At 62.5% G+C, this 55,604-nt stretch carries 61 protein-coding genes (2 of these 61 cut by a window edge); 36 read left to right on the top strand and 25 right to left on the bottom strand.

The genetic code is table 11. The features are described 5' to 3' along the window. The 16 genes from JI749_RS11940 to JI749_RS11865 form a co-directional block, all read left to right on the top strand. Positions 1-959 carry the 3' portion of an NADH-quinone oxidoreductase subunit D gene (locus tag JI749_RS11940; protein WP_201654018.1) on the top strand. The gene continues 235 nt to the left of window position 1, outside the view, so only the last 959 of its 1,194 coding nucleotides appear in the window; its start codon lies beyond the left edge, outside the window; the stop codon is at positions 957-959. After that, a complete protein-coding gene (gene nuoE / locus JI749_RS11935) occupies positions 959-2,302 on the top strand; it encodes an NADH-quinone oxidoreductase subunit NuoE (protein WP_201654015.1) in 1,344 nt (447 codons plus the stop codon). The genes JI749_RS11940 and nuoE overlap by 1 nt, the downstream gene beginning before the upstream one ends. Positions 2,303-2,313: 11 nt before the next feature. Further along, positions 2,314-3,621, top strand: a complete 1,308-nt coding sequence (gene nuoF, locus JI749_RS11930; RefSeq protein ID WP_201654012.1) for an NADH-quinone oxidoreductase subunit NuoF — start codon at positions 2,314-2,316, stop codon at positions 3,619-3,621. Positions 3,622-3,625: 4 nt separating this feature from the next. After that, the gene (gene nuoG, locus JI749_RS11925) at positions 3,626-5,728 is read left to right on the top strand and encodes an NADH-quinone oxidoreductase subunit NuoG (protein ID WP_201654009.1); all 2,103 of its coding nucleotides are present in this window, start codon (positions 3,626-3,628) and stop codon (positions 5,726-5,728) included. A 69-nt stretch (positions 5,729-5,797) separates the two neighbouring features. Beyond that, positions 5,798-6,835 carry an NADH-quinone oxidoreductase subunit NuoH gene (gene nuoH, locus JI749_RS11920; RefSeq protein ID WP_233280933.1) on the top strand — a complete coding sequence of 346 codons (1,038 nt, stop codon included), beginning with the start codon at positions 5,798-5,800 and terminating at the stop codon, positions 6,833-6,835. Next, positions 6,835-7,323, top strand: a complete 489-nt coding sequence (gene nuoI, locus JI749_RS11915) for an NADH-quinone oxidoreductase subunit NuoI (protein ID WP_201654002.1) — start codon at positions 6,835-6,837, stop codon at positions 7,321-7,323. Before nuoH ends, nuoI begins: the two co-directional genes overlap by 1 nt. A gap of 11 nt (positions 7,324-7,334) precedes the next feature. After that, positions 7,335-7,943, top strand: coding sequence for an NADH-quinone oxidoreductase subunit J (locus tag JI749_RS11910; RefSeq protein WP_201653999.1), 609 nt, complete (start codon positions 7,335-7,337; stop codon positions 7,941-7,943). A gap of 15 nt (positions 7,944-7,958) precedes the next feature. Continuing rightward, a complete protein-coding gene (nuoK, locus tag JI749_RS11905; protein ID WP_201662778.1) occupies positions 7,959-8,267 on the top strand; it encodes an NADH-quinone oxidoreductase subunit NuoK in 309 nt (102 codons plus the stop codon). A gap of 9 nt (positions 8,268-8,276) precedes the next feature. After that, entirely contained in the window at positions 8,277-10,361 is a 2,085-nt protein-coding gene (gene nuoL, locus JI749_RS11900) for an NADH-quinone oxidoreductase subunit L (RefSeq protein ID WP_201653996.1), read from the top strand. Further along, a complete protein-coding gene (locus JI749_RS11895) occupies positions 10,361-11,953 on the top strand; it encodes an NADH-quinone oxidoreductase subunit M (protein ID WP_201653993.1) in 1,593 nt (530 codons plus the stop codon). Before nuoL ends, JI749_RS11895 begins: the two co-directional genes overlap by 1 nt. A gap of 11 nt (positions 11,954-11,964) precedes the next feature. Then, on the top strand, positions 11,965-13,410 hold the full coding sequence (gene nuoN / locus JI749_RS11890) for an NADH-quinone oxidoreductase subunit NuoN (RefSeq protein WP_201653988.1): 1,446 nt from the start codon (positions 11,965-11,967) through the stop codon (positions 13,408-13,410). Further along, positions 13,411-14,238: a biotin--[acetyl-CoA-carboxylase] ligase gene (locus JI749_RS11885; protein ID WP_201653985.1), complete on the top strand. Its 828-nt coding sequence runs from the start codon at positions 13,411-13,413 to the stop codon at positions 14,236-14,238. It begins immediately after the preceding gene. A 73-nt stretch (positions 14,239-14,311) separates the two neighbouring features. After that, entirely contained in the window at positions 14,312-15,985 is a 1,674-nt protein-coding gene (locus tag JI749_RS11880; protein WP_201653982.1) for a ribonuclease J, read from the top strand. 126 nt (positions 15,986-16,111) lie between these two features. Then, positions 16,112-16,360, top strand: coding sequence for a DUF1467 family protein (locus tag JI749_RS11875; RefSeq protein WP_201653979.1), 249 nt, complete (start codon positions 16,112-16,114; stop codon positions 16,358-16,360). Positions 16,361-16,425: 65 nt separating this feature from the next. Then, on the top strand, positions 16,426-16,884 hold the full coding sequence (locus tag JI749_RS11870) for a hypothetical protein (protein WP_201653976.1): 459 nt from the start codon (positions 16,426-16,428) through the stop codon (positions 16,882-16,884). A gap of 7 nt (positions 16,885-16,891) precedes the next feature. Beyond that, positions 16,892-17,356 (top strand): hypothetical protein, encoded by a 465-nt coding sequence (locus tag JI749_RS11865; RefSeq protein WP_201653973.1) that lies wholly within the window; start codon positions 16,892-16,894, stop codon positions 17,354-17,356. Here the strand turns inward: JI749_RS11865 and JI749_RS11860 are convergent. After that, complete coding sequence (locus JI749_RS11860; RefSeq protein WP_201653970.1) at positions 17,353-17,679, bottom strand: MmcQ/YjbR family DNA-binding protein; 327 nt, start codon at positions 17,677-17,679, stop codon at positions 17,353-17,355. The genes JI749_RS11865 and JI749_RS11860 overlap by 4 nt on opposite strands. A 328-nt stretch (positions 17,680-18,007) precedes the next feature. Here JI749_RS11860 and proS point away from each other — a divergent pair, with 328 nt between their 5' ends. Genes proS through JI749_RS11845 form a run of 3 tightly spaced genes read left to right on the top strand, consistent with a single transcriptional unit; the run spans position 18,008 to position 21,418 of the window. Next, positions 18,008-19,357, top strand: coding sequence for a proline--tRNA ligase (proS, locus tag JI749_RS11855; RefSeq protein ID WP_201653966.1), 1,350 nt, complete (start codon positions 18,008-18,010; stop codon positions 19,355-19,357). Next, positions 19,354-20,739 carry an ABC transporter permease gene (locus JI749_RS11850; protein ID WP_407644880.1) on the top strand — a complete coding sequence of 462 codons (1,386 nt, stop codon included), beginning with the start codon at positions 19,354-19,356 and terminating at the stop codon, positions 20,737-20,739. Before proS ends, JI749_RS11850 begins: the two co-directional genes overlap by 4 nt. Next, positions 20,732-21,418 (top strand): ABC transporter ATP-binding protein, encoded by a 687-nt coding sequence (locus JI749_RS11845; protein ID WP_201653963.1) that lies wholly within the window; start codon positions 20,732-20,734, stop codon positions 21,416-21,418. Before JI749_RS11850 ends, JI749_RS11845 begins: the two co-directional genes overlap by 8 nt. Before the next feature lie 124 nt (positions 21,419-21,542). Here the strand turns inward: JI749_RS11845 and JI749_RS11840 are convergent, their stop codons facing one another. The 8 genes from JI749_RS11840 to JI749_RS11805 are packed head-to-tail and all read right to left on the bottom strand — an operon-like array spanning position 21,543 to position 27,996. Beyond that, positions 21,543-21,959 carry an HIT family protein gene (locus JI749_RS11840; RefSeq protein WP_201653960.1) on the bottom strand — a complete coding sequence of 139 codons (417 nt, stop codon included), beginning with the start codon at positions 21,957-21,959 and terminating at the stop codon, positions 21,543-21,545. Between the two features lies 1 nt (position 21,960). Next, on the bottom strand, positions 21,961-23,085 hold the full coding sequence (locus tag JI749_RS11835) for a hypothetical protein (protein WP_201653957.1): 1,125 nt from the start codon (positions 23,083-23,085) through the stop codon (positions 21,961-21,963). A gap of 57 nt (positions 23,086-23,142) precedes the next feature. Next, positions 23,143-24,321, bottom strand: coding sequence for a GNAT family N-acetyltransferase (locus tag JI749_RS11830; RefSeq protein WP_201653954.1), 1,179 nt, complete (start codon positions 24,319-24,321; stop codon positions 23,143-23,145). Positions 24,322-24,338: 17 nt separating this feature from the next. Continuing rightward, the gene (locus tag JI749_RS11825; RefSeq protein ID WP_201653951.1) at positions 24,339-25,118 is read right to left on the bottom strand and encodes an endo alpha-1,4 polygalactosaminidase; all 780 of its coding nucleotides are present in this window, start codon (positions 25,116-25,118) and stop codon (positions 24,339-24,341) included. Between the two features lie 4 nt (positions 25,119-25,122). After that, positions 25,123-25,875, bottom strand: a complete 753-nt coding sequence (locus JI749_RS11820) for a glycerophosphodiester phosphodiesterase family protein (protein ID WP_201653948.1) — start codon at positions 25,873-25,875, stop codon at positions 25,123-25,125. 58 nt (positions 25,876-25,933) lie between these two features. Then, positions 25,934-26,392: a RidA family protein gene (locus JI749_RS11815; protein WP_201653945.1), complete on the bottom strand. Its 459-nt coding sequence runs from the start codon at positions 26,390-26,392 to the stop codon at positions 25,934-25,936. Then, positions 26,389-27,714 carry a DNA polymerase IV gene (locus JI749_RS11810; RefSeq protein ID WP_201653942.1) on the bottom strand — a complete coding sequence of 442 codons (1,326 nt, stop codon included), beginning with the start codon at positions 27,712-27,714 and terminating at the stop codon, positions 26,389-26,391. The genes JI749_RS11815 and JI749_RS11810 overlap by 4 nt, the downstream gene beginning before the upstream one ends. Positions 27,715-27,717: 3 nt before the next feature. After that, positions 27,718-27,996: a DUF3572 family protein gene (locus JI749_RS11805; protein WP_201653939.1), complete on the bottom strand. Its 279-nt coding sequence runs from the start codon at positions 27,994-27,996 to the stop codon at positions 27,718-27,720. Between the two features lie 99 nt (positions 27,997-28,095). On the opposite strand from JI749_RS11805, the gene JI749_RS11800 reads away from it, so the two are divergent. Beyond that, positions 28,096-28,467, top strand: coding sequence for a response regulator (locus JI749_RS11800; RefSeq protein ID WP_056233995.1), 372 nt, complete (start codon positions 28,096-28,098; stop codon positions 28,465-28,467). A 92-nt stretch (positions 28,468-28,559) separates the two neighbouring features. Beyond that, positions 28,560-29,930 (top strand): PleD family two-component system response regulator, encoded by a 1,371-nt coding sequence (locus tag JI749_RS11795; protein ID WP_201653936.1) that lies wholly within the window; start codon positions 28,560-28,562, stop codon positions 29,928-29,930. A 420-nt stretch (positions 29,931-30,350) separates the two neighbouring features. On the opposite strand, the gene rpmG is transcribed toward JI749_RS11795, so the two are convergent. The 3 genes from rpmG to rnr form a co-directional block, all read right to left on the bottom strand. After that, entirely contained in the window at positions 30,351-30,518 is a 168-nt protein-coding gene (gene rpmG / locus JI749_RS11790) for a 50S ribosomal protein L33 (protein WP_056233989.1), read from the bottom strand. Between the two features lie 92 nt (positions 30,519-30,610). Next, positions 30,611-31,000, bottom strand: coding sequence for a DUF983 domain-containing protein (locus JI749_RS11785; protein ID WP_201653933.1), 390 nt, complete (start codon positions 30,998-31,000; stop codon positions 30,611-30,613). Between the two features lie 4 nt (positions 31,001-31,004). Further along, positions 31,005-33,293, bottom strand: a complete 2,289-nt coding sequence (rnr, locus tag JI749_RS11780) for a ribonuclease R (RefSeq protein ID WP_201653930.1) — start codon at positions 33,291-33,293, stop codon at positions 31,005-31,007. 211 nt (positions 33,294-33,504) lie between these two features. Here rnr and JI749_RS11775 point away from each other — a divergent pair, with 211 nt between their 5' ends. Beyond that, the gene (locus JI749_RS11775) at positions 33,505-34,542 is read left to right on the top strand and encodes a dipeptidase (RefSeq protein ID WP_201653928.1); all 1,038 of its coding nucleotides are present in this window, start codon (positions 33,505-33,507) and stop codon (positions 34,540-34,542) included. Positions 34,543-34,642: 100 nt separating this feature from the next. Here the strand turns inward: JI749_RS11775 and topA are convergent, their stop codons facing one another. Continuing rightward, positions 34,643-37,264 carry a type I DNA topoisomerase gene (gene topA / locus JI749_RS11770; protein WP_201653925.1) on the bottom strand — a complete coding sequence of 874 codons (2,622 nt, stop codon included), beginning with the start codon at positions 37,262-37,264 and terminating at the stop codon, positions 34,643-34,645. Positions 37,265-37,550: 286 nt separating this feature from the next. Between topA and JI749_RS11765 the strand changes: the two genes are divergently transcribed. Continuing rightward, complete coding sequence (locus JI749_RS11765; protein ID WP_201653922.1) at positions 37,551-38,582, top strand: aldo/keto reductase; 1,032 nt, start codon at positions 37,551-37,553, stop codon at positions 38,580-38,582. Between the two features lie 5 nt (positions 38,583-38,587). Here the strand turns inward: JI749_RS11765 and dprA are convergent, their stop codons facing one another. The 5 genes from dprA to JI749_RS11740 all read right to left on the bottom strand — a co-directional run bounded on the left by dprA (position 38,588) and on the right by JI749_RS11740 (position 43,540). Further along, complete coding sequence (gene dprA / locus JI749_RS11760) at positions 38,588-39,709, bottom strand: DNA-processing protein DprA (protein WP_201653919.1); 1,122 nt, start codon at positions 39,707-39,709, stop codon at positions 38,588-38,590. Positions 39,710-39,712: 3 nt separating this feature from the next. After that, on the bottom strand, positions 39,713-40,312 hold the full coding sequence (plsY, locus tag JI749_RS11755) for a glycerol-3-phosphate 1-O-acyltransferase PlsY (RefSeq protein WP_201653916.1): 600 nt from the start codon (positions 40,310-40,312) through the stop codon (positions 39,713-39,715). A 3-nt stretch (positions 40,313-40,315) separates the two neighbouring features. Continuing rightward, positions 40,316-41,611, bottom strand: a complete 1,296-nt coding sequence (gene pyrC / locus JI749_RS11750) for a dihydroorotase (RefSeq protein WP_201653913.1) — start codon at positions 41,609-41,611, stop codon at positions 40,316-40,318. Continuing rightward, positions 41,608-42,597 carry an aspartate carbamoyltransferase catalytic subunit gene (locus tag JI749_RS11745; protein WP_201653910.1) on the bottom strand — a complete coding sequence of 330 codons (990 nt, stop codon included), beginning with the start codon at positions 42,595-42,597 and terminating at the stop codon, positions 41,608-41,610. Before JI749_RS11745 ends, pyrC begins: the two co-directional genes overlap by 4 nt. Positions 42,598-42,709: 112 nt before the next feature. Then, positions 42,710-43,540 carry a Rossmann-fold NAD(P)-binding domain-containing protein gene (locus JI749_RS11740; RefSeq protein ID WP_201653907.1) on the bottom strand — a complete coding sequence of 277 codons (831 nt, stop codon included), beginning with the start codon at positions 43,538-43,540 and terminating at the stop codon, positions 42,710-42,712. A 134-nt stretch (positions 43,541-43,674) separates the two neighbouring features. Here JI749_RS11740 and JI749_RS11735 point away from each other — a divergent pair, with 134 nt between their 5' ends. Then, entirely contained in the window at positions 43,675-44,631 is a 957-nt protein-coding gene (locus JI749_RS11735) for an AraC family transcriptional regulator (protein ID WP_201653903.1), read from the top strand. On the opposite strand, the gene ruvX is transcribed toward JI749_RS11735, so the two are convergent. Next, positions 44,620-45,090, bottom strand: a complete 471-nt coding sequence (gene ruvX, locus JI749_RS11730) for a Holliday junction resolvase RuvX (protein ID WP_201653900.1) — start codon at positions 45,088-45,090, stop codon at positions 44,620-44,622. The genes JI749_RS11735 and ruvX overlap by 12 nt on opposite strands. Positions 45,091-45,139: 49 nt before the next feature. Here ruvX and JI749_RS11725 point away from each other — a divergent pair, with 49 nt between their 5' ends. From JI749_RS11725 to JI749_RS11690, 8 genes are all read left to right on the top strand, one after another. Further along, a complete protein-coding gene (locus tag JI749_RS11725) occupies positions 45,140-45,673 on the top strand; it encodes a hypothetical protein (protein WP_201653897.1) in 534 nt (177 codons plus the stop codon). Positions 45,674-45,761: 88 nt separating this feature from the next. After that, on the top strand, positions 45,762-46,049 hold the full coding sequence (gene gatC, locus JI749_RS11720) for an Asp-tRNA(Asn)/Glu-tRNA(Gln) amidotransferase subunit GatC (protein ID WP_201653894.1): 288 nt from the start codon (positions 45,762-45,764) through the stop codon (positions 46,047-46,049). Beyond that, complete coding sequence (locus tag JI749_RS11715) at positions 46,050-46,532, top strand: GNAT family N-acetyltransferase (protein ID WP_201653891.1); 483 nt, start codon at positions 46,050-46,052, stop codon at positions 46,530-46,532. Further along, on the top strand, positions 46,529-47,044 hold the full coding sequence (locus JI749_RS11710) for a hypothetical protein (RefSeq protein WP_201653888.1): 516 nt from the start codon (positions 46,529-46,531) through the stop codon (positions 47,042-47,044). Before JI749_RS11715 ends, JI749_RS11710 begins: the two co-directional genes overlap by 4 nt. Beyond that, positions 47,032-47,496, top strand: a complete 465-nt coding sequence (locus tag JI749_RS11705) for a hypothetical protein (protein ID WP_201653886.1) — start codon at positions 47,032-47,034, stop codon at positions 47,494-47,496. The genes JI749_RS11710 and JI749_RS11705 overlap by 13 nt, the downstream gene beginning before the upstream one ends. Next, complete coding sequence (gene gatA, locus JI749_RS11700; RefSeq protein ID WP_201653883.1) at positions 47,493-48,977, top strand: Asp-tRNA(Asn)/Glu-tRNA(Gln) amidotransferase subunit GatA; 1,485 nt, start codon at positions 47,493-47,495, stop codon at positions 48,975-48,977. Before JI749_RS11705 ends, gatA begins: the two co-directional genes overlap by 4 nt. A 9-nt stretch (positions 48,978-48,986) precedes the next feature. Beyond that, entirely contained in the window at positions 48,987-49,340 is a 354-nt protein-coding gene (locus JI749_RS11695) for a hypothetical protein (protein WP_201653880.1), read from the top strand. Positions 49,341-49,470: 130 nt separating this feature from the next. After that, the gene (locus JI749_RS11690) at positions 49,471-49,788 is read left to right on the top strand and encodes a hypothetical protein (RefSeq protein WP_201653877.1); all 318 of its coding nucleotides are present in this window, start codon (positions 49,471-49,473) and stop codon (positions 49,786-49,788) included. Between the two features lie 146 nt (positions 49,789-49,934). Here the strand turns inward: JI749_RS11690 and JI749_RS11685 are convergent, their stop codons facing one another. Then, positions 49,935-50,192 carry a YjhX family toxin gene (locus JI749_RS11685; protein ID WP_201653874.1) on the bottom strand — a complete coding sequence of 86 codons (258 nt, stop codon included), beginning with the start codon at positions 50,190-50,192 and terminating at the stop codon, positions 49,935-49,937. Positions 50,193-50,436: 244 nt separating this feature from the next. On the opposite strand from JI749_RS11685, the gene JI749_RS11680 reads away from it, so the two are divergent. Genes JI749_RS11680 through gatB form a run of 4 tightly spaced genes read left to right on the top strand, consistent with a single transcriptional unit; the run spans position 50,437 to position 53,267 of the window. Further along, a complete protein-coding gene (locus tag JI749_RS11680; protein WP_201653871.1) occupies positions 50,437-50,748 on the top strand; it encodes a chorismate mutase in 312 nt (103 codons plus the stop codon). Positions 50,749-50,773: 25 nt separating this feature from the next. Continuing rightward, complete coding sequence (locus tag JI749_RS11675; RefSeq protein WP_201653868.1) at positions 50,774-51,283, top strand: GNAT family N-acetyltransferase; 510 nt, start codon at positions 50,774-50,776, stop codon at positions 51,281-51,283. A 56-nt stretch (positions 51,284-51,339) separates the two neighbouring features. Beyond that, a complete protein-coding gene (locus JI749_RS11670; RefSeq protein ID WP_201653864.1) occupies positions 51,340-51,771 on the top strand; it encodes a GNAT family N-acetyltransferase in 432 nt (143 codons plus the stop codon). Then, entirely contained in the window at positions 51,768-53,267 is a 1,500-nt protein-coding gene (gene gatB / locus JI749_RS11665) for an Asp-tRNA(Asn)/Glu-tRNA(Gln) amidotransferase subunit GatB (protein WP_201653861.1), read from the top strand. The genes JI749_RS11670 and gatB overlap by 4 nt, the downstream gene beginning before the upstream one ends. Before the next feature lie 9 nt (positions 53,268-53,276). On the opposite strand, the gene JI749_RS11660 is transcribed toward gatB, so the two are convergent. The 5 genes in view from JI749_RS11660 to JI749_RS11640 are tightly spaced (at most 57 nt apart) and all read right to left on the bottom strand, a layout consistent with a single transcriptional unit that may run on beyond the window. Further along, the gene (locus tag JI749_RS11660; protein ID WP_201653858.1) at positions 53,277-53,855 is read right to left on the bottom strand and encodes a carboxymuconolactone decarboxylase family protein; all 579 of its coding nucleotides are present in this window, start codon (positions 53,853-53,855) and stop codon (positions 53,277-53,279) included. A gap of 57 nt (positions 53,856-53,912) precedes the next feature. Next, entirely contained in the window at positions 53,913-54,095 is a 183-nt protein-coding gene (locus tag JI749_RS11655; RefSeq protein ID WP_201653855.1) for a hypothetical protein, read from the bottom strand. A gap of 3 nt (positions 54,096-54,098) precedes the next feature. Next, positions 54,099-54,317, bottom strand: coding sequence for a hypothetical protein (locus JI749_RS11650; RefSeq protein WP_201653852.1), 219 nt, complete (start codon positions 54,315-54,317; stop codon positions 54,099-54,101). Positions 54,318-54,363: 46 nt separating this feature from the next. After that, positions 54,364-55,254 carry a DMT family transporter gene (locus JI749_RS11645; RefSeq protein ID WP_201653849.1) on the bottom strand — a complete coding sequence of 297 codons (891 nt, stop codon included), beginning with the start codon at positions 55,252-55,254 and terminating at the stop codon, positions 54,364-54,366. Between the two features lie 25 nt (positions 55,255-55,279). Further along, on the bottom strand, positions 55,280-55,604 hold the 3' end of the coding sequence (locus tag JI749_RS11640; RefSeq protein WP_201653846.1) for a DMT family transporter. It continues 566 nt past the right edge of the window; only the last 325 of its 891 coding nucleotides appear in the window; its start codon lies beyond the right edge, outside the window; its stop codon occupies positions 55,280-55,282.

Raw genomic sequence — 55,604 nt, 5'->3', positions numbered from 1 at the left:
ATGCGTTTGCCCTGGCCGTGGAGAAGCTGTTGGGCCTTGAAGTGCCCCGCCGCGGCCAGCTCATCCGCGTGCTGTATTCCGAAATCGGTCGCCTCCTGGCGCATCTGATGAACGTCACCACTCAGGCCATGGACGTGGGCGCGCTGACGCCGCCGGTCTGGGGCTTCGAGTGGCGCGAAAAGCTCATGATTTTCTATGAGCGTGCTTCCGGCGCGCGCATGCATGCCGCCTATTTCCGTCCCGGCGGCGTCCACCAGGACCTGCCGCAGGCGCTGATCGACGATATCGAATCCTTTTGCGGCGAGTTCCTCAAGTTCCTGGTCGATCTGGATACGCTCCTGACCGAGAACCGCATTTTCAAGCAGCGCAATGTCGACATCGGCTTGGTGAAGCTCGAAGACGCCTGGAACATGGGCTTTTCGGGCGTGATGGTCCGCGGCTCGGGCGCCGCTTGGGACCTCCGCAAGGCGCAGCCCTATGAATGCTATGCCGAGATGGATTTCGATATCCCGATCGGCAAGAACGGCGACTGCTACGACCGCTATCTCATCCGCATGGAAGAGATGAAGCAGTCCACGTACATCATGCAGCAATGCGTGGCCAAGCTGAACGCCGCCGACGGCAAGGGCCCGGTGTCCTCGCTCGACGGCAAGGTCGTGCCGCCCAAGCGCGGGGAAATGAAGAAGTCGATGGAAGCGCTGATCCATCACTTCAAGCTCTATACCGAAGGCTACAAGGTTCCCGCCGGCGAGGTATACGCGGCCGTGGAAGCCCCCAAGGGCGAGTTTGGCGTGTACCTGGTCAGCGACGGCACCAACAAGCCTTATCGCTGCAAGATCCGCGCGCCGGGTTTTGCGCACTTGTCGGCCATGGATTTCCTGTGCCGCGGCCACATGCTGGCCGACGTCTCGGCCATTCTTGGCTCGCTCGATATCGTGTTCGGAGAGGTTGATCGCTGATGGTTGCGCGTCGCCTTGCGGATGAGTCGGTTCAACCGGCCGCGTTCGCGTTTAGTGCTGAAAACGCCAAATGGGCGGAATGGAAGATCGGGCTCTACCCGGCCGGCCGTCAGCAGTCTGCCGTCATCCCGTTGCTCATGCGCGCCCAGGATCAGGACGGCTGGGTCAGCCGCGCCACGATCGAAACGATCGCCGACATGCTTGGCATGGCCTATATCCGTGTGCTGGAAGTCGCGACCTTCTACACCCAGTTCCAGCTGCAGCCGGTTGGCTCGCGCGCCCATATCCAGGTCTGCGGCACCACGCCCTGCCAGTTGCGCGGCGCCGAGAAGCTGATCGACATCTGCAAGAGCAAAATCCACCACGATCCGCACCATCTCAACGCCGATGGCACGATGAGCTGGGAAGAGGTCGAATGCGCGGGCGCCTGCGTCAACGCACCGATGGTCACGATCTACCATGACACGTATGAAGATCTGACGCCCGAGCGCTTCGAGGAAATCGTTGATGCCTTCGCCGCTGGAAACGGCGCGAGCATCAAGCCCGGTCCGCAGATCGATCGGCTGCACTCTTCATCCGAGGGCGGCCGCACGACGCTGCTCGAGGCGCCCAAGGCGACCCGTGAAAAGTTCATTCCGCCAGCCCCACCGGCCGATGCTGCACCTGCGGCTCCAGCTGCCGCGCCTGCCGCGCCTGCTGCCCCCGCGGCTCCAGTTGCGCCTCAGGCGGCGACTTCGGCAGCCAAGCCGCGCAACGTGACCGAGGAATCGGCACCCGCCATCAAGGGGACGCCTGCCGAAGCCAAGGTTTCCCAGGCGCAGGCCGAGGGCGAGCGCAAAGCAGCCAATGCGGCCGCTAAGGCCAATGGCAAGCCGAATGCGGCCATGCGCGAGGATGCTACAGGCGCTGAGTCAGACGCCGCCAAGATCGACGGCGGCAAGGCGCCAGGCAAGGCTTCCGCCAAGGCACCGGCAGCCGACGGCACTAGTGCGTCGGTAAAGAAGAGCCGCACGATCATCGCCCCCAAGGCTAATCCGGCAGAGGTTAATCCGGTCGCCGAAAAGGGTGGCAGCACGCCGCTCTTTGTTGCTCCCGCCGGTGCCCCAGACGACCTCAAGCTGATATCGGGCGTGGGCCCGGTGCTTGAGGGCCGCCTGAATGCCCTCGGCATCACAAAGTGGAGCCAGGTTGCGGCTCTGACGCCCGAACAGATCGCCCAGGTCGAAGGCTCGCTGAACTTTGCCGGCCGCGTCGCCCGCGACAACTGGCTGGCCCAGGCCGAGGTTCTCGCCCGTGGCGGCGAGGCAGAATACATCCGCGTCTTCGGCAAGAAGCCGCGTTAGGAGTGTGAAGAGTGCTCGCTGACAAGGATCGCATTTTCACCAATCTCTACGGCCAGGGCGACTGGACGCTCGAGGGCGCGCGTTCGCGCGGCGCCTGGGTGGGCACCAAGGAGTTCATCGACGCCGGGCGCGACTGGATCACCAACGAGGTCAAGGCGTCTGGCCTGCGTGGCCGTGGCGGCGCCGGTTTCCCGACCGCGCTCAAGTGGACCTTCATGCCCAAGGTCAATGACGGCCGTCCGCACTACCTGCTGGTCAATGCCGACGAGTCCGAGCCCGGCACATGCAAGGACCGAGATATCTTGCGGCATGATCCGCACCATCTGGTGGAAGGCTGCCTGCTTGCTGCCCGCGCCATGGATGCGCATCTCGCGTTCATCTACGTTCGTGGCGAGTTCATCCGTGAGCGCCAACGCCTCGAGGCTGCCGTCGAGCAGGCCTATGAAGCCAAGCTGATCGGCAAGGACAATATCCACGGCTGGGACCTTGATATCATCGTCCATCACGGCGCCGGCGCCTACATCTGCGGCGAGGAAACTGCCCTGATGGAGTCGCTGGAAGGTAAGAAGGGCCAGCCGCGCCTCAAGCCGCCATTCCCGGCCGGCATGGGCGTATATGGCAACCCGACGACCGTGAACAATGTCGAGTCGATTGCCGTCGTCCCGGAAATCCTGCGCCGCTCGGGCGCCTGGTTCGCCTCGATTGGTCGTGCCAACAATACCGGCACCAAGCTGATGTGCGTGTCTGGCCATGTGAACAAGCCGGCGACGTTCGAAGAGGCCATGGGCGTCACTTTCGAAGAGATCATCGAAAAGCACTGCGGTGGCATTCGCGGCGGCTGGGACAACCTGCTCGCCGTAATCCCCGGCGGCGCCTCGGTTCCCTGTGTGCCCGGCCACAAAATCCGCAATGCCGTCATGGACTTCGACGGCCTGCGCGAAGTCGGCTCGTCCCTCGGCACTGCTGCCGTGATCGTCATGGACAAGCAGACCGACATCATCAAAGCCATCTGGCGCCTCTCGGCTTTCTACAAGCATGAGAGCTGCGGCCAGTGCACGCCGTGCCGCGAAGGCACCGGCTGGATGATGCGCGTCATGGAGCGCATGGTCGAAGGCCGCGCCCAGAAGCGCGAAATCGACATGTTGTTCGAAGTGACCAAGCAGATCGAAGGCCACACCATCTGCGCCCTCGGCGACGCCGCCGCATGGCCGATCCAAGGCCTAATCCGCAACTTCCGTCACGTGATCGAAGAGCGGATCGACCAGTATACATATTCGTCCACCAGCGACGGCGCCGTGCCGTCGATCGCTGCGGAGTAGGGCAATGGCTTCCATCAAGGTCGACGGCCAGCTCGTCGAAGTTCCTGATTACTACACGCTGATGCAGGCCGCCGAAGCAGCCGGCGCGGAAATCCCGCGCTTCTGCTACCATGAGCGCCTGTCGGTGGCCGGCAATTGCCGCATGTGCCTGGTCGAGGTGAAGGGTGGTCCGCCCAAGCCGCAGGCCTCCTGCGCCATGGCCGTCAAGGATCTGCGTCCCGGCCCCAATGGCGAACCGCCCGAAATGTTCACCAACACGCCGATGGTCAAGAAGGCCCGCGAAGGCGTGATGGAATTCCTGCTGATCAATCACCCGCTGGATTGCCCGATCTGCGACCAGGGCGGTGAATGCGACCTGCAGGACCAGGCCATGGCCTATGGCGTGGACAAGAACCGCTTCGCCGAGAACAAGCGCGCCGTCGAGGACAAGTATATTGGCCCCTTGGTCAAGACCTCGATGAACCGCTGCATCCACTGCACGCGTTGCGTCCGCTTCACCACCGAAGTGGCCGGCATTGCCGAAATGGGCCTGCTGGGTCGCGGCGAAGACGCCGAGATCACCACCTATCTCGAGCAGGCACTCTCGAGCGAGCTGCAAGGCAACGTCATCGACCTCTGCCCGGTCGGCGCGCTGACCAGCAAGCCCTACGCCTTCAACGCCCGCCCGTGGGAACTGGTGAAGACCGAATCCATCGACGTAATGGACGCCGTCGGCTCCAACATCCGCGTCGACAGCCGTGGCCGCGAAGTGATGCGCATCCTGCCGCGCATCAACGAGGCGATCAACGAAGAGTGGATTTCCGACAAGACCCGCTTCATCTGGGATGGCCTCAAGAGCCAGCGGCTCGATCGCCCCTATGTGCGCAAGTCCGGCAAGCTGCAGCCTGCATCGTGGGACGAAGCGCTCGCCGCCGTCGCCGCCCGCCTCAAGAAGGCGGGCAACAAGGTCGGCGCCATTGCCGGTGACCTGGCCGCTGTCGAAGAAATGTATGCGCTCAAGGCGCTGCTGGCTTCGATCGGCTCGGGCATGACCGACGTCCGCCCGGCCATGTCTGGCATCGATCCGTCCATGCCGCGCTCGGCCTACCTGTTCAATCCCACCATTGCCGGGATCGAGCAGGCCGACGCCATTGTCATCATCGGCGCCAATCCGCGCAAGGAAGCGTCGCTGATCAATGCGCGCATCCGCAAGACTTGGCGCGCCAAGGGCCTGCCGATCGCAGTGATCGGCGAGCAGGCTGACCTGACTTACACCTACAGCTACCTCGGCGAGGGCTTCGAGTCTCTGGCTGATCTCGCTGCCGGCAAGGGCTCGTTCGGCGAAATCCTGGCCAATGCCAAGAACCCGCTGATCATCGTCGGCGAAGGCGCCGTCTCGCATGCCCAACTCGGCAAGCAGGTCGGCCGCGACGTGATCGCCCTGGCATCCAAGCTGGCAACAGGCACCAATGTTGCCGAAGGCTGGAATGGCTTTGCACTGCTGCACAATGCCGCCAGCCGCGTTGGCGGCATTGATATCGGCTTCGTCCCGCATGACGGCGGCGTCTGCTCGGCCGACCAGATTGCACTGGCTGGCAAGGGCGAGCTCGACACGCTGTTCCTGCTTGGCGCCGACGAATACGACACCTCGGCCATGGGCAAGGCATTCGTGGTCTATATCGGCTCGCATGGCGATGCCGGTGCGCACCGCGCCGATGTCATCCTGCCGGGCGCGACCTATACCGAAAAGTCCGGCACCTATGTCAACACAGAGGGCCGCGTCCAGGTGACCAACCGCGCCGTGTTCCCGCCGGGTGACGCCAAGGAAGATTGGGCCATCATCCGGGCACTTTCGGGCGCCATGGGCAGGCCGCTGCCGTTCAATTCGCTGCAACAGCTCCGCGCTGCCATCTATGCCGAATTCCCGCATCTGGCTCGCATCGACCAGATCGCCGCCGGTTCGGTGGCTGACGTGGCCAAGCTCGCCAAAGCTGCAATCAAGACCAAGTCGGCGCCCTTTGGCTCGGCCGTCGCCGACTTCTATCTCAGCAATCCGATCGCGCGCGCTTCGGCCGTGATGGGCGAGTGTGCCGCCACGGCCGCTGGCCTGCGCCAGGCCGCGGAGTAGGGGAGAACAATGGACTTTATTCTCTCCGCCCTCGACTACCTGCTCGGCATCCCGGTCCTTGGCTGGGGCATGCATGTGGGCCTGATCTACAAGGCGCTGCTGCTGCTGGTTGGCCTCCTGATCTTCACCGCCTTCATCCTGCTGGCTGACCGCAAGATCTGGGCTGCCGTGCAGCTGCGCCGCGGCCCCAACGTGGTGGGTCCCTTCGGCCTGCTGCAGAGCTTTGCCGACCTGCTGAAGTTTGCGCTCAAGGAAGCCGTCATTCCGGGCGGCGCCGACAAGGTGCTGTTCCTCCTGGCGCCTTTGATCACCGCAACGCTGGCCTTGGCCGGCTGGGCCGTGATCCCGGTCGATGCGGGCCTCGCCATCGGCAATGTCAACCTCGGCATCCTCTACCTCCTCGCCATCTCCTCGCTCGGCGTTTATGGCGTCATCATCGGCGGCTGGGCGTCGAATTCGAAGTATCCGTTCCTCGGCTCGCTCCGTTCGGCCGCGCAGATGGTGTCCTACGAAGTCTCGATCGGCCTCGTAATCATCACCGTGCTGCTCTGTGTGGGTTCGCTGAACCTGCAGGACATCGTCCTCGCGCAGCAGGAAATGGGCCTGGCCCATACACTCGGCGTGCCGTGGCTGTCGTTCCTCAACTGGTTCTGGCTGCCGCTGTTCCCGATGTTCGTGGTGTTCTACATCTCGGCCCTAGCTGAGACGAACCGCCCGCCGTTTGACCTGGTCGAAGGCGAATCCGAGCTGGTGGCCGGCTTCATGACCGAATATTCGGCCACGCCATACCTGCTGTTCATGCTGGGCGAGTACATCTCGATCCTGCTGATGTGCGCCATGACCACCATCCTGTTCCTGGGTGGCTGGGCTTCGCCGATCGACCTGCCGCCGTTCACCTGGATTCCGGGCCTGGTCTGGTTCTTCATCAAGGTGAGCATGGTGTTCTTCCTGTTCGCCATGGCCAAGGCCATCGTGCCGCGCTACCGCTATGACCAACTCATGCGCATCGGCTGGAAGCTGTTCCTGCCGCTGTCGCTCGCCATGGTCGTCATTGTTGCTTTCGTCCTCCAGCTGACCGGCTGGGGCTGGCATGGAGGGATGGCCTGATGCGCGCCACCCAATTCGTCAATACGCTGCTGCTCACCGAGTTGGTAAAGGCCTTCGGCCTGACCATGCGCTACTTCTTCTCGCCGCGGCCGACCATCAACTACCCTTTCGAAAAGGGCCATGTTTCGCCGCGCTTCCGCGGTGAGCATGCCCTGCGCCGCTATCCCAATGGCGAAGAGCGCTGCATTGCCTGCAAGCTCTGCGAGGCCATCTGCCCGGCCCAGGCCATCACGATCGAGGCCGGTCCGCGCCAGAACGACGGCACACGCCGTACGGTGCGCTACGACATCGACATGGTGAAGTGCATCTATTGCGGCTTCTGCCAGGAGGCATGCCCGGTCGACGCCATCGTCGAAGGCCCGAACTTCGAATTTGCAACCGAAACGCGTGAAGAGCTCTACTTCTCTAAGGAAAAGCTCCTCGCCAATGGCGACCGTTGGGAGCGCGAAATCGCCCACAACCTCAGCGCCGACGCGCCGTATCGCTGAGAGGGAAGAGCATGACCCTTCCACTATTCTTCTTCTACCTGTTCTCGGCAGTCGCCATCCTGTCGGCCGTGATGGTCATTTCGGCGCGCAATCCCGTGCATGCCGTGCTGTTCCTGATCCTGGCGTTCTTCAATGCCTCGGGCCTGTTCATGCTGGCCGGTGCCGAGTTCCTGGCCCTGCTGCTGATCGTCGTCTATGTGGGCGCGGTTGCCGTGCTCTTCCTGTTCGTGGTCATGATGCTCGACGTGGACTTCACCTCGTTGCGGTCCGGCTTCCTCCAGTATGCGCCGGTCGGCGTGATCGTCGGCATCGTGCTGCTGCTCGAACTGCTGCTGCTGGCCGGTAGCTTCGTCATTTCGCCCGAGGCGGCCGGTGGGTCGGCGCTGCCGATCGATGGTGCCGTCGACAACATGACCGCCATCGGGCTGGTGCTCTATACGCGCTACATTTTCCTGTTCCAGGGTGCGGGTGCCGTGCTGCTGGTCGCCATGATCGGCGCCATCGTGCTGACCCTGCGTCACAAGAGCAACGTCAAGCGCCAGAACCCGATCGATCAGGTCGCTCGCCGGGCTTCGGAAACGCTGCAAGTCGTCAAAGTCAAGAGCGGTCAAGGGTTGTAGGAGGCAAACATGGGCTTGGGTATCGGGCTCGGTCACTACCTGACCGTAGCAGCAATCCTGTTCACGCTCGGCGTGTTCGGCATCTTCATCAACCGCAAGAACGTCATCGTCATCCTGATGTCGGTCGAACTGATCCTGTTGGCCGTCAACCTCAACATGGTGGCCTTCAGCGCGCAGCTCAATGACCTGCAGGGGCAGGTTTTCGCGCTGCTGATCCTCACCGTGGCTGCCGCCGAGGCTGCCATCGGCCTTGCCATCCTCGTCATTTTCTACCGCAACCGCGGCTCCATCGCGGTTGAGGACATCAGCAGCATGAAGGGCTAAGCCACCGCTATGATCTATCAGGCGATTGTTTTCCTGCCCCTCATCGGCGCGCTGATCGCGGGGCTCCTTGGCCGCACGATCGGTCATCGGCCGAGCGAGTATATCACCACCGGCCTGCTGATCATTTCGGCGGTGCTGAGCTGGGTCGTCTTCCTGCCCGTCGCCTTTGGTGGCGGTCTGGCGGGAGCCGTGACCGACGGCCATACGGCCGTCGTCAAGGTCGAGGTCATGCGTTGGATCCAGGTCGGCGACATGGACCTGCGCTGGATCCTGCGCATCGATACGCTGACGGCCATCATGCTGGTTGTGGTCAATACCGTGTCGGCGCTGGTTCACACTTATTCCATCGGCTACATGGCCGACGATCCGCATCGCAATCGCTTCTTCGCCTACCTGTCGCTCTTCACCTTCGCCATGCTGATGCTAGTGACGGCCGACAACTTCCTGCAGATGTTCTTCGGCTGGGAAGGCGTGGGCCTGGCCTCCTATCTGCTCATCGGCTTCTGGTACACGCGTCCTTCGGCAACCGCTGCTGCAATGAAGGCCTTCATCGTCAACCGCGTCGGTGACTTCGGCTTTGCCCTCGGCATTTTCGGCGCCTTCTTCGTGCTCGGCCATGCCGATTTCGACGGGGCTTTCCATACCGCCGGTGAGCTTGCCACCACGGGCCTGCCGATCATGCAGTTCCTCGGCTGGCAGCTCGATGCGATGACTGTGATCTGCCTGCTGCTGTTCATGGGTGCCATGGGTAAGTCGGCACAGTTCCTGCTCCACACCTGGTTGCCGGACGCCATGGAAGGCCCGACCCCGGTGTCGGCGCTCATCCATGCCGCAACCATGGTGACCGCGGGTGTCTTCATGGTGGCGCGCCTGTCGCCGCTGTTCGAAACCTCGCCCTTCGCCCTGACCGTCGTGCTGGTCATCGGCGCCATCACTGCCTTCTTCGCGGCGACGGTTGGCCTGGTGCAGAACGACATCAAGCGCGTCATTGCTTACTCAACCTGTTCGCAGCTCGGCTACATGTTCGTGGCGCTCGGGGCAGGGGCCTATTCGGCCGGCGTGTTCCACCTCTTCACCCACGCCTTCTTCAAGGCGCTGCTGTTCCTGGGCGCCGGCGCGGTTATCCACGCCATGCACCATGAGCAGGACATGCAGAACATGGGCGGCTTGCGCCACAAGATCCCGGTGACCTATGCCATGATGCTGATCGGCACCCTGGCGCTGACCGGCGTCGGTATTCCAGGCACCGAATGGTTGGGCTTTGCCGGCTTCTTCTCCAAGGATTCCATCATCGAGGCTGCCTATGCCGTCGGCGGCAATGCAGGCACTTTTGCCTTCTGGCTGCTCGTTGTTGCTGCGCTGTTCACCAGCTTCTACTCGTGGCGCCTGATCCACCTGACCTTCCATGGCGCGCCGCGCCCGGCTGGGCACGACGCGCACGGCCATGACGACCATGCCGCGCATGGTCACGACGACCACGCTCATGATGATCATGGCGACGACCACCACGGCTCGGCTTATGACCACGCCCATGAAGCACCCAACGTCATGCTGGTGCCGCTCTATGTGCTGGCCGTAGGCGCTGTGCTGGCTGGTGCGGTGTTCTACGGGATGTTCTTCCACGACGTGGAACATATCGAGCACTTCTTCGCCGGTGCGCTCGTCGTCGATCACGAGATCATCGAAGCCGCCCACCACGTCCCGCTCTGGGTCAAGTGGAGCGCGACCTTCGCCATGATCATCGGCTTCGTCACCGCCTACATCATGTATATCCGTCGCCCCGACCTGCCGGGCAAGCTGGCCGCCCAGAACCCGGGCCTCTACCAGTTCCTGCTCAACAAGTGGTACTTCGACGAGCTCTACAACACGATCTTCGTCAGGCCGGCTCTATGGATCGGTCGCGCCTTCTGGAAGGGCTTCGATGATTGGCTGATCGACGACAAGCTCACCGAAGGCCTCGGCCGCCGGGTGCAGAACGTGACCTCCTGGGTCACCAAGCTCCAGTCGGGCTATGTCTACCACTACGCTTTCGCCATGCTGATCGGCGTGGCGGCACTGCTGACCTGGGCCATCGCGGCCGGGGGACTGATCTGATGACCTTCGAAAACTCCATCCTCACAGTCCTCACCTGGCTGCCCATGTTGGGCGCGGCGGTGCTGCTGTTCACGCCCAAATCGTCGCTCGGCGCCATCCGCTGGATTGCACTGATCGTCACGGTCATCATTTTCGTGCTATCGCTGGCCCTGTGGCAGAGCTTCGACCCGGCCAATCCGGGCTTCCAGTTCGTGGTCAACAATGCCTGGATCGGCGACACCATCGGCTACCGCGTTGGCGTCGACGGCATCTCGGTGCTGTTCGTCGTGCTGACCGCGCTGCTCATGCCCTTCGCCATCCTGGCGAGCTGGGAAAGCGTCGAGACCAAGGTCAAGGAATACATGATCGTATTCCTGATCCTGGAAACGCTGATGATCGGCGTGTTCACCACGCTCGATCTGGCCATGTTCTATGTCTTCTTCGAAGGCACGCTGCTGCCGATGTTCCTGATCATCGGCATCTGGGGCGGCTCCGCCCGCATCCAGGCCAGCTACAAGTTCTTCTTCTACACCTTCATCGGCTCGGTGCTGATGTTGCTGGCGATCATGGCCATGTACTGGAATGGCGGCACGACCGACATTTCCAAGCTCCTGACCCATGACTTCCCGGCATCCTGGCAGCCCTGGCTCTGGTGGGCGTTCTTCGCCTCGCTGGCCGTCAAGATGCCGATGTGGCCGTTCCATCGCTGGCTGCCGGAGGCGCACGTGCAGGCGCCGACTGCCGGCTCGGTGATCCTGGCCGCCATCCTGCTCAAGCTGGGCGGCTACGGCTTCCTGCGCTTCAGCCTGCCCATGTTCCCCGACGCCTCGGCCCAGTTCGCCAACATCGTCTTCTTCCTGTCCGTTGCAGCCATCATCGTGACTTCGCTGGTCGCCCTGGTGCAGACCGACATCAAGAAGCTGATCGCCTATTCGTCGGTCGCCCACATGGGCTTTGTGACCATGGGCATCTTTGCCGGCAATGCGCTGGGCATCCAGGGCGCCATGTTCCAGATGCTGAGCCACGGCATCGTCTCGGGCGCGCTCTTCCTTTGCGTCGGCGTGGTCTACGACCGCATGCACACCCGCGATATTGCGGCCTATGGCGGCCTGGTCGAGCGCATGCCGCGCTATGCCTTCGCCTTCATGGTCTTCACCATGGCGAATGTCGGCCTGCCAGGTACGTCGGGTTTCGTCGGCGAATTCCTGACCATGATCGGCGTCTTCCAGGTCAACACCTGGGTGGCCTTCGGCGCGGCGTTCGGCGTGATCTTCTCGGCCGGCTATGCTCTCTGGCTGTATCGCCGGGTGATCTTCGGTGCACTGACGAAGGATAGCCTCAAGGGCATCCTTGATCTCGACCTGCGCGAAAAGGTCATTCTCTATCCGCTGATCGTGCTGACGATCGTCTTCGGCTTCTACCCGGCGCCGATCCTCGACACCACGGCCGCTGCCGTCGACAATCTCGTCACCCACTATGCGACCTCGGTCGGCCTCGACCCGGCCATATCGCTGGCCGAGGCCCAGGCACCGCTGGCTCACGCCGAGCCTATTGCTGCCGAAGGTGGCGAACACGCTGCTGAAGAGCCGGCCGCAGAGCCGGCAGCCCACTAGGAGTAAGCCCCGTGAACTCAGACGTTATCGATTTCGCGAGCCTGGCTCCCGCCTATCCGGAAATGCTTCTGGCCATTGGCGCCGTGGTGCTGCTGGTCGTCGGCGTGGTGATCAATAAGGAACGTTCGATCCTTGTATCCTATGCCTCGGTGCTGCTGCTGCTCGTAGTGGCGGCGATCATCCTGTTCGCGCCGGCTGAAGGCGTGCTGTTCAACGGTGTCTTCATCGCCGACAGCTTCGCCCGCTTCATGAAGGTGTTAGTGCTGGGCGGCTCGGCGTTCTCGCTGCTGCTGGCATTGCCGCGTGCCGAGGAGCAGGGCACACACAAGTTCGAATATGCGATCCTGGTGCTGCTGGCGACGCTTGGCATGATGGCCATGGTTTCGGCCAACGACCTGATGAGCCTCTATGTTGGTCTAGAGCTCCAGTCTTTGTCGCTCTACGTCCTCGCCGCTATCAAGCGCGACGACGGCAAGGCGACTGAAGCCGGCCTCAAGTACTTCGTGCTCGGTGCCCTGAGCTCGGGCATGCTGCTCTATGGCGCTTCGCTGATCTATGGCTTCACCGGCCATACCAACCTACAGGAAATTGTCGTCGCTATCGCCAATGAAGGCCGCTCGATCGGGCTGATCTTCGGCGTGGTGTTCCTGCTGGCTGGCGTCGCATTCAAGATCTCGGCCGTGCCGTTCCACATGTGGACGCCCGACGTCTATGAAGGTGCGCCGACCCCGGTGACGGCCTTCTTCGCCATGGGCCCTAAGGTTGCGGCCATGGCGCTGATGGTGCGGCTGGTCATGGACACCTTCCAGGGCATCGCCCACGACTGGCAGCAGATCGTTATCTTCCTCTCTATCGCCTCGATGGTGCTGGCAGCGTTTGCCGCGATCGGCCAGAAGTCGATCAAGCGTCTCATTGCCTATTCGTCGATCGGCCATGTGGGCTTTGCCCTGGTGGGTCTGTCGTCGGGCACGCAGGTGGGTGTTGAAGGCGTTGCCATCTACATGGCGATCTATGTCGCCATGACAGTAGGGCTCTTCGCCTGCATCCTGTCGCTGCGCACCGAAGCCGGCTTCGTCGAGACTATCGACGATCTCCGCGGCGCCGCACAGACGCGTCCGTTCGTGGCCGCCATCATGGCGATCATCATGTTCTCGCTGATCGGCATGCCGCCGCTCGCCGGGTTCTTTGCCAAGTGGCACGCCTTCCTCGCAGCCATCGACGCCCAGCTCTACGTGCTGGCGGTGATCGGCGTACTGGCCTCGGCGGTGAGCGCCTTCTATTATCTGCGCATCGTCAAGGTCATGTATTTCGACGAGCCTGTCGCCACGTTCGAGGCGGTTCCGGCCGAACTGAACATCATCATGGCGGTCAGCGGCTTCCTCGTCGTGACCTACTACTTCACCGTCGGCAGTCCCCTGGCCACCTTCGCCCACACTGCCGCGGGAAGCCTGTTCTAGGTGACGGACTTCGCCCTCGGGCCCAAGGCACGCGCAGCCGGCTACCGGCTCCGTGGCTATGACAGCATCGGTTCGACCAATGCGGAGGCACTCGCCGCCGCGACAGCAGGTGACCCCGGTGGCATCTGGTTCGCGGCGCGCCAGCAGACGGCGGGCAGGGGCCGGCGGGGGCGGCAGTGGATCAATCCGCACGGCAATCTTGCCGCGACGCTCTTGATCATCCCCGAGTCTGATCCCACTTCGGCAGCAACGCTGGGCTTTGTGGCCGGCGTTTCGCTCAATCGCGCGCTTTCAGCAATCCTGCCTGATGGCATGGTCAAGATCGGCATCGATGGAGCTGATGGGCTGGGTGGCGGGCGCATTGCGCTCAAATGGCCCAATGACGTGCTGGCCGACGGTGCCAAGCTCGCCGGCATCCTGCTGGAAGCCAGCAAACTGCCCAATGGACGACAGGCCGTCGCTATAGGTATCGGGGTCAATGTAGTTGCAGCGCCCGAAGGACTGCCTTATCCGGCCACCAGCCTCGCCGCATTGGGGGCGTCTCGCACCGCCGAAGACGTATTCGACGCACTCTCGGACGCTTGGGTAGATACGTTCGGCATGTGGAACGACGGCCGCGGGATCGGTGATGTACTCACGCACTGGCGCGCTTCCGCCGCGGGGATTGGTGCACCTGTCGCCGTGCAGCAGGACGGCGATGTATTGCGCGGTATCTTTGAAACCATCGACGACGACGGGCGCTTGATCATTCGCGCCGATGACAATCGCCGCATCGCAATCACGGCGGGCGACGTGCATTTTGGGGCAACGGCCAGCGCCCGAAGCTGACCACAACGACTGCGCAGACGACCGGCGACCAAAGATCGTTCCGGCGCTGCGCCTGAAAGGACTGAACTGACCCATGGCCAAAAACCAACGGGATGAACTCGTCTTCGTGCCGCTTGGCGGCGTCGGCGAGATCGGCATGAATATGGGCGCCTACGGCTTTGGGCCGGAACGCTCGCGCAAGTGGATCGTGGTCGATTGCGGCGTCACGTTCGGCGGGCCCGACCTGCCGGGCATCGAACTCATCATGGCCAACCCCGAATTTCTCGAGGAACGCGCCGATGATGTGCTGGCGCTGATCCTCACCCACAGCCACGAAGATCACTATGGCGCTGTGCTCGACCTCTGGCCGGGCTTCGAGAAGCCGGTTTTCTGCACGCCGTTCACGGCCGCCATGCTGGCCGCGAAGCGGGCAGGGGATGGCATCGTCGAAAATGTCGACGTCACCATTATGCGCCCGGGCAAGCCATTCGAGGTCGGCCCCTTCACCATCGAGGCGATCAACGTCGCGCACTCGATACCGGAATCAAATGCGCTGCTGATCACCACGCCTATTGGTCGGGTGCTGCACACCGGCGACTGGAAACTCGACCCCACCCCTGTCGGCAATGCGCCCACCGATGTGGCGCGCCTGCAGAAGATCGGCGAGGACGCCTCGACCCCGCTCGCTCTGATCTGCGACTCCACCAACGCGCTAAAGGACGGCGAAAGCCCGAGCGAGGCCGAAGTTGCGGCCAATCTGGCGGCCATGATCGCAGAATCGCCCAATCGCGTGGCGGTCACCACCTTCGCGTCCAATGTCGGGCGGGTCATCTCCATCGTGCGCGCCGCGGAAAAAGCTGGCCGCCAGGTGGTGATGTCCGGCCGTTCGCTGCACCGCATCATGGGCATCGCCAAGGAACTCGGCATGCTCGAGGGTCTGCCGCCGCTGCTCGACCAGGACGCCTATAAGACCATTGCGCGCAACAAGATCGTGCTGATCTGCACCGGCAGCCAAGGTGAGGCTCGAGCCGCCATCGCCCGCATTGCCCGCGGCGAGCATCCGGTGATCGATCTCAATGCCGGCGACCGCATGATCTTCTCGTCCTGGGCCATTCCGGGCAACGAACGCGAAGTCATCGACATCCAGAACATGCTGATCGACAAGGGCGTCGAGGTCATCACCGCCAATGACGGCCTGGTGCACGTCACAGGCCATCCCCGCCGCGATGAACTGCGCAAGCTCTATGGGTGGGTGAAGCCCGAAGTGCTGGTGCCCGTCCATGGCGAAGCAACTCATCTGCAGGCCCACGCCAAGCTTGGCCGGGATTCCGGTGTTCCCAATGTCATTGACGCGCGCAATGGTGATCTGGTGCGCCTGTTCCCCGAACCGCTGGCTTTCCCGGCAGAGGTTCGCACGGGCGAGCTCTATCTCGATGGCCTCGTCCTCTGCACTCCAGAAGAATCTGGGGTGAAGGGGCGCCGCCGCCTGTCCTTTGGCGGCCATGTCGTGGTCAGCCTTTGCGTCAATGGGGGAGGCCAGGTCGTGTCTGGTCCCGATCTCGTGATCGAGGGGCTGCCTGAGACTGAGGACGAGTCGCTGGGCGAGCTGGTCGAAGACACCATTGCCGGCGTCATCAAATCCATGCCGCCCAAGCGCCGCAGTGATACCGAGGTCCTGAACTCGGCACTGTTCAAGGCTATTCGCAACGAGGTGAATGCCTATTGGGGCCGCAAGCCCAACGTCTCGGTTTTCGTGCACCGGGTCTAGCATCAGCGGCGTGCGGCGTAGCTTCACGGCGCCGGCACGCGACTGCGGCAATAGGAAACGGCGATCCCGGCTTCCGTGGGCGTGGCTGCGGGCGTATGAGAACCTTGAGCAGCGCGAGGAATACCCATGCAGATCGGCTCCATCATCGCCGTCTTCTTCGTTATCTGGTGGCTCACCTTCGTGGCCGTCCTGCCCATCGGCAACCGTAGCCAGCACGAAGCGGGGGAGGTCGTCGCCGGCACCGATCCCGGGGCGCCGGTAGCACCGCGACTTGTCCGCAAGGTGCTCCTTGCCACGGTTCTCGCCATTGCCCTGACGGCGCTGCTGCTGTGGGGCCTCACCAATGAGACCCTGCACCACTACTGGAACCGCTAGCCCCCCTAAGCGTGGGGTGCAGCGCGCAACTGCCTATGCCACTCCTCGGTCAGGAGGTTGGCAGCATGATCAGACCAGCGACGGCGACAGCAATCGCCTTATGGAGTGTGGCCGCGCCGGCGATGGCCTGGGAGTTCGGCATGGTCGGCGACCAGACGTTCTGGACCGGGACGCGTGACCGCGAAGGCCGGACGCAGCTTGTGTTCTTCTGCACCCAGGCAATGCCGGGTATCGTCCAGTTGCAAATTCTGACGCCAGAACCAGGGCCAGCCGGACCTGTGGCGGTCGAGTTATCGATTGCTACCAGCGAGGGCCATTTTGGACCCGTCAGCGCCCGTGCCACGAGCCTGGATGGCAAACTGACGATTGCCACGACGGGTGTCGATCTAGCCGCCATGAACGCAGCCCAATCGGTCTACCTCGAGGCTGACGAAATTTCGCTGAGCTACTACGAGAGCACTTGGCACTATCCCGGGGCCGATCGGTCCGAAGGCTTCGGAGCCATGCTCGATGCCTGCGGCTAGAACCGGTATGCTCAGGCGCTTCGTCGCGGCGGCCATTCTCACGGGCATCGCGCAAAGCGCGCTGGCCTGGGACTACGTCACCGATGGTTCCGACAGCATTTACGCCGGGCACTCAAGTGCGATGCTGACGGTGACTGGCGATGCCTCCTTGTCCTTTTCCTGCACACGCTCGGCAAGGGGAATGGTCCTCTTGATGCTCGAGGTTATCCAGGAAGCGACGTCTGCCGACGAGGAAGTCATCGTTGTCGTCGAGGTTGATGGCAGGCGCTTCGATATCCCGGCGGTGTCGTTCGATGCCGGCGGCGTGCAAGGCGCCACCACCTTCAGTCGCCTATCCGCCGTGACAGAATTGGTGGACAGTCTCGAGCATAGCGAGGGCAGGGTGTCGGTTCGGTTTGCCGGACGCATTCTGGAATTTGCCGGCGCAAAGGACGATGACAGCTTTGCTCGCATGCTGGAGGTATGCGGCTAGCGCTTGCGCTTGGGCTTGCCCACGGCATGTGCATGCGCCATTTCGAGCGCGGCGCGCAAATCGTCCTCGCTGGCCGGTCCCAGGGTCATCGTCGTCCATCCGCTCCTGCCCCAGGCATTGTTCACCGGCGCGAACAAGTCTGGCGCCAGCTGGCATTTGAACTCCTGCTCGTCCGGCGTGAACTTGAAGTTGGCGGTGCTTTCGCTGGCATCCAACGTGACAAAGATGCGGTCTGCGCGAAAGGCCGCGCGGTCGAAGTGCGGTGCTTCGGTTGTGTCAGGCAGGGCAAGTACCATGCGCCTGAGGTCTGCGCCATCTGCCATCCAAAACTCCCCTGAACTGCCCGTCGGAGCTTATCTTGACTGTCAGAAACAAAAAAGCGGGGCACAGGGCCCCGCTGAAAAGAGTTTGTTCGACAATACGTTGGTCTTAGGCGCGCTACTTAAGCGGCTGCCAACGCTCCTCCCTTGACGTTGTCGACGTCCAGCGGTTTTGAACCGCCTTCGCTTTATTGCGAGGGACCCTAACAACAGATTTTCGCCCTGTCACGCAGATTCTGCATGCCTTCCATGCTTGCATCAGATGGACGAGTAGGATTTGAGTGGGCATCAACAAAAGCCTTGAGTCGACGGACGTTTCCGGGAGTTTCACATGCGCCTGTCTCGCTACTTTTTGCCGGTGCTGCGCGACGTCCCCAAGGAAGCCGAAATCGTCTCGCACCGTCTTATGCTCCGTGCCGGCATGATCCGCCAGCAGGCCTCCGGTCTCTATTCCTGGCTGCCGCTCGGCTACAAAGTGCTGATGAAGGTGCAGAAGATCATCGAGGAGGAGCAGAACCGCTCCGGCGCCATCCAACTGCTGATGCCGACTATCCAGTCGGCTGACCTGTGGCGCGAGTCTGGCCGCTATGACGCCTATGGCAAGGAGATGCTGCGCATCGAAGATCGCCATGAGCGCGAATTCCTCTATGGCCCGACCAACGAGGAGATGATCACTGACATCTTCCGTAGTTACGTGAAGTCCTACAAGGACCTGCCGCTGAACCTCTACCATATCCAGTGGAAGTTCCGCGACGAGGTGCGCCCGCGCTTCGGCACGATGCGCTCCAGAGAATTCCTGATGAAGGACGCCTATTCCTTCGATCTGTCCAAGGAAGCCGCAGTGGCGGCCTATGAACGCATGTTCGTGGCGTATCTGCGCACCTACGCGCGCATGGGCCTGACCGCCATTCCTATGCGCGCCGATACCGGCCCTATCGGCGGCGACCTCAGCCACGAGTGGATCGTGCTGGCCGATACCGGCGAGAGCCAGGTGTTCTGCGACCGCCGCCTGCTCGACAAGGCCATCCCGGGCGCCGATACCGATTTCCGCGGCGACCTCAATCCGATCTTCAATGATTGGACGTCGCTCTATGCCGCGACCGAGGAAATGGTCGATATGGCCGAGTACGAAGCGGCTGTTCCCGAGGAACATCGTGTTTCTGCACGCGGTATCGAAGTCGGCCATATTTTCTACTTTGGCACCAAGTATTCCGATCCCATGAAGGCGACCGTCACCGGTCCCGACGGCAAGGAAATCACCGTGCATATGGGTTCCTACGGCATTGGCCCAACGCGCCTGGTTCCGGCGCTGATTGAGGCGTTCCACGACGATGCGGGCATCGTCTGGCCGGTCTCGGTGGCGCCTTTCGAAGCCGTGCTGATCAATCTCAAGGCCGGCGACGCCGCCTGCGATGTGGCTTGCAACAAGCTCTATGATGAGCTGACGGCCGCAGGCGTCGACATGCTCTACGACGACCGCGATCAGGGCGCCGGCGCCAAGTTCACGACCGCGGACCTGATCGGCATTCCCTACCAGATCATTCTGGGGCCGCGGGGCCTTGCAGCAGGCGAAGCGGAGATCAAGCACCGCAAGACTGGCGAGCGCGAGACGCTGCCGATCGCCGATGCGGTCGCGCGCCTCAAGAGCCTCATCGAACCGCAGCGAAAGACCGACATTTGACCGATACGGCGCCGCCTCTGCTGAACAAGGGCACGCGCGCCTTTTCGCGCTTTGAGTGGATGATTGCCGGGCGCTACCTGCGTGCCCGCCGCAAGGAAGCCTTCATCTCAGTCATCGCCAGTCTCACGATGGTGGGTGTTGCCATCGGCGTCGCGACGCTGATCGTGGTGATGTCGGTGATGAATGGCTTCCGGGCCGAACTGCTGACAAAGATACTCGGGCTCAACGGCCATTTCACTGCCTATCCGATCGAGCGGGAGTTCACCGACTACAAGGAAACGGTTGCGGCGCTCGAGCAGGTCGACGGGGTGAGCTTTGCGGTCTACTTCGTCGAAGGGCAGGTGCTGGCCTCGGGGCGAGGCAGTTCCACCGGCGTGACCGTGCGCGGCATGGACGAGGAAAACCTCAAGAAGCTCAAGCTGCTCTACAACAGCCCGGAGCAGGGAGGCTGGGACCAGTGGGACGAGAGCAAGGGCGTCGCCATCGGCTACCGTCTTGCCGAAACGCTTGGCGTGAACCTGGGTGACCAGGTGCAGATCATCAATCCCGATGGTGCGATGACACCTTTCGGCTCGACGCCGCAGATCAAGTCCTATCCGGTCAACGTCATCTTCGATCTTGGCATGGTCGAGTTCGACAGCTTCTTCATGTACATGCCGCTGGAGCCGGCGCAGGACTATTTCAAGCTGACCAAGGAAGTGCTGAAGCCTGGCGTCCAACTGCCACAACAAGGGCCTCTCGATCCGCCGCTCAGCAACGAAGAGCTTGAGCAGTATTACGATCGCATCGGGCAGGCATCGGCCGCCGAAATCTTCATCGATGATCCCGACAACATTGCCGTCATGCGCCAGCGTTTGCAGGCCGACGCTTCGGCGCGGCCGCTGATCCTGACGGACTGGCAGCAGCGCAACGAGACGTTCTTCTCCGCACTGCAGGTTGAGCGCGTCGTGATGTTCACGATCCTTTCGATGATCATCCTGGTCGCCGCATTCAACATCATTTCCAGCTTGATCATGCTGGTGAAGGACAAGAGCTCCGATATCGCGGTGCTGCGCACGATGGGCGCCACGCGCGGTTCAATCATGCGGATTTTTTCCATTACGGGTACCACGATCGGGGTGATCGGCACGATGAGCGGTGTCGTGCTTGGTCTCATCGTTGCGGCCAATGCGGAGACCTTGCGCGCTTTCGTGTCCAACACGCTGGGCGTGGCCATCTTCCCGCCGGAAATCTTCTTCTTGTCGTCGCTGCCATCCAAAACCGATCCGGTCGAGGTCGCGGTGGTCATCTGCCTTGCGCTCGGCCTGAGTTTCCTCGCGACGCTCTACCCGGCCTGGCGCGCTGCGCAATACGATCCGGTCGAGGCCCTGCGCTATGAGTAAGCCGCATCTGCTTCTGACCGACGTGCACCGCCACTACGGGCAAGGCGACAGCATTGTCCGCGTGCTCGAGGCAGCCAACCTTTCCGTCAGCAGTGGCGAGCTGGTTGCCCTGGTCGCGCCATCTGGAGCCGGCAAGTCGACCCTGCTGCACCTCTCAGGGCTGCTGGAGAGTCCGCAGGGCGGCGAAGTCGCCATCATGGGTATACCCACCAGCAAGCTGGGCGATCGCGGCCGCACGCAATTGCGCCGCTCCACCGTCGGATACGTCTATCAGTTCCACCACCTGCTGCCCGAGTTCACGGCACTCGAGAATGTATCGATGCCACAGCTGATCGCCGGAAAGTCACCCGCCGAGGCCGACAAGCGATCAATGGAACTGCTGGACCTGCTGGGCGTCGGCCCGCGCGCCAGCCATCGACCGGCAGAACTGTCGGGCGGTGAGCAGCAGCGCATTGCCATTGCTCGCGCCGCCGCCAATCACCCCAAGGTGATCCTTGCGGACGAGCCGACCGGCAATCTTGATCCGGAAACCAGTGACCTGGTGTTCGGTGCCCTGGCCAACCTCATCAAGAACGAGGGCGCCGCGGCACTGATCGCCACGCACAACCACGATCTGGCGCGGCGGGCAGACCGGATCGTGACGCTGAGGGGCGGACTGGTAGTCGATCACACTTTGTGATCGAACCGAACCGGCGCATCGGCGGTTCTCCTTGTTCAAGGAGACCGGCGATGACCCTGTTGATGATCATTGGAACGATGGCAATTGTTGCGGCCCTCACCATGCGTGGCAGCCGACATCACCGCTAGAGAGCGGCCGCAATCGCCTTTGCTAGCGCCCCCAGTTCTGCGTCATCCGCCTTTCCGCCCGCATGGGCAGCGAGCGGCACCCCGTCATAGGCGGGGATCAGATGAAAATGCAGGTGAAACACCGTCTGCCCGGCAGCGGCCTCGTTGAACTGCGCCAGTCTGATGCCATCGGCGCCCGTAGCCCGCTTCAGTGCCTGGGCAACCCGTTGCATGATCGGCATGACGGCCGAGAGCACCTGCGGGTCGGCATCGAGCAGGTTGCGCGACGGCATCTTGGGAATGACCAGCGTGTGACCGCGCGACTGCGGAAAGATGTCCATCATCACCAGCGCGGTATCGTCTTCGTAAACTTTGTGCGCCGGGATTTCGCCACGCAGGATTTTGCCGAAGATGTTGGACGAGTCGTAGCTCATGTCACTCAGCCGGCTGGGATATGTCCGGCTGCCCCTTCTGGAAAAAACGAAAGCGGAAATAGTTCAGCACGGCGAGCCCGGTCAGCGTGACGGGCACGTAGCGAAAGCCGCGGCGGATAAAGAACAGCGCCATGTTGACCGCGGTCTTGGCACTCATGGCACCTTTGCCCATGGCGGAGGTGAAAGACGACGGCACGATATGCCGGTAGATGAGCGCGTCCGAACGGTAGTAGTCCCGCGCCCTGAGGGCATAAGCACGCTTGGATGCAGAATAGGCTTTGAGCTCGTCCATTCCCATGTCGCCATGGAATTCGACCTCGGAACCTAGCGCCCAGACCTCCGGTGGAGTCAGGCGGGCCTTGCCCAGCTCCGTGAAAAGCTCGGTGAGATCGCGGAATGTGACGTTGTTGGCGTTCCAGCAGTCCTCGGTTTTGGCACCGTGCGCCAGCACCAGCACATCGGCGCGGGCCAGTTTTTCCCTCATTGCATCATAGTTTCCGGCAGTGAAGTCGACACCGGACTTGGCGGTTTCGACGATGGCGCCCAACCGCGTGAGAGCCGTCACCATGGCCGAACCAAAAGCGCCGCCAGCGCCGGTCACGAGGAACCGCCGCCCCTCGATCTGGCAACTGGTACCCGCGATCAAGTCGAACACGTTCGCGAAGGACGAAAAGAAGTTGTGCGGATAGACGTGGTGCATGGCGTGGTAGTTGTTGTCCACCCACAGCAGTCCCTGCTGCCCACCGACGCGGTCCATTGACATATGGTTGTAGTCGAGGCCTTCCTCGCGCAGCGTCATCACCAGCATGACGGTGCGGATCGCGGCGACGGCGGCGATTGGGGGCCAGGGAAACACCAGCAGGAACACGAGCGTCCCGGCCATCGAGGTGAGGTATTCAGGCAGGATGTGGAACCAGATATTGGCCCGGGCATAGGCCGGGTTGATCTGCATATCGAGCCCGAGGAACTTGTGATGCACCCAATGCCAGGACGAGAACGTCCGAAGCAGGGGGATCTTCGAGCCCTCCCATTTGTGCAGCACCCAATGGAGAGCATCGAACAGCGCCGTCGATGCGACGAAGGCCAGTGCGGCCTGCAGCAGGAAGATCGCAATGTCCCAGATCATGTTTTCTACTTAGCGGGGATGGCGGGACGTTGGAAGTAGCGATCGCGCTACCGGCGTCTAGCTGTCCGTGCGGTCGCCCTTGCGGAAAGGCGTGAACTGTTCGAGCAATTCCTGGTTCCGTTCGACTGCGTCCCGTTCGTGCTCGAGGAAATCGGCGACAGCATCGCGCAGGCCCTGATGGGCAATCCAGTGTGCCGAATAGGTGGTAGCAGGCGCATAGCCGCGAGCCAGCTTGTGCTCGCCCTGGGCTCCGGCCTCTACCACATCCATCTTGTGGGCGATCGCATAATCGATCGCCTGGTAATAGCAAAGTTCGAAGTGGAGAAACGGAACATCCCGCGTGCAGCCCCAGTTGCGGCCGTAAAGGCGATCCTTGCCCAGGAAGTTGATGGCACCCGCTATCGCCTCGGGACCATCATAGGCCAGCATCAGTACAATGCGGTGGGGCATTGTCGTGTGGAGCCGTGAGAAAAACTCGCGGTTTAGGTAGGGCCGGCCCCACTTGCGCGCCCCAGTATCCTCATAGAATGCGTAGAACGCGTCCCAGTGCTCCTCGCGCAGATCGAACCCGGAAAGCCATTTGACGGTGAGGCCGTCGGCCAGCGCATCGCGCCGTTCGCGGCGGATGGTCTTGCGCTTGCGCGACGAGAGCGTTTCGAGGAAGTCGTCGAAGGTGGCAAAGCCTTCGTTGTGCCAGTGGAACTGCGTATCAAACCGCTTGAGCCAACCATCTGCTTCGATCTCTTCGGCTTCATCGGACGGCAGGAAAGTGGCATGAACCGACGAGGCGTTGCGCTGGATCGCCAGCTGTCGCGCCGTCGACAGGAGCGCTGCCTTGATCGCCGGATCCCCCGAGGGTACCAGCAATTTGGGCGCCGTAACCGGGGTGAAGGGCACCGAGCACTGCAGCTTGGGGTAATAGCTTCCCCCGGCGCGTTCCAGCGCATTGGCCCAGCCGTGGTCGAAGACATATTCGCCCATCGAATGGGACTTGAGAAACAGCGGCATCAGGCCCAGCGGTTGACCGCTGTCGTCGCTGAGCAGGATGTGTTGAGGTTGCCAGCCTGTGCGCCTGGTTGCACAGCCGGAATCCTCGAGCGCTGCAAAGAAGGCGTGATCCAGGAATGGGTTGTCGACCCTCCCGTCGGTGGACGGCGCAAGACTATTCCAAACGGCAGCAGGAATGCTGGCCGTCGTTGCGTGAATGGTGGCGCGAAGGGTCGGCTGGTCAGCCAAGGCGGGTCCCGGGAGGGTCAACAGGTCTGATAGAAATAGGATGGTTCGCCCGGCATTGTAAGATTGCGATCGCGTCGGATCACGGAGATTTGGCGCCCACGGGCCGCGCAGCTCATTTCGAAGTTCGCAGCCTCGGTGTCTGTATATTCGATCGCCAGCACCGAGCGACCGTAAACGTCCATATAGCGATCGCACTCGTCATAGGCCTGGCAGGATTCGACGATGGCAAAATCAAAGCCTGCGGCCTTTCCAAGCGTACCCAGATCGCCACTGTTCTTTTGCGCGAAGGCCAGTCCGAGACCGTGCGCCTGATCGATCAGCAAACGGGCATAGGCCAGGTTGTCATCGACGGACAAGGCACCGTCCGAGCGGGAATAGGTGTCGAGGTTATCTGCCTCTATCGCATCGTAGCCATCAGCGGCGCATTGCGCGATCCACTCGCCGACTATCGCTGCCAGCGACGCACGTTTGTCGGCAGAACCGGTATCGAACAGGACTTCACCAGGCCAGTTGGGGTCCTCGAAAAGGGCAGCACCCTGCCGCAGCAGGAGATCGGGATGGTTTGCCACCCACCAGGCTGTCTCGTGCGGCTGGGTCTGGAAGGCATTCACACAACAGATGTTGTAAAGCCCAGGGGCTGGCGCCTCAGACCGATCCCGACTGACGATCATTGTCCCCCGGGGCGGCTCGTAGGCGCCGCCCAACTGGGAATCGTACTGGCCGCCGGCGTGAGGCAAACGAACATCATGCGCCGCGGCGTGCCCTCCGGCCAGGACCACGAGCAGCAGGATGGCCAAGCGACTACGCAGGCTGAAAGCCTTCGAAAACGATCTGGTCGGCATGGCGTCGGGCTGCGTCAGCTTCGGCCTGGGTGCGGATCGTCCATGCGGTAACCGGCTTGCCCAGCGCGCGCCAGAATACGATGGCGGGCAGCTCCAGCGCATCCTTGGCGCAGGAGATGAAGTCGAACCGTGTCTCATGCCAATGAAGCAGGTGCCGCAGCGTATAGCGCTGGTCTTCGGTGAGGTGCACGTCCTCGCTGGCATCGGCATAGTCGTAGGTAATGATGCCGCGCGGACCGACAAATCCGAATTGTCTGATGGCCGTCAGGAGGTTCGGGTCAAACGATTCGACCGTCACGGGGCCTTCATAAGTCTTGAGTGCCTCAGCTACCGACCGGGCCAGAAGCTGCGTTCCCGCCGTGTCGCGCTGGTGCTTGAGTTCGATCTGCAACAGCGTGCGGCCGCGGATTTGGGCCAGGAAATCGGTGAATTTCTGCGGACAATCACCGGCAGAACTACCCAGCAGCGGGGTCGAGGTGAGCTCACTTGCGGGCCTGTCGGAAATCGCACCAGGCATGCCCAGGAGGCGCTCCCCATCATCGTCGTGGAATACGAAAGGTACGCCATCGCTGCTGAGCTGAATGTCGCATTCGATGGCGTGGCCCTGGGCTATCGCAGCCTCAAAGGCGCTTGCGCTGTTTTCGATGACGCCATTGGCGCGATCATGCAGTCCGCGATGGGCAATCAGATTGGGAAACAGGGGATCGGTCATGCAATCCTCGTCGGCGTGGACGTGCTTCATGGCACCGTAATGTGACGATGATGTGCAGCTAGACTTCGACGACCGCGTCGATCTCAACCGCGGCGCCGAAGGGCAGGGACGCTACGCCGAAGGCGGCGCGGGCATGCTTGCCATTCTCGCCCAGCACGCCCACCAGCAGGTTTGAGCAGCCATTGGCCACCAGATGCTGTTCGGTGAATTCGGGAGTGGATGCCACCAGGACCGTGAGCTTGAGGATGCGCTTGATACCCTCGAGCGGCACGCCACCGATATGGACGATTTGCGCCAGGACGTTGAGAGCGGCCAACTCGGCGGCATTGGCACCCTGCACGACGTTCATGGTGTCGCCAAGCAGTCCCGTCACCACGCCGTGTTCATTGCTCGAAATCTGGCCGGAGACATAGAGCAGGTTGCCCGTCCGGGTAACGGGTACGTAGTTGGCCACCGGCGCCTTGGCTGCGGGCAGTTCGTAACCGAGTTCGCGGAGCTTTTCGATCGGGCTGGTCATCTGTTCTTGCCTTCTTGTTGTTCGTCGTCTGGTTCAGCCGGCGCCGGGGCAGGCTTGTGTCGGTAGAGCTTGCCCCGCACTACAGCCTCCCGGCCAAAGCGGTTGCGCACTCTGTCCATGGCACGCTCCGCCGCCGCCTTGCGGGCAATCGCCGGCTCCAGCAGGTCGGCTGGATCACTGCCATCTGCCTCATCGATACCGGAAACGCCGATTCCAATCAGCCTGAAAGCAGTGCCATCCACTTCACGCTCCAGTAGCGAGCGGCCGGTTTCGTACATCACATTGGCCAGTTGCGTTGGGATCATCAGATGCCGGGCGCGTGTGCGCAAGCGGAAACCCGCGGATTTGAGTTTAAGCGTCACCGTGTCGCCGACGACGTTCTTTGCCTTCAGGCGCTCCGAAAGACGCTCCGTCACATGAAGCAGCTCGGTAGAAAGCTGATCGAGATCGCTGATATCATTGTTGAATGTGGTCTCGGAGGAAATGGTTTTCATTTCGCCGTCAGACGATATCCGTCGGCTATCCTCGCCGCGAGCCAACCGGGCGAGCCGGGCGCCGGTCTCGCCATAGCGGCGCATGAGGTTCTCCGGAGGCTCATCCTGCAACTGGCCGATGGTGATCAGGCCGTCCTTGCGCAGCGTTTCGGCAAACACCTTGCCAACACCATAAATCAGGCTGATGGGCTTGGGCGCGAGAAGCGATAAGGTCTCGGCTTTGCCGATGATCGCAAAACCGCGTGGCTTGTCCAGGTCGGACGCTACCTTGGCCAGGAACTTGTTGTGGCTGAGCCCGACTGAAATGGTGACGCCCAGTTCGGTCTCGATGGTCTTGGCGAAACGGGCCAGAACGAGTGCTGGCGGGGCCTTGTGCAGCGCCTGGGTGCCTGCGAGGTCAAGGAAGGCTTCGTCGATCGACAGCGGCTCAACCAGCGGCGTCAGCGCGTCCATGTGTTGGCGAATCTGGCGGCTTACCGCGACATACTTGGCCATGTTGGGCTTGATGATGATGGCGTCGGGACAGAGTTTCCGCGCCTGGAACATCGGCATGGCCGAGCGTACACCCGATTGACGCGCGATGTAGCAGCAGGTCGACACTACGCCGCGCGTACCGCCCCCGATGATAAGCGGCTTGTCGCGCAGGCTGGGATCGTCCCGCTTCTCCACCGAAGCATAGAATGCGTCGCAGTCGACATGGGCGGTCGATAGCTGGAACAGCTCGGCATGGCTGAGCAGACGCGGCGAGCCGCAGCCGGGGCAGCGGGCAAGGGCGCTTGCGCTGGAGCCGCTCGTCAGGCAGTCGCGGCAGAGCCAGTCCAGAGCCACGCGCTACCCCGATGGATTGAGCCGATGCCAGACCCGCATGAATTGCTCCGGCGACATGCCGGAATTTGCGCAGAGGGCGAGCAGAATCGGTTCATTTGAGGCAAAATAGTCGATGAGACCGCGCTGGAAACCAGTCGAACCCACCGATCTGCGCAGCGTGTCTGGATCAAGACCGGCAAACTGCATGAAGGCCAGGAGTTCATCGGGGTTTTCGGCGAGATATCCAAGGCAGGCATCAGCCAGGGATGCGGCGGAAGTCTCGGCTTTTTCGGAACGCGGCACCACCGGCCTCATTTGGTGTTTTGTAACAGATTCAATGTTAGCTGAACCAGGCGGCAAAGCGAAGCGCCGCCAGCGCCTTAGCGGCGCGGAGAAGGATCAATGCCAAAGACCGTCATGATCGTTGAGGACAACGAGCTCAATATGAAGCTCTTCAATGATCTGCTGGAATCGCGCGGCTATGCCGTTATCCAGACGCGCAATGGCATGGAAGCGCTCGATCTTGCACGCGCCCACCATCCTGACTTGATCCTGATGGATATCCAACTGCCGGAGGTCTCTGGCCTGGTTGTCACCAAGTGGCTCAAGGATGATGACGATCTGGCTCATATCCCCGTCATCGCCGTCACCGCCTTCGCCATGAAAGGCGACGAGGAGCGAATTCTCCAGGGTGGCTGTGAGGGTTACATCAGCAAGCCGATCTCCGTGCCTCACTTTCTGGAAACTATTGCTCGCTACATTGGGCCGGCCTGACCGCGCAGAGCCAGCCCGTCTGCCTGCCTGATCAGCCCGCTCGACGCCGTTGGGGGACGCCAGCGGCCGGCGACAGGTTCGGGGCTCTACCAGTGACTGCACGCGTACTGATCGTTGACGACATTCCCACCAATGTCCGTTTGCTCGAAGCCCGGCTGACGGCAGAATACTATGAAGTCGTAACGGCCTCCTCTGGTCCCCAAGCCATTGAAATTTGTAACACTTCCGACGTCGACATCATTCTGCTCGATGTGATGATGCCCGAAATGGATGGGTTCGAGGTTTGCCAGCGGCTCAAGGCGAACCCCAAGACCCAGCATATTCCAGTCCTGATGGTCACGGCGCTCGATCAGCCCTCCGATCGCGTACGCGGCCTCGAAGTCGGCGCCGATGATTTCCTGACCAAGCCGGTCGACGACATGCAGCTGATGGCGCGCGTCAAGAGCCTGGTGCGACTCAAGTCCCTCACCGATGAGCTGCGCGCCCGCGCCACGACGGGCCAGCAGATCGCCATCGAAGACTCCATGCGCGCCATGGACAAGATCAATACCGCTGCCGGCTCGATCCTGATCGTCGACACCGACCAGCGTCACGCCGAGCGGATCAAGAACTACCTCTCGCCCGAGCATGCCGTGGATATCCTGCTGCAGCCGGCCGATGCCGTGTTCCAGGTAACCGGCGCGAGCTACGAACTGGCGCTGGTCGCCATGGCACTGACCGATTTCGACCCCCTGCGGGTTTGTTCGCAGATCCGTACCCTGGAGCACACGCGCAACCTCCCCATCATCCTGATTGCCGACGAAGCCGACAAGCCAAAGGTGGTGCGCGCGCTTGACCTGGGGGTCAACGACTACATTTCTCGGCCCGTGGAGCGCAACGAGCTGGCGGCGCGTGTCCGCACCCAGCTTCGCCGGCAGCGCTACGCGTTGGAACTGCGCCAGAGCGTCAACAACACCATGGCATTGGCCGTAACCGACGACATGACCGGGCTCTATAATCGGCGCTACTTCGACCGCCACCTGGGCGTCATGCTGGGCAAGGCCCAGAGCCAGGAACGCGACATGGCCCTGATGATCCTGGATATCGACCACTTCAAGGCCGTCAACGACACCTATGGTCACGACATCGGCGATGCGGTGCTCAAGGAGTTTGCCGCGCGTCTCAAGCGCAATATCCGCGGGGTCGACCTGGCCTGCCGCTTCGGGGGCGAGGAGTTCGTGGTGTTGATGCCCGATACCGATTTCGGTCAGGCTGAACTCGTGGCCGAGCGGGTACGGCAGTCGATCGCCGAGCGCAGTTTCGAGGTCAATGCCGGTCGGCCGCTGTCAGTGACGGTATCGGCTGGAGTGACGCTCAACGAGAGTGCTGCCGACACGCCGGAATCCCTGATCAAGCGCGCGGATGTGGCGCTCTATCGGGCCAAGCGCGAAGGGCGCAACCGGGTCGTGTTCGACGCCGCGTAAAATCCTTCGCAATTGGACGCGTTAGGGTTATCTGTTATAATTAACAAGCGGTTACCGGCCGCAAGAGGCTGGTTTGCCTTGAGTTTTCTGGGCCAAAGCGTAGGTTGCCCTCAACACCAGCGAGCCACCCAACAGGGCCTCCGCTGAGGGTTCCCTACGGCTTTCTCAGGTCCGCCGCAACTCCTGAGTCCCGTAGGGCGGTTGGTCCGGATGCGGACAGAGTGGCCTCTTCGACATGCCGCTCCGGACCAGCCACTCCACTTCCCATCCAGCGCAGAACCGCGACGGAATGATGCACATACTGTGCAGCACAATCGCGCAGATTCGCCACCGGGTTTCGCGTTTCTGTCACAGCCCAGCAAAAAGCCCCGCATCTGACGATGCGGGGCTTCTCGCTTCTCGTCTGGAGCAGGCGCCAGATTACTTGATCTTGGCTTCCTTGAACTCGACATGCTTGCGCACGACCGGGTCGTACTTGTTGTACGACAGCTTCTCGGTCTGGGTACGGGCGTTCTTCTTGGTGACGTAGTAGTAGCCAGTATCAGCCGTCGACACGAGCTTGATCTTGACGGAAGCGGCTTTGGCCATGGTCAGTCCTCACAAAAGCAAAGGCGCCGCGGAATCCCCGGCGCCGGAATTTGGGCGCAACCTACGGATTTTGGTCCGGAAGTCAAGACAGATCAGTCTCGCTGGCCGGTGCCGAAGCCATACATGTGGTTGGCCCATTGCAGGCCCACGATTGCCCCCTTGATCGAGGGCAGCATGGCCAGCGGCAGGATGATCGCCAGCGGGATCATCGACAATACATAGGTCATGGGCTGGACCTTGTAGGTCATGTCCAGATGCAGCATCAGGAAGACGATGATGTGGCCCACGATGGTGATCGCCAGATAGGGCGGCAGGTCGTCGGCCCGATGCAGGTTCAGTTGCTCGCCGCAGACCTCGCACTGGTCTGCCACCTTGAGGTAGGCTCGGAACATGCGGCCCTTGCCGCAATGGGGGCACCGGCAGAGGGTGCCGCGCCACATTGCCTGGCCGACGCTGCGATCCTGGAGTGTCTTGGAACCCATGCCTTCACCTCTTCTTCCGGCCCTTCGGACCGTAACTCCTAGATGGGCGCTTTGGGTTCCTCCGACCAGATGACGGATTGCCGCGCGTGCCTTCGGAGAGCAACTCGAAGCGGAGAGCGCCAGCCACCGGAGCGGCCTCGACAAGCCGCACCGTGACGCGATCGCCCAGGGCGAATTTTTCGCCGCTGCGATCGCCGATCATCGCCTGCTGGTCCTCGGCATAGCGGTAGAAGTCTTCGCCGAGCGTGGAAGCGGGAATGAAGCCATCCGCGCCGGTTTCCAGCAGGCGCACAAACAGGCCCGAGCGGGTGACGCCCGAAATGCGCCCCTCGAAACGTGCGCCGATCTGTGCGGCGAGAAACTGGGCCAACAGGCGATCAGCAGTCTCGCGCTCGGCCATCATCGCCCGACGTTCGGTCGCCGAAATATGCTGGGCGATACCTGCCAGGCGAAGTGCCTCGTTCTCGCTCAAGCCGTCATCGCCCAGGCCGAGGGCGGTGACCAGAGCGCGGTGTACGATGAGGTCGGCATAGCGGCGAATGGGCGAGGTGAAGTGCGCATAGCGGTCGAGGTTTAGACCGAAATGCCCATAGTTCTCGGCGGCGTACTCGGCCTGGGCCTGGCTGCGCAACACCATCTCGCTGACCTGCTCGACATTGCCCGCTTTCCTGGCCTGGCCGAGGATGCCGTTGAAATCGCTGGCCCGGACGCTGTCGGACTTCTTGATTGCGATATCGAGCGAACCGAGGAAATCGCGTAACGCCTGCAGTTTCTCCGACGACGGCTCGTCATGCACGCGGTAGAGCAGGGCGGATTTCTTTGCCTCTAGCGTTTCCGCGGCGGCCACGTTGGCCGCAATCATCATCTCCTCGATGAGGCGATGCGCGTCGAGGCGTTCGGGAACACGGATGTCCTTCACCATGCCCTTGTCATCAAGCACGATCTTGCGCTCGGGCAGGTCCAGGTCGAGTGGGCCGCGCTTGTCGCGCGCTGCCGCCATGGCCGCGTAGGCGTTCCATAGTGGACCCAGGATGGGTTCCAGCAGCGGCCCGGTCTTGTCGTCAGCCTGGCCGTCGATGGCGGCCTGGGCCTGCTGGTAGCTGAGCTTGGCGGCCGAGCGCATCAGCACGCGATGGAAGGTATGACTGCGCTTCCGGCCATCAGCGCCCATCACCATCCGCACAGCCAGCGAAGCGCGCGGCTCGCCTTCCTTGAGCGAGCAGAGGTCGTTGGAAATCCGCTCCGGCAGCATGGGCACGACCCGGTCCGGAAAATAGACCGAGTTACCGCGCAGATAGGCTTCGCGGTCGAGTGCTGTGCCCGGCCGCACATAGGCCGCTACGTCGGCGATCGCCACATAGACGATGTGACCGCCTGGATTGGCTGGGTCATCATCGGGCTGGGCATAGACAGCGTCGTCATGGTCCTTGGCATCGAACGGATCGATGGTGATGAGCGGCAGATCGCGCCAATCTTCACGCCCTTTGAGGGTGGCTTCCTTTGCCTCCCCTGCCTCTCGGATGACGGAAGCCGGGAAACGGTAAGGGATTTCGAGATTGTGAATGGCGATCAGGCTGACGGCGCCTTCGGAGGCGGGGTTGCCAATCACCGCGGTGACCTTGGCGCGCGGCATCATCAGCCTGCCGGAAAGCTTGACCTCGACTTCGACGAGATCGCCGTCCTTGGCGTCCATCAGGTCGCCCAACGGAATGCGCATTTCCTTCTGCTTGCGATCCACCGGAATGAGCCGGGCGCCATCCTCGTCCATGCGGACGACGCCGATATGTCCGCGGCGTGGCTTGTCGAGGATCTTCATCGCCTTGGCGGTATAGTGCGGCACTTCACCGTCGCCGGCATCGATGCGCGCGAGAATGCGGTCGCCCGGCGCCGGAACGACCCGGGCGTCGCGGCCGCCCAGCACGATGACGCGGGGCTTGTCGCCTTCTTCCTCGTTCCACTGCGCCGGATAGGCATGCATGTTGTCCGGATCGGCATCGGTGGGTATGTCGAGCACGGTGACGTGGGGCAGGGCGGCGGTGCGGCGCAACGCCTTGCGCGTGCGCGTGATGATGCCTTCGCCCTCGAGCGCGGCCAGCATGGCCTTGAACGGGCGGCGCATGTCGCCCCGGATGCCGAACACCTTGGCCAGGTCGCGCTTGCCCTTGATGTCCGCCTGCTCGGCCAAAGCCTCTAGCAATTGCTCGCGCGTGGGCAATTCGCTGGCACGAGGCGTGGTGGCGCGGCGCGGACCTGAAGTGTTGCGCGGCTTCTTAGTAGTTTTGGGAGTTTTCATGTTGAGCAATATGTAGGCGATGGGGGCGTGTTCGGCAAATGGGTGCATCGATTGAACGATACCCACCAGCCATTACACTCGGGCTTGACCCGAGAGTGTTGCACTCGTGGGTCAAGCCCGAGGGTGACGATCGAGTTATTGGCAGACTGGTGGTCCATTGAGCGGCATGACGCTACCTTGGCCGTACGACTCGCACCGACCGGACCCTTTCATGACCATCCCCTTTTTCGACGGCCACAATGATACCCTGCTGCGCCTGCTGGAGGCGCCGGGGGCCGATAAGGAAAGACCATTCATTGACGGCAGCAAGGACGGGCACATCGACTTGCCGCGGGCGAGAGCCGGTGGGATGAATGGCGGGTTCTTCGCCATGTTCCCGCCGCCGCTCAAGTCGGCCACCGCCAGCCCGCCGATGGGGCTCGATCCCAACCTTCCACCCGAACTGGTGATCGCCGATGCGCTCGCCTCGACCAATGGCATGGCGTCGATCATGTTCCGGCTGGAACGGGCAGGGGCGTTGGCTGTCTGCCGAAATGGCGCCGAGCTGCGCTCAGCAATCGAGCGGGACACGCTGGCAGCTATCTTCCACATCGAGGGCGCCGAGGCGATCGACACTGATTTCCACTCCTTGGACGTGCTCTACGCCGCCGGGCTGCGCTCGATCGGCATCACCTGGAGCCGGGCCAATGCCTTTGGGACCGGCGTACCCTTCCGCTTCAATGTCGATCCCGATATCGGACCGGGGCTGACCGATGCCGGCAAGGAACTGGTACGCGTCTGTAACGCGATGGGCGTGATGCTGGACCTCAGCCATCTCAACGCAGCCGGCTTCCGCGATGTCGCCGCGATCAGCAGCCACCCGCTGGTCGCGACCCACTCAAACGTCTTTGCCATCTGCCCGCATGCCCGCAATCTGGTGGACTGGCAGCTGGCAGCAATCCGCGAAAGCGGCGGCATGGTCGGCCTCAACTTTGCCACCGGGTTCCTGCGGCCCGACGGCAGGTTCGTGCCCGAAACCGACCTCGACATCATGGTGCGTCACGTGGATGCGCTGGTGGAGGCGCTGGGCGAGGATGGCGTGGCCCTGGGCAGTGACTTCGACGGCGCCATGATGCCGACAGTGATCGGCGACGTCACCGGTGTGCAGATGCTGCTGCAGGCGCTTCTCGACAAGGGCTACGGGGAAACTTTGGTCCGCAAGATTGCGATGGGCAACTGGCTCGCAATGGTGCAGCGGGTGATGGGGTAGACCCTCTCGATCGTCACCCTCGGGCTCGACCCGAGGGCGTTACACTTGCCGCGTTCAGTCAGTGCAGAGCCCTCGGGTCGAGCCCGAGGGTGACGCGCTCCTAGAACGGAACGTCTTCGGCCTTGACCGTCTTCTTCGGTGCGGCCTTCTTCGCCGTTAGCTTTTTGGCAGCTGTCGCCTTGGTGGCCGGTTTCTTGGCAGTCGTCTTTTTGGCCGGTGCCTTCTTGACCTTCGCACCCGTGGCTTCGGCTCGGGCGGCGATCCACTGTACGGCCTGTTCCAGCGTTACATCTTCGGGCTTGACGTCCTTGGGAATGGTCGCATTGACCTTGCCCTGGTTCACGTAGGGGCCATAGCGGCCGGCTCGCACGGTGATCGGCCCGTTGTCGTGCTCGAAGGTCTGGATGGCGGCAACCGCCGCGCCGCCCCGTTTGAAGCCGCCCGCGGCTTTTTGGGCGATCAGATCCACGGCGCGGTTGAGGCCGACGGTGAAGACCTCTTCGACATCTGGCAGGTTGGCATACTTGCCGTCGTGCAGCACAAAGGGTCCGTAGCGTCCGATACCGGCGGATATGGGCAGGCCGGTTTCCGGGTGGAGGCCGACTTCACGCGGAAGGGACAGCAGCTTGAGTGCGGCTTCCAGCGTAAGAGAGGCGGCATCCCAGCCGCGCGGCAGAGAGGAGCGCTTGGGTTCCTCGCCCTCGCCGAGCTGCACGTAGGGACCAAAGCGGCCGGATTTGAGATGTACTTCCTCACCGGTCTCAGGATCGGTGCCGAGCACCCCGTCACCGGGCGCGGCTTCGCAAGAACGGCCGGCCGCGGCGTCCGACAGCTGGGTGGTATGCTTGCATTCTGGGTAGTTGGAACAGCCGATGAAGGCGCCGAACTTGCCCAGTTTCAGCGACAACTGGCCGGTGCCGCAGGTGGGGCAGCGGCGCGGGTCCGAACCATCTTCCCGTGGCGGAAAAATGCGGCTTGCCAAGGCGTCGTTAAGTGCGTCGAGCACTTCGGAAACACGGAGATCCTTGATCTCCTCGGTGGCGGAGGTGAAATCCCGCCAGAAGTCGCGCAGCACCTGCTTGTAGTCGAGGTCCCCGGCGGAAATCTCGTCGAGCTGCTCCTCGAGGCCGGCGGTGAATCCATATTCGACATAGCGGTTGAAGAAGTTTTCGAGAAACGCCGTGACGATGCGCCCGCGATCCTCGGGGTGGAGGGCCTTGCCTTCCAGCCGGACATAGTCGCGGTCCTTGAGCGTGCTCAGCGTCGCCGCGTAGGTCGAGGGGCGTCCGATGCCGAGCTCTTCCATCTTCTTGATGAGGCTGGCTTCGGTATAGCGGCTCGGCGGCTGGGTGAAATGCTGCTCGATATCGACCTGCTGCAGGCTGGGCTTGTCGCCGACGGCCAGCGCCGGCAGTTCGCGGCTGTCTTCGTCCTCGTCATCGGGCTCGTCGGACTTGGCCTCGACGCCCCAGAGCTTGAGAAAACCAGGGAAAGTGACGACCGACCCGACGGCCCGCAGCTCGACCGAGCGTCCGGGCACGTTGACGGCAATATCGACCGTGGTCCGGTCGATTTCGGCCGACTTCATCTGCGACGCCAAGGTGCGGCGCCAGATCAGCCCATAGAGCTTGGCCTGGTCGGCATCGAGATTGAGCTGCTCGGGCCTCTTGAACATGTCCGTGGGACGGATCGCTTCGTGCGCTTCCTGGGCGTTCTTGGCCTTGGTCTGGTAGATGCGCGCCTTTTCCGGCAGGTACTCCTCGCCGAAATACTTGCCGATCACCGACCGGGCCATGGCGATGCCCTCGGGCGCCATCTGCACGGCGTCGGTACGCATGTAGGTGATCAGCCCATCCTCATAGAGCCGCTGGGCGATCTGCATGGTGCGATTGGGCGAGAGGCCCAGGCGCGAGGAGGCGTCCTGCTGCAGGCTCGAGGTCGTGAAGGGCGCGTAGGGATTGCGCTTGGTCGGCTTCTTTTCGACGTTGGCGACGTTGAACTGGCCGGCCTCGATGAGCTTTTTCAGCTCGGCGGCATTTTCACCGGTCTTGATGTCGAGCTTGTCGGTCTTCTTGCCATCGACCGAAAAGAGGCGGGCGAGGAAGCTCTTGCCGCCCTGCGCCAGCTTGGCTTCGACCGACCAGTATTCCTCGGCCTTGAACTTCTCGATCTCGGCCTCGCGGTCCGACACCAGGCGCAGCGCCACCGATTGCACGCGACCAGCCGAGCGCGAGCCGGGCAGCTTGCGCCAAAGGATGGGCGAAAGGGTGAAGCCGACGAGATAGTCAAGCGCGCGGCGGGCCAGATAGGCATCGACCAGCGGCATGTCGATTTCGCGTGGTTTGGCCATCGCGGCGGTGACTGCATCCTTGGTGATGGCGTTGAACACGACGCGTTGGACCGGGGTATCTTTCTTGAGCGCCTTCTTCTGGCGCAGCACGTCCAGCACGTGCCAGGAAATGGCCTCGCCTTCGCGATCGGGGTCGGTTGCCAGGATCAGGCCGTCGGCGCCCTTGAGCGCGGACGCAATGTCACCCAGGCGCTTGCGAGAGGCGGTGTCGACCTCCCAAGACATGGCGAAATCTTCATCCGGACGCACCGAGCCATCCTTGGCCGGCAGGTCGCGGACATGGCCGAATGAGGCCAGGACTTCGTAGCCCGAACCCAGATATTTGTTGATTGTCTTGGCCTTAGCCGGACTTTCAACGACGACGACCTTCATGAAATACCCGTTCCGCAACGCTCGATAAGAAGTGGCGCAACATGGTGAAGCCGCGATGCGGTGTCAATGCGGGCTGCAACAGGCCCGCCGCCCTCTCTCTAAGAGAGAGAATTTTTCGGGGTGCCATGACCCGCGAGCAGAGGACTTGAAGCTGCCATACAAGATGTGCACAACTGGTCGGGCGCGTTCTGCGCACGCCCCTTTCAGCGCACAGCTTTTCAATCGACCAGCCCGCCGCATACGCAGACTCAGGTCCAGCGTCGCCGGGACCCAGGAGGATTTTGATATGGAATATCGCAAGCTCGGCAACAGCGGCGCCGTCGTCTCCGCCTATTGCCTCGGCACCATGACATTTGGCGCGGAATCGGATGAGGCGACATCGTTCCGGCTGATGGACGACTATGTTGCGGCCGGTGGCAATTTCATTGACACGGCCAATGTCTACAGCGCCGGGGTATCCGAAGAAATTGTCGGCCGTTGGCTCAAGACGAAGCCGACGGGGCTGCGCGATCTCGTCATCACGACCAAGGGCCGTTTTCCCATGGGTGACGGTCCCAACCATCTGGGCCTGTCGCGCAAGAACCTGCGCGAAGCGCTCGATGCATCGCTCAAGCGACTGGGCGTGGAGCACATCGACCTCTACCAGATGCACGCCTTCGACGCGCTTACCCCGCTCGAGGAAACCTTGCGGTTTCTCGATGACTCCATCCGTTCAGGCAAGATTGCCTATTACGGCTTCTCCAACTTCCTGGGCTGGCAGCTCACCAAGGCGGTTTGGATCGCCAAATCCAGCGGCTACCAGCCACCGGTGACGCTGCAGCCGCAATACAACCTGCTGATGCGCGACATCGAACACGAGATCGTGCCGGCCGCGCTCGATGCGGGTATAGGCCTGTTGCCCTGGTCACCGCTTGGTGGGGGATGGCTGAGCGGCAAATACAAGAAAGACCAGATGCCAACCGGCGCCACACGGCTCGGCGAGCGTCCGGACCGAGGCGGCGAGGCCTATGAGGGCCGCAATGCCAAGGCGGCCACCTGGGAGGTCATTGGCGCCCTGGAGGAGGTAGCCAACGCACGCGGCGCCAGCATGGCGCAGGTGGCACTCGCCTGGCTCGCCGTACGTCCAGCGGTTACGTCTGTGATCCTGGGTGCGCGGACTGTGGACCAGTTGAAGGACAACCTGGGCGCCGCAGAACTGGTGCTCACCGAAGCGGAAACGGAAAAACTGAACGCCGCAAGCAAGCCCGCGGTTGGCGACTACCCCTATGGCAGCCACGGAATTAGCCAGCGTCACCGCAAGATCGAAGGCGGCCGATAAACGGCTCAGCTATATCTGAGCGCCACCAACTGCCCGCTGGACCACTCGATCTGGCCCGCCAGGTCGAGTTCCAGCAACAGCATCTGCATTGCTGAGGCGGATAGACCGGACTGGCGCACGAGTTCATCCACCTCGATCGGCGTCGCCGTCAGCGCCGCCATCAGGCGAGACCTGTCGTCGGCAGTCGGCGGCGGGGCATCTGGCAGCAGGTCCGGTTCCCAGTCGCGATCAAACAGGGCACTCCGGGCGGGGTCGGCACTGCCCAGCGTCTCGACTATGTCCTCCGCGCAGGTGATCAGCTTGGCGCCCTGCTGAATCAGCGCATTGCCGCCTTCCGCCCGCGGGTCGAGCGGCGAGCCGGGAACGGCAAAGACATCACGGTTCTGCTCGAGGGCGAGGCGAGCGGTGATCAGCGAGCCGCTGCGCTTGGCCGCCTCCACCACCACGATCCCCAGCGAAAGACCGGAAACCAGGCGGTTACGCCTGGGAAAGTCGCGGGCTCGGGGCTCCCAGCCTAGCGGCATCTCGGTCAGCAGGGCCCCTCCATTGTCGAGAATGTCATGCGCGAGCGGAATATTCTCATCCGGATAGATTTTGTCGAAGCCACCGGCCAGGACGGCAATGGTGCCCGTTGTGAGCGTCGCCCGGTGTGCGGCGGTATCAATGCCGCGGGCCAGGCCCGAAACCACAGTGTAACCGCGCTCGCCGAGATCCCCGGCCAACATGCGGGTCATCTTGATGCCCGCGGCAGAGGCATTGCGCGCGCCGACGACGCCCACGGTCCGCTGCCAGTCGAGATTCTGTCCACCCGCCATCGTCAGCAAAGGCGGAGCAGCCGGAATATACTGAAGCAATGGCGGATAATCGGGGTCGACACTTGCAACAAGCCGTGCGCCGTAGCGGGACATCCCCGCGATCTCGTCCTCCGCCGCCGACTTGCTTGGCACCCTCAATGGCTTGCCGCTTCGACTCGCCAAATTAGGCAGCGCCTCGATGGCGGCTCCGGCAGAACCGAAGCGGCTTAGCAATTGGCGAAAGGTGGCGGGCCCGACATTGTCGGTCCGCAGCAGGCGCAGCCAATCGAGTCGCTGCGCATCGGTGAGGGCGGCACCCAGTCGAGGCGCCAAGGGCTAGGGCGCCTTCTTTTCGGAGCCGATCCTGGCCTCGGTGCCGCGCATCAGCCGCCCGATATTCTCGCGATGCTGGACGAAAAGCAGCAGGGCCATCACCGCCGTGGCCGCGGCCAACCACTCATTGACGACCACATAGGCAAAGATCGGGGCCGTGGCTGCCGCTGTCAGCGCCGCCAGAGAACTCATTTTCTGGGCAAAGGCGATAAGCAGCCAGACGCCGCAGAAGATCAGCCCCACGGGCCAGCTCAGCGCCAGCAGCGAACCGATCATGACGGCTACGCCTTTGCCGCCCTTTAAGCCCAGCCATACCGGGAAGCAATGACCCAGGAACGCCCCGATGGCAGCCAGCATGGCAGCCTGCTCGCCCCAGTAATAGCGGGCGACCAGGACGGGCAGGGCGGCCTTGCCCGCATCGAGCACCAGCGTAGCTGCCGCGAGCCAGCGATTTCCGGTCCGCAGGACATTGGTAGCGCCGATGTTGCCCGAGCCGATATTGCGAATGTCGCCGAGCCCCGCTGCCCGAGTCAGGAACAGGCCGAATGGTACCGAACCGCAGAGATAACCGATCAGCACGGCATAGATCAGGGTGACATCCACAGCTTAGCCCTCCGCATGCAGGTGGACAGTTTGCCCGCCCACGATGGTTCGCATCACCTTGCCAGCAAGCCGCGCGCCCTCAAAGGACGTATTGCGCGATCTCGACCGGATTTCGCGCTCGGAAACCTGCCAGGGGTAGTCGAGGTCGACCAAAATCAGGTCAGCTGGTGCGCCCTTGGCGATGCGGCCAGAAGGCAGGCCGAGGATTTCGGCAGGGCGAATGGTCATGGCGCGCAGGACGGTCAGGAGCTCCACATCGCCGGAATGAACCAGGCGCAAGGCGGCGGCCAGCAGCGTTTCGAGGCCGATGGCGCCGTCGGATGCTTCGGCGAAAGGCTGCCGCTTGACCTCGGTATCCTGCGGATCGTGATCGGAGTGGATGGTGTCGATGGTGCCGTTGCGCAGGCCCTCGATCACGGCCTGGCGGTCGTCTTCGGAGCGCAGGGGTGTACCGAGCTTGAAGAAGGTTCGGTAACGGCCGATGTCGTTCTCGTTGAGCGCGAGGTTGTTGATCGAAACCCCTGACGTAACGGAGCTGTTACGCTTTTTCGCCGTCGCCATCAGCTCAATCGAACTGGCGCAGGAGATCTGCGCGGCGTGGTATTTTGTTCCGGTGAGAGCCGCGAGTTGGAGATCGCGCGCCAAAGGAATGGTCTCCGCCTCGCGCGGAATGCCCTTGAGGCCCAATATGGTGGCAAACAGGCCTTCGTTCATCACGCCGTCGCCGCTCAGGCTCTTGTCACAGAGGTGGTGGACGACCGTCATGCCGTAATTGGCGGCATAGCTCATCACCGTGCGGAGCAGCGCGGTCGACTGGATCGAATGGCGACCATCGGTGAGGCAGACGGCGCCGGCCTCCTGCAGCAGGCCGAATTCGGTCATTTCCTGCCCGGCAAGGCCCTTGGTGATGGCACCGGCGGGCAGGACATTGACCTTGGACGTCGCCTTGGCCCGGCGGATCAGGAAATCCACCAGGGCACCGTCGTCTACCACTGGAACGGTATCGGGCATCATCACGAAGCTCGTGACGCCGCCGGCCGCGGCAGCGTCGCCGGCCGATTGCAGCGTTTCGCGATATTCCTTGCCCGGCTCGCCGGTAAACACGCGCATGTCGATCAGCCCCGGCGCCAGCACGAGACCCTTGGCATTGACGACCTCGGCGCCATCGGGAACGCCAACCGGTGCGCCTAGCGCGACTTCGGTGATGATGCCGTTTTCCACAAGCACAGCGCCCTGGCCGTCGCTGCCCGATGCCGGGTCGACGATGCGCGCATTCTCGATGAACAACGGGCGGGTCATGGCTCGTTCCTCGCGGGCAGCAGCGCATCGAGCACCGCCATGCGCACGGCGACACCCATTTCCACCTGGTCTGTGATGACCGAGGCCGGACCATCGGCAATCGCCGGGTCGATCTCGACGCCACGGTTCATCGGGCCGGGATGCATGACAATGGCGTCGGGCTTGGCAAAGCTGAGCTTTTCGGCATCGAGGCCGTAGAAGCGGTAGTATTCCCGGACGGATGGGATCATGCGGCCATTGGCGCGCTCATGCTGCAGGCGCAACATCATGACGACATCGACGTCCTTCAGACCCTCGCGCATGTCGGTGAAGACCTCGGTGGCCAGATGTTCGATGCCTGATGGCAGGAGATTGCGCGGGGCGATGACGCGGGTGCGGACGTTGAGCGCTCCCAGAAGCAGCAGATTCGAGCGGACGACGCGGGAATTGGCGATGTCGCCGCAGATGGCGACGGTGAGCCCGGAGATGCGGCCCTTGTGATTGCGGATGGTAAGCGCATCGAGCAGCGCCTGGGTAGGGTGCTCATGCGCCCCGTCTCCGGCATTGATGACGGCGCAGCCCACCTTCTGGCTCAGCAGTTCGACCGCACCGGCAGCCGAGTGGCGGACGACGATGACGTCCGGACGCATGGCATTGAGCGTGGCCGCGGTATCGACCAGGGTCTCGCCCTTGCTGACCGAACTGGTTTTGACCGACATGTTCATCACCAGCGCGCCGAGACGCTTTCCGGCGATCTCGAAAGACCCCTGCGTGCGGGTGGAGGGTTCAAAGAACAGGTTGATCTGGGTCTTGCCCGACAGCGTCGGATGGCTTTTCCGCTCCTGCCGGCTGACCGGAACCATGCGTTCGGCCCGGTCAAGGAGATCGATGATCTCATGCTGCTTGAGATCGGCGATCGAGAGCAGATGGCGCTGGTTGAAAGGAGGAAAATCGCCGGACGAGGCGGCAGATGACGTTGAGGCTGTGCTGGCGCGTGCTTGGGCCATGCGCTCCCATCCCTGATATTTGCTGCGGTCTAGCGGAGGGGGGCGCGGTCGGCAAGGCCAAAGGCGAGGAAATCAACGGCCGGATGAGCGGCCGTTGATGAGTTTGGTGACGTCAGGCTGCCTGGCTCCAGGAGCCGCTGGCATAGGCTTGGGCACAGAAATCGGCAAAGGCGTGCGGCTGGCGGCCGATGGCGCGCTGTACGCCGTCTCCCACCCAGGAATTGCGCCCGTCAAGGGTCTCGTCGGCAACCGTGCGCAGGAGATCCGCCCATTCCACGCCCAGCGCCTCGACCAGGCCCGCGTGGAACTCATCAAGCGTTACTGGCACATACTGATACGGCCGGCCGGTGGCGGCTGCCAGCAGCGCCGCCGCCTGGTGAAAGGTCAGCAGGTCAGGTCCGGTCACATCGTAAATCTGCCCATTGTGAACATCATCGAGCAGCGCGGCGGTGGCGACGTCGGCGATGTCGCCGGCATCCACAAAGGGCTCGGCACGGTCAGCGGCGGGCATGTAGAGGTGCCCTTCGAAAACCGAATCCAGCAGATGACCCTCGCTGAAATTCTGGTTAAACCAGGCCGCGCGAACCACGGTCCAGGCGAGGCCCGATGCGCGCACGACGTTCTCGGCCGCGATAGCCCCGATCTCGCCGCGGCCAGTGAGCAAGACCAGTTTGGTGAGCCCTGCCTCGCGCGCCGCCTCGACGAAGCGCTGCATGATGGGAAGTGCCTCCGGCGCCGCCAGATCGGGCACGAAGGAGACGAAGGCCGCCTTGGTCCCGGCGAGTGCCGCTGGCCATGTCGTTTCGTCCTGCCAGTCGAACCGAATGGCGGTACGCCGCGATACCCCGCGATGGGGAACAGCCAGGGCAGCAAGATTGGCGGCAACTCGGCTGCCGATCTTGCCGCTGCAGTTGATGACAAGAATTGGATGTTGGTGAGTCATGATTGGGCTCCAGCGATTGCGATCTCTGGAAGGTGCGCCGCAGGACCCGGATCATCAATGACAAGAACGCCTCTAAAATGTGCGGAACGTCCAATCATGTAGACGTTCAATACATAGTCAGGTTAGTTAGCGGCATGAGAGATCCGCATTTCCAGCCAGCACCATTGTCCGACCCCATCGGGGAGGTACTGCACATGCTGCGCCTGACCGGAACCCTCTACTGCCGCGCCGAGATGACGGCGCCCTGGGGGCTCATGTTCCCGCAACTCATCGACTCCATGATGTTCGTCATCGTGACCTCCGGGCATGGTTGGCTGCAGATGGGCAACGAGGCGCCGCAACTGGTCCAGCAGGGCGGCATGGTCCTTCTGCCGCACGGAACGCCCTACCAGCTACTCAGCGCACCCGACGTGGAAGCCGAGCCATTGTTCGATGTTCCCGTCGAAAAGGTCAGCGACCGCTACGAGATCATGCGGCATGGTGGCGGCGGAGCTGTAACGCGGGCAACAGCGGGCGTGGTGCAGTTCGACAGCGTCGCCGCCAAGCGCCTGGTATCGCTGCTGCCGCCCGTGCTGCGCATCGACGCCTGGGACAGCGATGACGGCAACTGGCTGCAGAGCACGCTGGGCCTGATCGCCCGCGAGGCCAGTGCCATGCGTCCGGGTGGTGAGACAGTCATAACGCGGCTCGCCGACATCCTGGTGATCCAGGCCATCCGCGCCTGGCTCGATACGGCACCGGAAGCCAATCTGGGCTGGCTCGCTGCGCTGCGCGACAGGCAGGTTGGCCGAGCCTTGGCATTGATCCATCGCCGGCCGGAACAGAATTGGAGCGTGATCGAGCTGGCGCGAGAGGCCGGCATGTCACGCTCCGCCTTTTCGGCGCGCTTCACCGAACTGGTGGGCCAGCCCGCGGCGCAGTATCTGGCGCAATGGCGACTGCATCTGGCGCGGGCGCAACTGCTCGAGACCCGGGACCCCGTTGGGGTTGTGGCGAGCCGGGCCGGCTACCAGTCCGAGGCGGCGTTTGGGCGGGCGTTCAAGCAGCTATTCGGCATTGCCCCGGGCGGCGTGCGCAAGCTAGCGGCGTAGCCGATCCAGCGCGCCCTGCAGGATATAGCTCGCTGCCAGCTTGTCGACGACCTCGGCACGGCGATCACGGCGAAGATCGGCTTCGATCATCATGCGGGTCACCGCTGACGTTGACAGCCGCTCATCCCAGAAAGCAATCGGCAGCGCCGTCTTCTGCGCCAGATTGCGGGCAAAGGCGCGAGTGGACTGGACGCGCGGGCCTTCCGAGCCATCCATGTTGAGCGGCAGGCCGAGGATGATCGCCGCAATCTGATTCTGCGCCACCAGTTCGAGAATGCGTTCGACATCCTGGGTGAACTTGATGCGCTTGATGGTTTCGAGTGGTGTCGCCGAATAGCGCATGCCATCGCTGATGGCGACGCCGATGGTCTTGGTGCCCAAGTCGAGCGCCATGATCCGGCCCGCGGCAGGGATGGATTCGAGCGGGTTGGCGAAATCGTCGGCGGGCTCGTCGGTCATGATTTCGTCCTATAGGCTGCGCGGCGGTTTGGCGACAGGAAAGCAGTTCATGAAACTCACTTGGTTCGGTGGCACGACAACCCGCATCCATGTCGGCGGGTCGATCCTTGTGATGGACCCCCAGGCCGCACCACAAGCGATCGACGCCGCGGAGCTGGTGTCGGGCGCGGACCGGGTGATTGCTGGGTTTGGCACCGACCTCGCGGGTGCCGATGGCAGCACCTGGAAACCGCGCAAGCCACCAAGACTCCTCGACGAGGGCGACGGGCTGCCGACTGTGGATGCCTGGTGTGTCGGGGCAGAGGCGGTTCTGGTGGACGTGATCGGCGAGTCACCCTTGCTGCTGGTCAGGGGCGACGTTCCGCCGCTGGGACGCTGGGTGGAGAGTGCTGTCGTCGTGTTGTTTGGGCACGGCGAAAGGCTGACTGAGCTTGGCGTTGCCGTGCTCGACAACATCCCGCCGCGGCTGCTGGCACTGGCCGGAGACGAGGTGGCGGTCGATATTGCCATCACCGCGCTACGCGACCGCCTCGAGGGCACTGGCCTGGTGTCGCTCGAGGCCGGGCTGGCATTGGAAATCTGATGCGCTGCATCAGCCATTTTCATTGTCTTTTCCGCCGTGCGGTTGCTAATAACGGCGCAAATCGAGCTGCTGTTACCTGGAGTTTGTCATGTCCGTCGACGCCGCAACCGTAAAGCGCATCGGGCGCCTGGCGCGTATCCGCATCGAAGAAAGCGAAGTAGCGGGTTACCAGACGGAGCTCAACGCCATCCTCGGCTTCGTCGAACAACTGGGCGAGGTCAATGTCGACGGCGTCGAGCCGATGACCTCGGTAACCCCGATGACATTGCGCCGCCGCGACGATGTGATCAGCGATGGAGGCTATGCCGAAAAGATCGTCAGCAATGCACCGCTGACCGAAGACAACTTCTTCATGGTCCCCAAGGTGGTCGAGTAAATGGCGGTCACCATCGCCATCGAAACGCCGCTGCAGGACGATGTGCGTGGCCTCGTCGCCAAGCTGAACGATCATCTGCTGCCGCTGTCGCCGATCGAGTTCCAGTTCAAGATGACCGTCGAGCAGATGGCCGAGGCCCACACCACCCTGTTCGTCGCACGGGACGACGATGGCAGGGCCGTCGGCATGGGGGCTCTCAAGGTTCATTCTGCTGAGCTGGGCGAGGTCAAGCGCATGTTTACGGACCCGGAAGTGCGCGGCCAGCGCATCGGCTCGGCGCTGCTCCAGGCCATCGTCAACCTGGCTCGTGAGAAGGGCCTGCCCACGCTGATGCTGGAAACCGGCACCGGGCCCGGCATGGCTGAGGCCCATCGGCTTTACACCCGTAGCGGCTTCGTTACGCGTGGCCCGTTCCTCGACTATCCCGATAGCGAATGGTCGGCATTCTTTGAGCTGCCGCTCAAGCAGGAAGTGCCGGCATGAGGACGGCGCCGGCGACCGCGATACTGCTGCTGGCTACCGGCTCGGTAGCAGCCGACGACATCTATGACGCCGTGTTTGTGTCCGATCCTGCGGCCTGCGAGCGGGCTGGCGAAGCGGATTTCGGGCAGGTGCTGTTCGACCTGCAGGCTACCGTACTGATCCCGCGCCACGGCATTTGGTCGGGCGGCGAGCTGGTCTGCACCATGCGCAATATCGATTCCGACCTGTCGCCCATTGCCGATACGCCTGCGGACATCGAACTCTATGCCACGGCGCGTTGCCATGGCTATGATCTCGATTTCATCGACCAGGTGGTCGTGTCCGGTTTCGCCCAGGGTATCAATGCTGCCAATGGCGATGACGGTATCGACCATCCGGCCGGCGAGAAGGTTCAGCTCTATTCCATGCGCGCAGACCTGCGCGCACCAGACGTTCCTGACTACGACAAATATGCCGGCATCTATAGCAGATGCGACGGGCTGACCCTGGAGGATGTCGCATGGCCAGAGTGATTTCCGCATTGTTGGTATTGGGCGTGAGCCTGACGGGTGCCATGGCGCAAGAGGCCATGGTCATCGACCAGACCAAGCTCTACGTCACCGACCCTAAGGCTTGCCAGGCCATCGAGAAGCAAGGCGTCGATGCCTTCATGGAGATGGATTTCCTCAGCATGACCTTTGAGGGCGGCATCCAGTCGATGGAATTTCACTGCAATTTCTACGACATCAAGAAGCGGCCGAATTCGCCGCTGCTTTTTGTGGATGCCGTCTGCGAGCTGCCCGGCGAACTCTACCCCGATACCATCGCCATCGCGCCCTACGACGATACCTCCATCCAGCTGGTCTCCAGCGCCGACACCACCTTGGCAATGCTGGGCAATACGGAAACCGAGACCAGCTCCGAGACCCCGGCCGGCACCACCATCTATCACCGCTGCGACAATCTAAGCGAGATACCCTTTTGACTGACCTGACCAAACTCAGCCTCGCCGATGCCCGCAAGGGCTTGAAGGCCAAGAGCTTCACCGCCACCGAGCTGACCGGCGCATATCTGTCGGCCATTGAGAAGGCCAATCCCGCGCTCAACGCGTATGTTGCCGTTACGCCGGACCAGGCGCTCGACATGGCCAGGGCTAGCGACGAAAAGCTCGGCAAGGGGCAGGGCGGGGCGCTGGAAGGCATTCCGCTGGGCATTAAGGACCTGTTTGGCACCAAGGGTGTCCATACCCAGGCGGCGAGCCACATCCTCGACGGGTTCAAGCCGGAATATGAATCGACCGTCACGAGCAATCTCTGGCGCGATGGCGCAGTCATGCTGGGCAAACTCAACATGGACGAGTTCGCCATGGGCTCGTCCAACGAGACGAGCTATTACGGCCCCGTCATCAGCCCGTTCCGCGCCCAGGGCAGCAATGCCAATCTGGTGCCAGGCGGCTCGTCGGGCGGTTCGGCCGCCGCCGTGGCAGCTTGGCTCTGCGCCGGCGCCACCGCCACCGATACCGGCGGCTCGATCCGCCAGCCGGCCGCCTTCACCGGCACGGTCGGCATCAAGCCGACCTATGGCCGCTGCTCGCGCTGGGGCGTGGTGGCATTCGCCTCCTCGCTCGACCAGGCCGGCCCGATCGCCCGTACGGTGGAAGATGCCGCCCTGCTGATGACGTCGATGTCGGGGTTCGATCCCAAGGATTCGACCAGTGTCGATTTCGCCGTGCCGGACTTTGCCGCTGCCGTCGAACGCGGTGTGAAGGGCCTAACCATTGGCGTGCCGCGGGAATACCGCATGGACGGCATGCCAGCCGAGATCGAAAAGCTCTGGGCCCAGGGCCTCGAATGGCTCAAGGCCGAGGGTGCTACGGTCAAGGACATCAGCCTGCCGCACACGAAATACGCCCTGCCGGCCTATTACATCGTGGCGCCGGCGGAGGCCTCGTCCAACCTCGCGCGCTATGACGGCGTCAAGTACGGCCTGCGTGTATCGGGCAAGGACATCACCGACATGTACGAGCTCACCCGCGCCGCCGGTTTCGGCCGCGAAGTGAAGCGCCGCATCATGATCGGCACCTACGTGCTGTCGGCGGGCTACTTCGACGCCTATTACGTCAAGGCGCAGAAGATCCGCACGCTGATCAAGAAGGATTTCGAGGACGCCTTCAATGCCGGCGTGGACGCCATCCTGACCCCGGCGACTCCTTCGGCTGCATTCGGCGTCGGCGACGAGGCCCTGGCTGCCGATCCCGTCGCCATGTATCTCAACGACGTCTTCACCGTTACGGTGAACATGGCCGGCCTTCCAGGCATCGCCGTTCCCGCCGGCAAGGACGGGGCAGGGCTGCCGCTCGGCCTCCAGCTGATCGGCAAGCCGTTCGACGAGGAAACGCTGTTCGCGGCGGCTCGCGTGATCGAAAAGGCTGCTGGTGGCGACTTTGCGCCTAAGGCGTGGTGGTAGGAAGTGACCATGCCGGAGCAAATCTCTGATCTAGAGAGCTTCGCGACGGCGCTTGGAGACTATATTGGAACACTTGAGTGCATTACCGGCCAGCTGGTGGAACCACCTGCTGCAGGAGTAAGCCTGCCGGCGGAGTATCGCTGGGAGGTTGTCGTAAATACCAGGTACCTGCTGGAGGAACCTAGTTCGACCTTCTCCAAGGTGGAGCAAGAGGCCATCATTGCGTTCGTAGCAGTTGTTGAAAAGGTGCCCGCCGATGCGCCTGAACTGACAAGTTGGGAATGGAAGAAGGCGCGACTTGCCGCGGGTAAATTGCTGCCAGTGCTGCGGTCCCGCCAGTTGGAACTGCCCGCGTCCCGTTAGCCTCGATTACCAAGACCAGCCAGCGCCACTTGATCGTGGCGCCGATCCGCCTTATTTGCCCGCAATGCACAAATTGAAATTGGTTGTGACGTCGCCGCGCGTGGCGTCCGGGCCGACAAGGGTTTCACCGATGGCCGCTGACATCTTCACCTCGCTGGACTGGTCCGAGCCCCCCAAGGATATGAGCAAGCCGCTGCAGGCGCTCTGGTGGCTCAAGAAGGGCGGCCTGCGTGTCGGTCCCGAATGGGAGCAGGCGCATAATATTGTCCAGGCGATGGAAGGCGTGCAGGCATTCGACTGGGTGCATGCGCTGATGCACTGGATCGAAGCCGACATGGGCAATGCCGACTACTGGTACCGCCGGGCTGGCAAGCGTAGGGCGACGGCCAGCGTCGGCGCCGAGTGGGAACACATCGCCGCCGCGCTGAGTGAGGTTACCAAGCACTAGGTGACTCCCTCTTGACCTCTCCCTTTGGGGGAGAGGTCGGCGCGTAGCGCCGGGTGAGGGGGCCTTTACTGGGTCAGGTGCTTGTCGAAGGCCCCTCACCCGACCCAAGAGGGTCGACCTCTCCCCCCAAGGGAGGGGTGAACAAGCTACCGGTTGTCATACTCGCTGCGCACGAGCTCCAGCCCGCGCTTGGTAATCCGATAGGGTTGGCCGCCCGAACTCTTGATGGCCTTCTTGGCCTTGAGCTTCCTGAACAGCACCAGGCTGCAATTGCTCATCAGCCAGCCGTCGCGGTTGAAGAATTCGAGCCCGGTCACCTTGCCGGCACTATCCTTGAGCAGCGCAATACGGCCACCCTGCGCGAGGGCATGCAGCACCCGCTGTTCGTCGCGTGAAATATCCATTGGAAGTCTGTCGCCTTGGGCGGGGTTGAACCCGCGAACAAACGATATCGGCCGCCGGCATCACGCGCGGCGATCGACTGGTTCATTCATGCCCCGTCGCCGTAGGACGGGGCTTCAGGCGGTTTCAGACTGACTAGACATCTGGGTTTGATAGCGCCGAGTGTGCAGAATGCGCAAGACAGGCGGTTGAAATCGCGGGCAGGGCGGTGCAAACCAGCAACAGCAAACGTGACTGGAACCTGCCGTGACTGCTTCAAAATCACCCGACGCCTGCCAGACCAAGGATGACGTCCGCGCCGAGATCGACCGTATCGATCATGCGCTGCTGACCCTGTTTGCCGAGCGTCACCGCTATGTGACGCGCATGGCCCAGATCAAGACCGACCCGCATGAGGCGCGCGACCCGGCCCGCATCGAGGCTGTGATCGCCAAGGTCCGCGACCGCAGTTTGGCTCTTGATCTTGACGAGGATCAGGCCGAACTTGTCTGGCGGACCCTGATCGACTGGAACATCAACTACGAGAAGGGCATCATCGCGGCGCGCCGCCGCGGCTAGGCCCACTGCGGGCCAGGAGGTCAGCATGGCAGGCATTTCCATTCGCAAGGCCGAGACCGCAGATGCCCGCCGGCTGGCCGACATTGCCTATCGCGCCTGGGAGAGCGGTATCTATCCGCTGCTGACCGACCAGCCTGGCATCAAGCAGGCAGAGCAACGCCGCCTGGCACAGGCCGTCGCCGAGACTCTGAGCCGCATCATCGTGGCCGAAGTGGACGGTATCGTCGTCGCTTGGTGTTCACGTTCGGCGCGTCGCGCCTATATCCCCTACCTCTTCGTCATGCCCGAATTGCAGGGCCATGGCCTGGGTTCGATGCTGCTGCGGCGCATGGAATCGATGCTCGAACTCGAGGGCGCCGATCGTGTGCATCTGGAGACGCCGGCAGACAATGTGCGGGCCGTCCGCTTCTACGAAAAGCAGGGCTACCGCATCCTGGCGCTGCGGCCCGACGGGCGAGCGGCCCACGAGCCGTTCATGAGCGTGCATCTCGAAAAGCGCCTGCTGCCCTTTGAGGGCGAGATCGAAGAAGATTAGTGGCCCGAATATTAGTCCGCAGAGCGCGTGCCGATGAAGGCAGGCTACTTGGCGCCTTGGGGTTTGCATCCTGGGCGGCGAGCGAATTTGCCACCAACGATGCTGGCCGGGCTGACCGGGCGGCTCTACTGGCGGAATTCGAGAAATTTCCTGCCGAAGCGCCCCATGCGATTCTCGTCATAGAAGTGGATGGCGAACCTGCCGGCTGGGGTGCACGAGAACATGGCGATCATGTCATCTCGGACCTTTGGATAGCGCCGCAATTTCGGGGTATTGGCCTTGGAGGTAACTTGCTGACGGCGCTTGAGGCAGAAATCGCAGCCATGGGACTGCCCGATGCCGAACTTGAAACATTAGCCACCAACTACAAAGCCATTCGCTTTTACGAAAGACACGGATTTCGTGTCGTCTGGCGCGGTGAAAAGTTTTCCAGTCCGCTTGGTTATGCCATAGACAAGGTCAGAATGAACAAGAGCCTGAGCCTATGACCCTCATCGACACGCGCACCCCCAATCCCAAGAGCTTCATCCATGGCTCAACCGGCGACTGGGAGGTCATCATCGGCATGGAGGTGCATGCCCAGGTGACCAGTGAGAGCAAGCTGTTCTCGGGGTCCTCGACGGAATTCGGCAATCCGCCCAATTCGAACGTGTCCTTCGTCGACGCGGCCATGCCAGGCATGCTGCCCGTCATCAATGAGGAATGTGTCCGCCAGGCCGTCCGCACCGGGCTTGGCCTCAAGGCGCAGATCAACAAGCGCAGCGTGTTCGATCGCAAAAACTACTTCTATCCCGACCTGCCGCAGGGCTACCAGATCAGCCAGTTCAAGGATCCCATCGTCGGCGAGGGCAAGGTGTTGCTCGACATGCCCGAGGGGCAGATCGAGATCGGCATCGAGCGCTTGCACCTCGAACAGGACGCCGGCAAGTCGATCCACGACCAGCATCCCAACATGAGCTTCGTCGACCTCAACCGTTCCGGCGTGGCGCTGATGGAAATCGTTTCGAAGCCCGACCTTCGCTCGTCCGAGGAAGCCAAGGAATATCTGGGCAAGCTCCGTACCATCCTGCGCTATCTGGGCACGTGCGACGGCAATATGGAGCAGGGCTCCATGCGCGCCGACGTCAACGTTTCGGTGCGCCGCCCAGGCGGCGAGTTCGGCACGCGCTGCGAGATCAAGAACGTGAACTCGATCCGCTTTGCCGGCCAGGCCATCGAGTTCGAGGCCCGTCGCCAGATCGACATCCTTGAGGACGGCGGCGTGATCGACCAGGAAACCCGTCTCTACGACCCCAAGACTGGGGAGACGCGGTCCATGCGGTCCAAGGAAGAGGCGCATGACTATCGCTACTTCCCCGACCCCGACCTGCTGCCGCTCGAATTCGACGAGAAATTCATCAGCAATCTCGCAGCAAGCTTGCCGGAGCTGCCTGACGAGAAGAAGGCGCGTTTCGTCAGCGACTATGGCGTGACGGCCTATGACGCCATGGTGCTCACCCTCGACCGCGAAACAGCCGACTATTACGAGAGCTGCGTTGCCTTCGGCGGCACTAAGCGGGACGGCAAGGCCGTGGCCAACCTGCTCAATGCTGACGTCGCCGCCTATGCCAACAGCCAGGGCCTGGCGGTTTGGGAAACCCACCTGAAGCCGAGCCAGATCGCAGGCATTGTCGACCTGGTCGCCGCAGGCACCATTTCGTCCAAGGGCGCCAAGGACTTGCTGCAGGTCATCATCGCCGAGGAGCCCGAGGGCGAACCGGCCGAGATCGTCGAACGCCGCGGCATGAAGCAGGTGACCGACATGGGCGCCATCGAGGCGATCGTCGATGAGATCATCGCTGCCAATCCCGACCAGGTGGCCAAGGTGCTGGCCAAGCCGACCATGATCGGCTGGTTCGTCGGCCAGGCCATGAAGGCATCCGGCGGCAAGGCAAATCCGCAGGCGCTCAACGACCTGATGAAAAAGAAGCTCGGGATCGAGTAGTCCGGCGCCCTACAGCTTTCCCACCGCCATTTCGGCGCGGATCTGAGGGTCCGCGTCGAGGAATGCCTCCTCCGGCTCGGCGCCAACAGCATCGAAGTAGCGGCTCATGAAGTTGCGGAAGGCGGCCGCCATGGCGATGTCGGCAATGTTGAGGTCGGACAGCCCCACCGCCCGCAGTCGATCAATATCAGCCCGGGTGATCTTGGACGCATCGCGCGTAATCTGCTCGGCATAGGCCAGCATTTCCACCTGCTGCTCGCTCAGGCCAGCCGTGCGATAGTCTCGCTGCACGGCGAGCGCCTGATCGCGACCGATCATCCCTGACAGCGTGCGGAAATAGACGTGCGAGCAGTAGCTCGACGGCACATGCTTTGCTGCCACCAGCGTGATGAGCCGGAAGTTGAGAAGTCCCAGCGAGAAGCCATCGCGCATCTGGTGCAGTAGATGTTCTACCGGCACGATCATGTCGGGCCGGGCCGACCAGCATTGTGTCGCCTGCATCACCCGACCCATGGCGGATATTTCGGCCTGGTAGAGTTCGGCGACCTCGCCGGTGGCCTCCTCAGGCTCGATCGTCTTGATGAACATTGCGCTCCCCCGCTGGCTGACCTAGCCAGCATAACGCAACCTCCCGTGCCGCCAAGCCTATGGATTGGGATCGTTGCTGGGTTCGGGCGGCAGGTTGGGATCTACCGGTTCCTTTTCGCCCTGGCGCAGTGGCGAAGTATGGGGGCGCTCGGCGTCGCCGGTGGGCAGGGCTGCAGGCATCGGTGGCACGGGCTCGGGCGGGGCCGCCTTGTTCTTTTCGGTGTCAGGCCTGTCGACCATGGTTCAGCTCCGTGTCGGCGGTTGATCCGTGCCGGGACCCGGTACCGGCGCGGGTTGGCCGGGTGTCGGATCTTCGATCGGCTCTGGGGTATCGGGCAGTTCTGGCGTCGACGGCGGCACGGGGTCGACGGGCTGGGGCTGAGCTGGCTCCGGCTGCGGCACGATTTCCGGGACCGGTCGCGGATCGATATCGGGCCTGGGCTGGTTTGGGTATTGGTTCATGAGACGCTCCTTTAGGTGGGGAACGTCTCGTCACCGTCTCTGTTCCTCAGGCCGCAACGGGGGGCCGGCGCCCAACCAGCCGACCGTCCATGAAGATCAGGCCGATAAAAATCACGCCGATGCCGAGGATGTGGGCCACTTCAAATCGCTCATGCAGCACCAGAACGCCCAACAGGATAGCCGAGATTGGCGTGATGAAGGTGTTAAGCGAGATGTTGGTTGGCCCGACGCGCGGCAGCAGCCAATAGACCAGCAGGAAGCTGAAGCTTGTCGAGAAGGCGGCGATCCCGAACAGGGCGCCCCAGGTTTCGGCCCGGGTAATCACGGGAACGCCACTGAAGAATAGCGCGATCGGCACCATGACCAGCGCGGCCGCTGTCAGGGAGCAGGTGGCTACGGCTGACGAATCGATATGCCTGAACCGGCGTGCGTAGTTGAGCGTGAGGGCATAGCACAGGGTTGCTCCCAGTGCCGCGACCAGTCCCAGCACTTGGGCAGACGCTCCCTGGCCCAGTGAAGGTAGGGCGAGGATGAAGGCTCCAACGAAGCCGATGACCACACCGATCACCTTGTTCCACGTCGCCTTTTCACCGCCGGGCCAGAGTTGTGAAACGATCACGGTGCTCATGGGGGTCAAACCATTGATGACCCCTACGATCGAACTGGCGACGGTCTGTTCGGCAAAGGGAAAAAGCGAGAAGGGGATTGCGTAGTTGAGAATGCCCAAAACCACCAATTGCGCATAAATGCTCCAGTCATTGGGCAAGGTCTTTCGCATGGCCAGGAAATATATCCAGCAGATTGCTGCACCAATGCTGACCCGCCCCGCTGACACCCAAAGCGGGCTGATCTCGCGGATCAGGATGGCGTTGAACAGAAAGGAGCAGCCCCAAACCGCGCCGAGCAGGACGATGAGTAGCCAGTAGCGCAAGGGCATGGTGCTTCCCCTGTATGGAATGATGTCAGACGGCGGCGCGGCGCCAGATTTTGCCGATGCGACCGTCGATAAAAAGGAGGCCAATGAAAATCACCAGCATGCCGGCGATCTGGATCGGCAGGATGGTTTCGCCCAGCACTGTGACGCCCAGGATCAACGCCGAGATCGGCGCGATAAAAGTCGTGGTCGCAAAGTTGGTGGCGCCGACCCGCGGCAGGATCCGGTACATGATCTGGAACGTGAAGGCTGTCGAAAGCAGGCCGATCGCAACCGCCGCGCCCCAGGTTTCAGGCCGGGTCATGACGGGGATGCCTTCGGCAAGGAAGGCGATCGGCACAGCGACTAAGGCC

This window comes from Devosia oryziradicis (assembly GCF_016698645.1).
GTDB lineage: Bacteria > Pseudomonadota > Alphaproteobacteria > Rhizobiales > Devosiaceae > Devosia > Devosia oryziradicis.
This window is presented reverse-complemented; position numbering and strand designations above follow the sequence as displayed.

Coding starts and splice junctions, on each gene's coding strand:
- nuoE (WP_201654015.1), top strand. CDS start 959: ATGGTTGCGCGTCGCCTTGCGGATGAGTCGGTTCAACCGGCCGCGTTC.
- nuoG (WP_201654009.1), top strand. CDS start 3,626: ATGGCTTCCATCAAGGTCGACGGCCAGCTCGTCGAAGTTCCTGATTAC.
- nuoH (WP_233280933.1), top strand. CDS start 5,798: ATGCATGTGGGCCTGATCTACAAGGCGCTGCTGCTGCTGGTTGGCCTC.
- nuoI (WP_201654002.1), top strand. CDS start 6,835: ATGCGCGCCACCCAATTCGTCAATACGCTGCTGCTCACCGAGTTGGTA.
- JI749_RS11910 (WP_201653999.1), top strand. CDS start 7,335: ATGACCCTTCCACTATTCTTCTTCTACCTGTTCTCGGCAGTCGCCATC.
- nuoL (WP_201653996.1), top strand. CDS start 8,277: ATGATCTATCAGGCGATTGTTTTCCTGCCCCTCATCGGCGCGCTGATC.
- JI749_RS11895 (WP_201653993.1), top strand. CDS start 10,361: ATGACCTTCGAAAACTCCATCCTCACAGTCCTCACCTGGCTGCCCATG.
- JI749_RS11880 (WP_201653982.1), top strand. CDS start 14,312: ATGGCCAAAAACCAACGGGATGAACTCGTCTTCGTGCCGCTTGGCGGC.
- JI749_RS11875 (WP_201653979.1), top strand. CDS start 16,112: ATGCAGATCGGCTCCATCATCGCCGTCTTCTTCGTTATCTGGTGGCTC.
- JI749_RS11870 (WP_201653976.1), top strand. CDS start 16,426: ATGATCAGACCAGCGACGGCGACAGCAATCGCCTTATGGAGTGTGGCC.
- JI749_RS11865 (WP_201653973.1), top strand. CDS start 16,892: ATGCTCAGGCGCTTCGTCGCGGCGGCCATTCTCACGGGCATCGCGCAA.
- JI749_RS11860 (WP_201653970.1), bottom strand. CDS start 17,679: ATGGCAGATGGCGCAGACCTCAGGCGCATGGTACTTGCCCTGCCTGAC.
- proS (WP_201653966.1), top strand. CDS start 18,008: ATGCGCCTGTCTCGCTACTTTTTGCCGGTGCTGCGCGACGTCCCCAAG.
- JI749_RS11845 (WP_201653963.1), top strand. CDS start 20,732: ATGAGTAAGCCGCATCTGCTTCTGACCGACGTGCACCGCCACTACGGG.
- JI749_RS11840 (WP_201653960.1), bottom strand. CDS start 21,959: ATGAGCTACGACTCGTCCAACATCTTCGGCAAAATCCTGCGTGGCGAA.
- JI749_RS11835 (WP_201653957.1), bottom strand. CDS start 23,085: ATGATCTGGGACATTGCGATCTTCCTGCTGCAGGCCGCACTGGCCTTC.
- JI749_RS11820 (WP_201653948.1), bottom strand. CDS start 25,875: ATGACCGATCCCCTGTTTCCCAATCTGATTGCCCATCGCGGACTGCAT.
- JI749_RS11815 (WP_201653945.1), bottom strand. CDS start 26,392: ATGACCAGCCCGATCGAAAAGCTCCGCGAACTCGGTTACGAACTGCCC.
- JI749_RS11800 (WP_056233995.1), top strand. CDS start 28,096: ATGCCAAAGACCGTCATGATCGTTGAGGACAACGAGCTCAATATGAAG.
- rpmG (WP_056233989.1), bottom strand. CDS start 30,518: ATGGCCAAAGCCGCTTCCGTCAAGATCAAGCTCGTGTCGACGGCTGAT.
- JI749_RS11785 (WP_201653933.1), bottom strand. CDS start 31,000: ATGGGTTCCAAGACACTCCAGGATCGCAGCGTCGGCCAGGCAATGTGG.
- rnr (WP_201653930.1), bottom strand. CDS start 33,293: ATGAAAACTCCCAAAACTACTAAGAAGCCGCGCAACACTTCAGGTCCG.
- JI749_RS11775 (WP_201653928.1), top strand. CDS start 33,505: ATGACCATCCCCTTTTTCGACGGCCACAATGATACCCTGCTGCGCCTG.
- topA (WP_201653925.1), bottom strand. CDS start 37,264: ATGAAGGTCGTCGTCGTTGAAAGTCCGGCTAAGGCCAAGACAATCAAC.
- JI749_RS11765 (WP_201653922.1), top strand. CDS start 37,551: ATGGAATATCGCAAGCTCGGCAACAGCGGCGCCGTCGTCTCCGCCTAT.
- pyrC (WP_201653913.1), bottom strand. CDS start 41,611: ATGACCCGCCCGTTGTTCATCGAGAATGCGCGCATCGTCGACCCGGCA.
- JI749_RS11745 (WP_201653910.1), bottom strand. CDS start 42,597: ATGGCCCAAGCACGCGCCAGCACAGCCTCAACGTCATCTGCCGCCTCG.
- JI749_RS11740 (WP_201653907.1), bottom strand. CDS start 43,540: ATGACTCACCAACATCCAATTCTTGTCATCAACTGCAGCGGCAAGATC.
- JI749_RS11735 (WP_201653903.1), top strand. CDS start 43,675: ATGAGAGATCCGCATTTCCAGCCAGCACCATTGTCCGACCCCATCGGG.
- ruvX (WP_201653900.1), bottom strand. CDS start 45,090: ATGACCGACGAGCCCGCCGACGATTTCGCCAACCCGCTCGAATCCATC.
- JI749_RS11725 (WP_201653897.1), top strand. CDS start 45,140: ATGAAACTCACTTGGTTCGGTGGCACGACAACCCGCATCCATGTCGGC.
- gatC (WP_201653894.1), top strand. CDS start 45,762: ATGTCCGTCGACGCCGCAACCGTAAAGCGCATCGGGCGCCTGGCGCGT.
- JI749_RS11715 (WP_201653891.1), top strand. CDS start 46,050: ATGGCGGTCACCATCGCCATCGAAACGCCGCTGCAGGACGATGTGCGT.
- JI749_RS11710 (WP_201653888.1), top strand. CDS start 46,529: ATGAGGACGGCGCCGGCGACCGCGATACTGCTGCTGGCTACCGGCTCG.
- JI749_RS11705 (WP_201653886.1), top strand. CDS start 47,032: ATGGCCAGAGTGATTTCCGCATTGTTGGTATTGGGCGTGAGCCTGACG.
- JI749_RS11695 (WP_201653880.1), top strand. CDS start 48,987: ATGCCGGAGCAAATCTCTGATCTAGAGAGCTTCGCGACGGCGCTTGGA.
- JI749_RS11690 (WP_201653877.1), top strand. CDS start 49,471: ATGGCCGCTGACATCTTCACCTCGCTGGACTGGTCCGAGCCCCCCAAG.
- JI749_RS11685 (WP_201653874.1), bottom strand. CDS start 50,192: ATGGATATTTCACGCGACGAACAGCGGGTGCTGCATGCCCTCGCGCAG.
- JI749_RS11675 (WP_201653868.1), top strand. CDS start 50,774: ATGGCAGGCATTTCCATTCGCAAGGCCGAGACCGCAGATGCCCGCCGG.
- gatB (WP_201653861.1), top strand. CDS start 51,768: ATGACCCTCATCGACACGCGCACCCCCAATCCCAAGAGCTTCATCCAT.
- JI749_RS11660 (WP_201653858.1), bottom strand. CDS start 53,855: ATGTTCATCAAGACGATCGAGCCTGAGGAGGCCACCGGCGAGGTCGCC.
- JI749_RS11655 (WP_201653855.1), bottom strand. CDS start 54,095: ATGGTCGACAGGCCTGACACCGAAAAGAACAAGGCGGCCCCGCCCGAG.
- JI749_RS11650 (WP_201653852.1), bottom strand. CDS start 54,317: ATGAACCAATACCCAAACCAGCCCAGGCCCGATATCGATCCGCGACCG.
- JI749_RS11645 (WP_201653849.1), bottom strand. CDS start 55,254: ATGCCCTTGCGCTACTGGCTACTCATCGTCCTGCTCGGCGCGGTTTGG.